General features: G+C 39.7%; 52 protein-coding genes, 1 tRNA gene, 1 other RNA gene and 8 pseudogenes (2 of these 62 only partly in view). 59 read left to right on the plus strand and 3 right to left on the minus strand.

Annotation, left to right across the window (positions count from 1 at the left end):
• Window positions 1-24 precede the first annotated feature (24 nt).
• Window positions 25-98: transfer RNA gene (locus HT725_RS08845), tRNA-Asn, on the plus strand.
• A 69-nt stretch (window positions 99-167) separates the two neighbouring features.
• Here HT725_RS08845 and HT725_RS08850 read toward each other — a convergent pair.
• Window positions 168-1,208 (minus strand): annotated as a pseudogene (locus HT725_RS08850) (ISL3 family transposase); the annotation flags it as partial.
• Window positions 1,209-1,479: 271 nt separating this feature from the next.
• On the opposite strand from HT725_RS08850, the gene comW reads away from it, so the two are divergent.
• The 21 genes and pseudogenes from comW to HT725_RS08955 all read left to right on the plus strand — a co-directional run bounded on the left by comW (window position 1,480) and on the right by HT725_RS08955 (window position 20,370).
• Window positions 1,480-1,716 (plus strand): sigma(X)-activator ComW, encoded by a 237-nt coding sequence (gene comW, locus HT725_RS08855; RefSeq protein WP_173253438.1) that lies wholly within the window; start codon window positions 1,480-1,482, stop codon window positions 1,714-1,716.
• Between the two features lie 230 nt (window positions 1,717-1,946).
• A complete protein-coding gene (locus tag HT725_RS08860; RefSeq protein WP_001832534.1) occupies window positions 1,947-3,233 on the plus strand; it encodes an adenylosuccinate synthase in 1,287 nt (428 codons plus the stop codon).
• A gap of 199 nt (window positions 3,234-3,432) precedes the next feature.
• Complete coding sequence (gene tadA, locus HT725_RS08865) at window positions 3,433-3,900, plus strand: tRNA adenosine(34) deaminase TadA (protein ID WP_173253439.1); 468 nt, start codon at window positions 3,433-3,435, stop codon at window positions 3,898-3,900.
• A 32-nt stretch (window positions 3,901-3,932) separates the two neighbouring features.
• An RNA gene (gene ffs / locus HT725_RS08870) (signal recognition particle sRNA small type) lies at window positions 3,933-4,030 on the plus strand.
• A 56-nt stretch (window positions 4,031-4,086) separates the two neighbouring features.
• Window positions 4,087-4,530 carry a dUTP diphosphatase gene (locus tag HT725_RS08875; protein WP_061864865.1) on the plus strand — a complete coding sequence of 148 codons (444 nt, stop codon included), beginning with the start codon at window positions 4,087-4,089 and terminating at the stop codon, window positions 4,528-4,530.
• Window positions 4,490-5,047 (plus strand): histidine phosphatase family protein, encoded by a 558-nt coding sequence (locus tag HT725_RS08880; RefSeq protein WP_173253440.1) that lies wholly within the window; start codon window positions 4,490-4,492, stop codon window positions 5,045-5,047. Before HT725_RS08875 ends, HT725_RS08880 begins: the two co-directional genes overlap by 41 nt.
• Before the next feature lie 10 nt (window positions 5,048-5,057).
• Window positions 5,058-6,422, plus strand: coding sequence for a DNA repair protein RadA (gene radA, locus HT725_RS08885; RefSeq protein WP_173253480.1), 1,365 nt, complete (start codon window positions 5,058-5,060; stop codon window positions 6,420-6,422).
• Between the two features lie 72 nt (window positions 6,423-6,494).
• Window positions 6,495-6,992 (plus strand): carbonic anhydrase, encoded by a 498-nt coding sequence (locus HT725_RS08890; protein ID WP_049511695.1) that lies wholly within the window; start codon window positions 6,495-6,497, stop codon window positions 6,990-6,992.
• Window positions 6,993-7,016: 24 nt separating this feature from the next.
• Window positions 7,017-7,832 carry a PrsW family glutamic-type intramembrane protease gene (locus HT725_RS08895; protein ID WP_049511696.1) on the plus strand — a complete coding sequence of 272 codons (816 nt, stop codon included), beginning with the start codon at window positions 7,017-7,019 and terminating at the stop codon, window positions 7,830-7,832.
• Between the two features lie 145 nt (window positions 7,833-7,977).
• Complete coding sequence (locus HT725_RS08900) at window positions 7,978-8,946, plus strand: ribose-phosphate diphosphokinase (protein WP_000010158.1); 969 nt, start codon at window positions 7,978-7,980, stop codon at window positions 8,944-8,946.
• Window positions 8,947-9,063: 117 nt separating this feature from the next.
• Window positions 9,064-9,975 (plus strand): Rpn family recombination-promoting nuclease/putative transposase, encoded by a 912-nt coding sequence (locus HT725_RS08905; RefSeq protein ID WP_173253441.1) that lies wholly within the window; start codon window positions 9,064-9,066, stop codon window positions 9,973-9,975.
• 13 nt (window positions 9,976-9,988) lie between these two features.
• Window positions 9,989-10,300: pseudogene (locus tag HT725_RS08910) on the plus strand (hypothetical protein); the annotation flags it as partial.
• Window positions 10,301-10,476: 176 nt separating this feature from the next.
• Window positions 10,477-11,475 carry an Abi family protein gene (locus tag HT725_RS08915; RefSeq protein ID WP_173253443.1) on the plus strand — a complete coding sequence of 333 codons (999 nt, stop codon included), beginning with the start codon at window positions 10,477-10,479 and terminating at the stop codon, window positions 11,473-11,475.
• Window positions 11,476-11,496: 21 nt separating this feature from the next.
• Window positions 11,497-11,764, plus strand: a pseudogene (locus HT725_RS08920) (IS110 family transposase); the annotation flags it as partial.
• Window positions 11,765-11,943: 179 nt separating this feature from the next.
• Window positions 11,944-12,906, plus strand: a complete 963-nt coding sequence (locus tag HT725_RS08925) for an Rpn family recombination-promoting nuclease/putative transposase (RefSeq protein ID WP_173253445.1) — start codon at window positions 11,944-11,946, stop codon at window positions 12,904-12,906.
• A 7-nt stretch (window positions 12,907-12,913) separates the two neighbouring features.
• Window positions 12,914-13,261 (plus strand): annotated as a pseudogene (locus HT725_RS08930) (hypothetical protein); the annotation flags it as partial.
• A 7-nt stretch (window positions 13,262-13,268) separates the two neighbouring features.
• Window positions 13,269-13,685, plus strand: a pseudogene (locus HT725_RS08935) (hypothetical protein); the annotation flags it as partial.
• 1,135 nt (window positions 13,686-14,820) lie between these two features.
• A pseudogene (locus HT725_RS10300) lies at window positions 14,821-15,120 on the plus strand (N-acetylmuramoyl-L-alanine amidase family protein); the annotation flags it as partial.
• A gap of 145 nt (window positions 15,121-15,265) precedes the next feature.
• Window positions 15,266-16,591, plus strand: coding sequence for a nucleoside triphosphate hydrolase (locus HT725_RS08945; RefSeq protein WP_173253447.1), 1,326 nt, complete (start codon window positions 15,266-15,268; stop codon window positions 16,589-16,591).
• A 142-nt stretch (window positions 16,592-16,733) separates the two neighbouring features.
• The gene (locus HT725_RS08950) at window positions 16,734-18,356 is read left to right on the plus strand and encodes an N-acetylmuramoyl-L-alanine amidase family protein (protein ID WP_173253448.1); all 1,623 of its coding nucleotides are present in this window, start codon (window positions 16,734-16,736) and stop codon (window positions 18,354-18,356) included.
• A 127-nt stretch (window positions 18,357-18,483) separates the two neighbouring features.
• Window positions 18,484-20,370, plus strand: a complete 1,887-nt coding sequence (locus HT725_RS08955; RefSeq protein ID WP_173253449.1) for a choline-binding protein — start codon at window positions 18,484-18,486, stop codon at window positions 20,368-20,370.
• A gap of 257 nt (window positions 20,371-20,627) precedes the next feature.
• Here the strand turns inward: HT725_RS08955 and HT725_RS10425 are convergent, their stop codons facing one another.
• Entirely contained in the window at window positions 20,628-20,798 is a 171-nt protein-coding gene (locus HT725_RS10425) for a helix-turn-helix domain-containing protein (RefSeq protein WP_173249681.1), read from the minus strand.
• A 420-nt stretch (window positions 20,799-21,218) separates the two neighbouring features.
• On the opposite strand from HT725_RS10425, the pseudogene HT725_RS10310 reads away from it, so the two are divergent.
• The 8 genes and pseudogenes from HT725_RS10310 to HT725_RS08995 all read left to right on the plus strand — a co-directional run bounded on the left by HT725_RS10310 (window position 21,219) and on the right by HT725_RS08995 (window position 29,417).
• Window positions 21,219-21,510, plus strand: a pseudogene (locus tag HT725_RS10310) (helix-turn-helix transcriptional regulator).
• Window positions 21,511-21,514: 4 nt separating this feature from the next.
• Window positions 21,515-22,003: a PIN domain-containing protein gene (locus HT725_RS08965; RefSeq protein WP_173253450.1), complete on the plus strand. Its 489-nt coding sequence runs from the start codon at window positions 21,515-21,517 to the stop codon at window positions 22,001-22,003.
• Window positions 22,004-22,083: 80 nt separating this feature from the next.
• The gene (locus HT725_RS08970; RefSeq protein WP_173253451.1) at window positions 22,084-22,647 is read left to right on the plus strand and encodes a hypothetical protein; all 564 of its coding nucleotides are present in this window, start codon (window positions 22,084-22,086) and stop codon (window positions 22,645-22,647) included.
• 479 nt (window positions 22,648-23,126) lie between these two features.
• Window positions 23,127-23,973 (plus strand): annotated as a pseudogene (locus tag HT725_RS08975) (IS630 family transposase).
• A gap of 25 nt (window positions 23,974-23,998) precedes the next feature.
• Window positions 23,999-24,925, plus strand: a complete 927-nt coding sequence (locus HT725_RS08980) for a hypothetical protein (protein WP_173234146.1) — start codon at window positions 23,999-24,001, stop codon at window positions 24,923-24,925.
• A gap of 397 nt (window positions 24,926-25,322) precedes the next feature.
• Window positions 25,323-25,925 carry a hypothetical protein gene (locus HT725_RS08985; protein ID WP_173234148.1) on the plus strand — a complete coding sequence of 201 codons (603 nt, stop codon included), beginning with the start codon at window positions 25,323-25,325 and terminating at the stop codon, window positions 25,923-25,925.
• A gap of 336 nt (window positions 25,926-26,261) precedes the next feature.
• The gene (gene polA, locus HT725_RS08990; protein WP_173253452.1) at window positions 26,262-28,895 is read left to right on the plus strand and encodes a DNA polymerase I; all 2,634 of its coding nucleotides are present in this window, start codon (window positions 26,262-26,264) and stop codon (window positions 28,893-28,895) included.
• An 84-nt stretch (window positions 28,896-28,979) separates the two neighbouring features.
• Entirely contained in the window at window positions 28,980-29,417 is a 438-nt protein-coding gene (locus HT725_RS08995) for a CoA-binding protein (protein WP_173253453.1), read from the plus strand.
• 182 nt (window positions 29,418-29,599) lie between these two features.
• On the opposite strand, the gene HT725_RS09000 is transcribed toward HT725_RS08995, so the two are convergent.
• A complete protein-coding gene (locus HT725_RS09000) occupies window positions 29,600-30,610 on the minus strand; it encodes a YeiH family protein (protein ID WP_173253454.1) in 1,011 nt (336 codons plus the stop codon).
• Window positions 30,611-31,198: 588 nt separating this feature from the next.
• Here HT725_RS09000 and HT725_RS09005 point away from each other — a divergent pair.
• A complete protein-coding gene (locus HT725_RS09005; protein ID WP_173253455.1) occupies window positions 31,199-32,368 on the plus strand; it encodes a pyridoxal phosphate-dependent aminotransferase in 1,170 nt (389 codons plus the stop codon).
• On the plus strand, window positions 32,365-33,135 hold the full coding sequence (recO, locus tag HT725_RS09010; RefSeq protein ID WP_173253456.1) for a DNA repair protein RecO: 771 nt from the start codon (window positions 32,365-32,367) through the stop codon (window positions 33,133-33,135). The genes HT725_RS09005 and recO overlap by 4 nt, the downstream gene beginning before the upstream one ends.
• Window positions 33,132-34,124 (plus strand): phosphate acyltransferase PlsX, encoded by a 993-nt coding sequence (plsX, locus tag HT725_RS09015; protein ID WP_023932889.1) that lies wholly within the window; start codon window positions 33,132-33,134, stop codon window positions 34,122-34,124. Before recO ends, plsX begins: the two co-directional genes overlap by 4 nt.
• A gap of 5 nt (window positions 34,125-34,129) precedes the next feature.
• A complete protein-coding gene (locus HT725_RS09020; RefSeq protein WP_000136445.1) occupies window positions 34,130-34,363 on the plus strand; it encodes an acyl carrier protein in 234 nt (77 codons plus the stop codon).
• 334 nt (window positions 34,364-34,697) lie between these two features.
• Window positions 34,698-35,891: an N-acetylmuramoyl-L-alanine amidase family protein gene (locus HT725_RS09025; RefSeq protein ID WP_164226453.1), complete on the plus strand. Its 1,194-nt coding sequence runs from the start codon at window positions 34,698-34,700 to the stop codon at window positions 35,889-35,891.
• Between the two features lie 152 nt (window positions 35,892-36,043).
• On the plus strand, window positions 36,044-36,190 hold the full coding sequence (locus HT725_RS09030; RefSeq protein ID WP_000425304.1) for a smi_0057.1 family bacteriocin-like peptide: 147 nt from the start codon (window positions 36,044-36,046) through the stop codon (window positions 36,188-36,190).
• 564 nt (window positions 36,191-36,754) lie between these two features.
• Window positions 36,755-37,570, plus strand: a complete 816-nt coding sequence (locus HT725_RS10315; RefSeq protein WP_240149620.1) for a GHKL domain-containing protein — start codon at window positions 36,755-36,757, stop codon at window positions 37,568-37,570.
• Entirely contained in the window at window positions 37,567-38,298 is a 732-nt protein-coding gene (locus HT725_RS09040) for a response regulator transcription factor (RefSeq protein ID WP_173253458.1), read from the plus strand. Before HT725_RS10315 ends, HT725_RS09040 begins: the two co-directional genes overlap by 4 nt.
• Window positions 38,299-39,296: 998 nt before the next feature.
• Complete coding sequence (locus HT725_RS09045; protein WP_000658219.1) at window positions 39,297-39,425, plus strand: smi_0059.1 family bacteriocin-like peptide; 129 nt, start codon at window positions 39,297-39,299, stop codon at window positions 39,423-39,425.
• Window positions 39,426-39,436: 11 nt separating this feature from the next.
• Window positions 39,437-39,592: a hypothetical protein gene (locus HT725_RS09050; protein ID WP_001004584.1), complete on the plus strand. Its 156-nt coding sequence runs from the start codon at window positions 39,437-39,439 to the stop codon at window positions 39,590-39,592.
• Between the two features lie 33 nt (window positions 39,593-39,625).
• Complete coding sequence (locus HT725_RS09055; RefSeq protein ID WP_112444937.1) at window positions 39,626-39,802, plus strand: class IIb bacteriocin, lactobin A/cerein 7B family; 177 nt, start codon at window positions 39,626-39,628, stop codon at window positions 39,800-39,802.
• Window positions 39,803-39,814: 12 nt separating this feature from the next.
• Window positions 39,815-40,006: a hypothetical protein gene (locus tag HT725_RS09060; RefSeq protein ID WP_004236903.1), complete on the plus strand. Its 192-nt coding sequence runs from the start codon at window positions 39,815-39,817 to the stop codon at window positions 40,004-40,006.
• A 27-nt stretch (window positions 40,007-40,033) separates the two neighbouring features.
• On the plus strand, window positions 40,034-40,204 hold the full coding sequence (locus HT725_RS09065; protein WP_000067699.1) for a H354_08695 family bacteriocin-like peptide: 171 nt from the start codon (window positions 40,034-40,036) through the stop codon (window positions 40,202-40,204).
• A gap of 39 nt (window positions 40,205-40,243) precedes the next feature.
• Window positions 40,244-40,423 carry a hypothetical protein gene (locus HT725_RS09070; protein ID WP_112444935.1) on the plus strand — a complete coding sequence of 60 codons (180 nt, stop codon included), beginning with the start codon at window positions 40,244-40,246 and terminating at the stop codon, window positions 40,421-40,423.
• A gap of 78 nt (window positions 40,424-40,501) precedes the next feature.
• On the plus strand, window positions 40,502-40,708 hold the full coding sequence (locus tag HT725_RS09075; RefSeq protein WP_112444933.1) for a bacteriocin immunity protein: 207 nt from the start codon (window positions 40,502-40,504) through the stop codon (window positions 40,706-40,708).
• A 494-nt stretch (window positions 40,709-41,202) separates the two neighbouring features.
• Complete coding sequence (locus HT725_RS10320) at window positions 41,203-41,391, plus strand: hypothetical protein (RefSeq protein WP_033680983.1); 189 nt, start codon at window positions 41,203-41,205, stop codon at window positions 41,389-41,391.
• 270 nt (window positions 41,392-41,661) lie between these two features.
• Window positions 41,662-43,815, plus strand: a complete 2,154-nt coding sequence (gene comA, locus HT725_RS09080) for a peptide cleavage/export ABC transporter ComA (protein ID WP_112444929.1) — start codon at window positions 41,662-41,664, stop codon at window positions 43,813-43,815.
• A 12-nt stretch (window positions 43,816-43,827) separates the two neighbouring features.
• The gene (gene comB, locus HT725_RS09085) at window positions 43,828-45,177 is read left to right on the plus strand and encodes a competence pheromone export protein ComB (RefSeq protein WP_173253459.1); all 1,350 of its coding nucleotides are present in this window, start codon (window positions 43,828-43,830) and stop codon (window positions 45,175-45,177) included.
• A gap of 169 nt (window positions 45,178-45,346) precedes the next feature.
• Window positions 45,347-46,054, plus strand: a complete 708-nt coding sequence (purC, locus tag HT725_RS09090; protein ID WP_173219019.1) for a phosphoribosylaminoimidazolesuccinocarboxamide synthase — start codon at window positions 45,347-45,349, stop codon at window positions 46,052-46,054.
• A 56-nt stretch (window positions 46,055-46,110) separates the two neighbouring features.
• Window positions 46,111-49,836 (plus strand): phosphoribosylformylglycinamidine synthase, encoded by a 3,726-nt coding sequence (locus HT725_RS09095; RefSeq protein WP_173219016.1) that lies wholly within the window; start codon window positions 46,111-46,113, stop codon window positions 49,834-49,836.
• Between the two features lie 93 nt (window positions 49,837-49,929).
• On the plus strand, window positions 49,930-51,372 hold the full coding sequence (gene purF, locus HT725_RS09100) for an amidophosphoribosyltransferase (RefSeq protein WP_173219013.1): 1,443 nt from the start codon (window positions 49,930-49,932) through the stop codon (window positions 51,370-51,372).
• Between the two features lie 223 nt (window positions 51,373-51,595).
• Window positions 51,596-52,618 carry a phosphoribosylformylglycinamidine cyclo-ligase gene (gene purM, locus HT725_RS09105; RefSeq protein WP_173219009.1) on the plus strand — a complete coding sequence of 341 codons (1,023 nt, stop codon included), beginning with the start codon at window positions 51,596-51,598 and terminating at the stop codon, window positions 52,616-52,618.
• Complete coding sequence (gene purN, locus HT725_RS09110) at window positions 52,615-53,181, plus strand: phosphoribosylglycinamide formyltransferase (RefSeq protein ID WP_173219006.1); 567 nt, start codon at window positions 52,615-52,617, stop codon at window positions 53,179-53,181. The genes purM and purN overlap by 4 nt, the downstream gene beginning before the upstream one ends.
• Entirely contained in the window at window positions 53,178-53,879 is a 702-nt protein-coding gene (locus HT725_RS09115; protein ID WP_001045459.1) for a hypothetical protein, read from the plus strand. The genes purN and HT725_RS09115 overlap by 4 nt, the downstream gene beginning before the upstream one ends.
• A gap of 1 nt (window position 53,880) precedes the next feature.
• A complete protein-coding gene (gene purH / locus HT725_RS09120; RefSeq protein ID WP_173253460.1) occupies window positions 53,881-55,428 on the plus strand; it encodes a bifunctional phosphoribosylaminoimidazolecarboxamide formyltransferase/IMP cyclohydrolase in 1,548 nt (515 codons plus the stop codon).
• A gap of 121 nt (window positions 55,429-55,549) precedes the next feature.
• The gene (gene purD / locus HT725_RS09125) at window positions 55,550-56,815 is read left to right on the plus strand and encodes a phosphoribosylamine--glycine ligase (protein WP_173219000.1); all 1,266 of its coding nucleotides are present in this window, start codon (window positions 55,550-55,552) and stop codon (window positions 56,813-56,815) included.
• Between the two features lie 252 nt (window positions 56,816-57,067).
• Window positions 57,068-57,163, plus strand: a complete 96-nt coding sequence (locus HT725_RS10325; protein WP_345890545.1) for a phosphoribosylaminoimidazole carboxylase — start codon at window positions 57,068-57,070, stop codon at window positions 57,161-57,163.
• 29 nt (window positions 57,164-57,192) lie between these two features.
• Window positions 57,193-57,671, plus strand: the 5' portion of a protein-coding gene (gene purE / locus HT725_RS09130; RefSeq protein ID WP_038806534.1) for a 5-(carboxyamino)imidazole ribonucleotide mutase. Its footprint extends 10 nt past the window's final position; the window shows 479 of its 489 coding nt (coding positions 1-479); it begins with the start codon at window positions 57,193-57,195; its stop codon lies off the right edge, out of view.
• Window positions 57,668-57,671, plus strand: partial view of a 5-(carboxyamino)imidazole ribonucleotide synthase gene (purK, locus tag HT725_RS09135; RefSeq protein ID WP_173253461.1) — the 5' portion only. 1,070 nt of this gene lie beyond the right edge of the window; only the first 4 of its 1,074 coding nucleotides appear in the window; the start codon lies at window positions 57,668-57,670; the stop codon falls past the right edge of the window. The genes purE and purK overlap by 14 nt, the downstream gene beginning before the upstream one ends.

Raw genomic sequence — 57,671 nt, forward strand, 5'->3', positions numbered from 1 at the left:
GATATGGAAGTCGCTTAGCTTTATTCCGCCATAGCTCAGTTGGTAGTAGCGCATGACTGTTAATCATGATGTCGTAGGTTCGAGTCCTACTGGCGGAGTAGATAATTAAAAGAGGTCAAGACCTCTTTTTTTTACCTCTTTGTCAACTGTAGTGAGTTGAAGAAAAGCTAAGCTCGAGAAAGGACAAATTTCGTCCTTTCTTTTTTGATGTTCAGAGCGATAAAAATCCGTTGTTTGAAGTTTTCAAAGTTCCGAAAACCAAAGGCATTTCGTTTGATAAGTTTGATGAGATTATTGGTCGCTTCCAGTTTAGTGTTTGAATAGGGGAATTGAAGGGCATTGACGATTTTCTCTTTGTCCTTGAGAAAGGTTTTAAAGACAGTCTGAAAAAGAGGATGAACCTGCTTTAGATTGTCCTCAATGAGTCCGAAAAATTTGTCAGCATCCTTATTCTGAAAGTGAAAAAGTAAGAGTTGATAGAGATTATAGTGGTGTTTTAAGTCTTCTGAATAGCTCAAAAGCTTGTCAAGAATCTCTTTATTTGTTAAGTGCATACGAAAAGTAGGGCGATAAAAACGTTTCTCACTGAGTTTACGACTATCTTGTTGAATGAGCTTTCAGTAACGCTTGATAGCCTTGTATTCATGAGACTTTCGATCCAATTGATTCATGATTTGGATACGCACACGACTCATAGCACGGCTTAGATGTTGTACAATGTGGAAGCGATCTAGAACGATTTTGGCACACGGAAAAAGCTGTTTAGCCAAGTCATAGTAGGGACTAAACATATCCATAGTAATGATTTTTACCTGACAACGAATAGCTCTATCGTATCGAAGAAAGTGATTTCGAATGATGGCTTGTGTTCTTCCCTCAAGAACAGCGATGATGTTGAGTTTTTTAAAATCTTGCGCAATAAAGCTCATCTTTCCCTTGGTAAAGGAGTACTCGTCCCAGGACATAATCTCAGGGAGGTAAGAAAAATCATGCTTAAACCGGAAGTCATTGAGCTTGCGAATAACAGTTGAAGTTGAAATAGACAGCTGATGAGCAATATCGGTCATAGAAGTTTTTTCAATCAGCTTCTGAGCAATTTTTTGGTTGATAATACGAGAAATTTGGTGATTCTTCTTGACGATAGAAGTCTCAGCCACCATCATTTTCGAGCAATGATAGCACTTAAAACGACGTTTTCTAAGAAGAATTATGGTTTGAATTTTTTTATACTACAAAATCAGATCCATAATACCTATATAAAAACATTATAGTTATAATAGGGTTTACCCAAAAGTTTTAAGGCGGTCTTTTTAGGACTTTAATCTTTTGAAATTCAGGTAGTAAATTTGTTTCTATTCTGTCAACTTTTCCTATTTTTTCTCTTGTTGAGGTTGGTATTTTAACAATTCAGGAATTATTAATAACTTTTTATAATTTTTTGTTAGAATAAGATCATAAAAAGTAAAGGAGTGTATGCTTATGCTACAAAGTATTTATGATCAGATGACTGATTTCTATGACAGTATCGAAGAAGAGTATGCTACTTTCTTTGATAATAGTTGGGAATGGGAACATTTTCATTTTAAATTTTTGGTTTATTATTTAGTTAGATATGGCATTGGGTGTCGTAGGGATTTTATCGTTTACCATTATCGTGTTGCTTATCGTTTGTATCTTGAAAAGATGATAATGAAACAAGGTTTTATTTCTTGTTGAGATAGTCTGAGTTAATTTCCGAACAAATTTAACTTTTTGTGGCAAAATAATGATAAATAGCCGGAATTTTTTATAAATCATTTTTTAATAGTTGGAAATAGCAAATCTTTCTATTGTTTCTTCTTGATAAAAAGGCGATTTTTTCTTATAATAAATTGTAAGATATAATTGCGGGTGAGATTCCTGCCATGTATGTGAGAAAGGAAGAGCCTGAGGGCTCAGACAAGATTATGACTTCAGTTGTTGTTGTAGGTACCCAATGGGGTGATGAAGGTAAAGGGAAGATTACAGACTTCCTTTCAGCGAATGCAGAAGTGATTGCGCGTTACCAAGGTGGTGATAATGCTGGTCACACGATTGTGATTGATGGTAAGAAGTTTAAATTGCACTTGATTCCATCTGGGATTTTCTTCCCTGAAAAAATCTCTGTTATTGGGAATGGTATGGTTGTAAATCCTAAATCTCTTGTGAAAGAGTTGAGCTATCTTCATGAGGAAGGTGTTACAACTGATAACTTACGTATTTCTGATCGCGCGCATGTCATTTTGCCTTATCATATCGAGTTGGATCGTTTGCAAGAAGAAGCTAAGGGCGACAATAAGATTGGTACTACAATCAAGGGAATTGGTCCAGCTTATATGGACAAGGCTGCTCGTGTTGGGATTCGTATCGCAGATCTTTTGGATAAAGACATTTTCCGTGAGCGTTTAGAACGTAACCTTGCTGAAAAGAATCGTCTTTTTGAAAAATTGTATGACAGTAAAGCCATTGCTTTCGATGATATTTTTGAAGAATATTACGAATATGGTCAACAAATCAAGAAGTATGTGACAGACACATCTGTTATCTTGAATGATGCGCTTGATAATGGTAAACGTGTACTTTTTGAAGGTGCACAAGGTGTTATGCTAGATATTGACCAAGGTACGTATCCATTTGTTACGTCATCAAACCCTGTAGCTGGTGGTGTGACAATTGGTTCTGGTGTCGGTCCAAGCAAGATTGACAAGGTTGTTGGTGTATGTAAAGCCTATACGAGTCGTGTAGGAGATGGTCCTTTCCCAACTGAATTATTTGATGAAGTGGGAGAACGTATCCGTGAAGTCGGTCATGAATATGGTACAACAACTGGTCGTCCACGTCGTGTGGGATGGTTTGACTCAGTTGTGATGCGCCATAGTCGTCGTGTTTCTGGTATTACTAATCTTTCATTGAACTCTATCGATGTTTTGAGTGGTTTAGATACAGTGAAAATCTGTGTGGCCTATGATCTTGACGGTCAACGTATTGACTACTATCCAGCTAGTCTTGAGCAATTGAAACGTTGCAAACCTATCTATGAAGAGTTGCCAGGTTGGTCAGAAGATATCACTGGAGTTCGTAATTTGGAAGATCTTCCTGAGAATGCGCGTAACTATGTTCGTCGTGTGAGTGAATTGGTTGGTGTTCGTATTTCTACTTTCTCAGTAGGTCCTGGTCGTGAACAAACAAATATTTTAGAAAGTGTTTGGTCCTAAGAGATTTTTAAGATTTGTTTAAGATAGGTCGGGTATACTATAGACAGTTACAAGAAGACCTCCTAACTTGTTGTAACAAATATCCTAAACTTTTCTTTTTCATAATAATCTCCCTATAAAGTCACCGCATTCGGTGGCTTTTTTTGTCTTGGGAATCATGATATAATAATAAAATCGATAAGTAGGAAAAGAGAAACGGATGAATTATACAGTTGAAGAAAAAGAAGTCTTCATGAGAGAGGCATTGAAAGAGGCTGAGATTGCTCTTGAACACGATGAAATTCCAATTGGTTGTGTGATTGTCAAGGACGGAGAAATCATTGGCCGTGGGCATAATGCGCGTGAGGAACTGCAGCGAGCGGTTATGCATGCGGAAATTATGGCCATAGAGAATGCGAATCTGAGTGAGGAGAGCTGGCGCTTGCTGGATTGCACGCTTTTTGTGACCATTGAGCCTTGTGTCATGTGCAGTGGGGCGATTGGACTTGCCCGTATTCCAAACGTGGTCTATGGGGCTAAAAACCAGAAATTTGGCGCTGCTGGGAGTTTGTACGATATCTTGACAGATGAGCGTCTCAATCATCGTGTGGAGGTTGAAACGGGAATTTTGGAAGATGAATGTGCAGCTATTATGCAGGATTTTTTTAGAAATAGACGGAAAAAATAATTTTTCTTTTAAAATGAATAGGAATGTGATATAATAAATAGTGGAGCAACAGTTCTGCGTGAAGCGGGTCAGGGGAGGAATCCAGCAGCCCTAAGCGATTTGAATTGTGTGCTCTTTTTTTCGTGCTTTTTCCGAATAAATAAGATAGAATAATCTAGAATAAATGATAATAGAAAAGAGAAGATGATGAAAATTCGTGGTTTTGAATTGGTTTCTAGTTTTACAGATGAAAATTTATTGCCCAAGCGTGAGACAGCGCATGCGGCTGGTTACGACTTAAAGGTTGCTGTGCGCACAGTTATCGCTCCAGGAGAGATTGTCTTGGTTCCGACAGGGGTTAAGGCCTATATGCAGCCGACTGAGGTTCTTTACCTTTATGATCGCTCTTCAAATCCTCGTAAGAAGGGCTTGGTCTTGATTAACTCGGTTGGTGTCATTGATGGGGATTATTATGGAAATCCTGGGAATGAAGGGCATATTTTTGCGCAGATGAAGAATATCACAGACCAAGAGGTTGTTCTTGAAGTTGGGGAACGTGTGGTCCAGGCTGTCTTTGCTTCTTTCTTAATTGCAGATGGGGATGCAGCTGATGGCGTGCGAACTGGTGGATTTGGATCGACTGGGCACTAGGATGAAAATTATCTTTGTACGTCATGGGGAGCCAGATTACCGTGAGTTAGAGGAGCGTTCTTATACGGGATTTGGGATAGATTTGGCGCCCTTGTCTGTGAAGGGACGGCAGCAAGCTCAGGAACTGAGGAAAAATCCTTTACTACCTTCAGCTGAAATAATCATATCTTCTGCAGTCACAAGAGCTTTAGAAACGGCTTCTTATGTGGCCTGTGCTATGGGACTTCCTTTAAGAGTAGAGCCTTTATTACATGAATGGCAGGTCTATGAAAGTGGCACAGATAATTTTGAAAAAGCTCGTACTATGTTTCTAGAAAATAAGGGGGAGTTACTTCCTAATAGTCCTATTCGATATGAGACAGCTGCGGAGATGAAGTCTCGTTTTCTAGAATGCATGGATAAGTATCGAGATTACCAGACCGTGATAGTGGTAACTCACAATATGCTCATGCGTCAGTTTGTGCCAAATGAGAAGATTGATTTTTGCCAAGTGATTGAGTGTGAGTTAGAGATATAGAAAGAGGTTTATCATCGCAAAGAAAAAAGCGACATTTGTATGTCAAAATTGTGGGTATAATTCCCCTAAATATCTGGGACGTTGTCCCAACTGTGGGTCTTGGTCTTCTTTTGTAGAAGAGGTTGAGGTTGCCGAGGTCAAGAATGCGCGTGTGTCCTTGACAGGTGAGAAAACCAAGCCCATGAAACTGGCTGAGGTGACTTCTATCAACGTCAATCGAACCAAGACGGACATGGAGGAATTCAACCGTGTACTTGGAGGCGGAGTGGTACCGGGAAGTCTCGTTCTTATCGGTGGGGATCCTGGAATCGGGAAATCAACCCTTCTCCTACAAGTCTCAACCCAGTTGTCCCAAGTGGGAACGGTTCTCTATATCAGTGGGGAGGAGTCTGCCCAGCAAATCAAGTTGCGAGCGGAACGCTTGGGAGATATTGATAGCGAGTTTTATCTCTATGCAGAGACCAATATGCAGAGTGTTCGAGCTGAGGTAGAAAGAATCCAGCCAAACTTCCTCATTATTGACTCCATTCAGACCATTATGTCTCCTGAGATTTCAGGGGTGCAGGGGTCTGTTTCTCAAGTGCGTGAGGTGACAGCTGAACTTATGCAGCTGGCCAAAACCAATAACATTGCCATCTTTATCGTAGGTCATGTGACCAAGGAAGGAACCTTGGCTGGGCCGAGAATGTTGGAGCATATGGTGGATACGGTGCTTTACTTTGAAGGGGAGCGCCACCATACCTTTCGTATCTTGAGGGCAGTCAAAAACCGTTTTGGTTCCACTAATGAGATTGGGATTTTTGAGATGCAGTCGGGCGGTTTGGTTGAGGTCCTCAATCCGAGTCAAGTTTTCTTAGAAGAGCGTTTGGATGGGGCGACTGGTTCCTCTATCGTTGTGACCATGGAAGGGACGCGTCCGATTTTGGCGGAGGTTCAGGCTTTGGTAACACCGACCATGTTTGGAAATGCTAAGCGTACGACGACGGGACTTGATTTTAATCGTGCTAGCTTGATTATGGCTGTTTTAGAAAAACGGGCAGGGCTTCTCTTGCAAAATCAGGATGCCTACCTCAAATCTGCTGGCGGTGTCAAATTGGATGAACCTGCCATTGACTTGGCCGTTGCAGTTGCTATTGCTTCGAGCTACAAAGACAAGCCAACTAATCCTCAGGAATGTTTTGTCGGAGAATTGGGCTTGACAGGAGAAATTCGGCGCGTGAATCGTATCGAGCAACGCATCAACGAAGCTGCTAAACTGGGCTTTACTAAGATTTATGTACCCAAGAATTCCTTGACAGGAATCACTCCACCCAAGGAAATTCAGGTCATTGGGGTGACAACGATTCAGGAAGTTTTGAAAAAGGTATTTGCATAATCCGTGACAAATCCTCTTAAAAATGATAAGATAGGAGAAATATTTGACTATCAAATTTTCAAGGAGGGAATCGTGTCGTATTTTGAACAGTTTATGCAAGCCAATCAGGCTTATGTTGCCCTACATGGGCAGTTAAATCTGCCACTTAAACCCAAAACAAGAGTGGCTATTGTGACCTGTATGGACTCTCGTTTGCACGTTGCGCAAGCTCTGGGCTTGGCACTTGGGGATGCTCATATCTTGCGGAATGCAGGTGGTCGGGTGACCGAGGACATGATTCGTTCGCTAGTTATTTCCCAGCAACAAATGGGGACAAGAGAGATTGTGGTATTGCACCATACCGACTGTGGTGCTCAGACCTTTGAAAATGGACCTTTTCAGGAGTATCTGAAAGAGGAACTAGGTGTCGATGTGTCAGACCAGGACTTCTTGCCTTTCCAAGATATAGAGGAGAGTGTACGTGAGGACATGCAATTGCTTATCGAGTCTCCCCTAATACCAGACGATGTCACTATCTCTGGTGCCATTTACGATGTGGATACAGGAAGTATGACAGTCGTAGAATTGTAAAAAATTCATTTAGAAAGAAAGTGTATGAAGAAAAACAGTATTTTATTTATTTTTATTTTATTGCTATGTATTGGTTTGCAGTATGAAACCATTTACTATACGGACGGTTCGATGTCAGGTGCGGAATATGGACTAATGGGAGTTTCTATCTTTCTAGCTCTCTTTTACATGATTCCGGCTCTTTATTTCCTTTTCCGTATTGGGAAAAAATGGGAATTGCCAAAGAAGGCCTTGATTTTGTCTTTATTGGGTGGAATGTTCCTCTCAGGTTGGTTGTCTAGCTTTGCGAATACCTATATCCATGATTTGCTTGGCGTTCTTTTTCCAGATAGTGCATTTTTAAATGCCTTTGAAAGTGCTATTGTGGCTCCTTTGGTAGAAGAACCCTTGAAATTATTGCCACTTGTCTTTGTTTTAGCTTTGATTCCTGTGCGAAAATTAAAATCTTTGTTTTTACTAGGAATTGCTTCTGGTTTGGGATTCCAAATGATTGAGGATATTGGCTACATTCGTACGGATTTGCCAGAGGGATTTGACTTTACTATTTCGAGGATTTTAGAGCGTATCATCTCAGGAATTGCCTCTCACTGGACTTTTTCAGGCCTGGCTGTAGTAGGTGTTTACTTGCTTTACAGAGCCTATAAAGGACAGAAGGTTGGCAAGAAAGAGGGGCTTATTTTCTTAGCTTTAGCCTTGGGAACTCATTTCTTGTTTAACTCTCCTTTTGTTGAATTGGAGACAGAGTTGCCTTTAGCGATTCCAGTGGTTACGGCTATTACTCTCTATGGTTTTTATCAGGCTTATCGTTTTGTTGAGAAGCACGATGAGTTGATGAACTAGAATATTTTTCAAAAGAATGATGCAAGGGTACAAATATGGTGCCCTTCTTTTATTTTTGATTGAAAAATAGTGTAAAAAGCGCTACAATGGTAGATGGAAAAATCTTGTGAAAAGCACAAGCGATACATATATACCGGAGGAAATCATGTCTTTTTCTGATTTAAAGCTGTTTGCCCTTTCTTCTAATAAAGAATTGGCAGAACGTGTGGCGCAGGAGATTGGGATAGAGTTGGGGAAATCAAGTGTCCGTCAATTTTCAGATGGAGAGATTCAGGTCAACATCGAAGAATCAATCCGTGGGAAACACGTCTTTATCCTACAATCAACTAGTTCGCCTGTAAATGACAATCTGCTTGAAATTTTGATTATGGTGGATGCTTTGAAGCGTGCGAGTGCAGAATCTGTCAATGTTGTCATGCCTTACTATGGGTATGCACGTCAGGATAGAAAGGCGAGAGCGCGTGAGCCAATCACTTCAAAACTTGTCGCAAATATGCTTGAAGTAGCTGGAGTGGATCGTTTATTGACCATCGACTTGCATGCTGCGCAGATTCAAGGATTCTTTGATATTCCTGTGGATCATTTGATGGGAGCTCCTCTGATTGCGGATTATTTTGAGCGTCGTGGCATGGTTGGTTCTGACTATGTGGTTGTCAGCCCAGACCATGGAGGGGTGACTCGTGCTCGTAAGTTAGCAGAATTTTTGAAAACATCTATCGCTATCATAGACAAACGTCGTAGCGTTGATAAGATGAATACCAGTGAAGTCATGAACATCATCGGTAAGGTCGAAGGCAAGACTTGTATCTTGATTGATGATATGATTGATACTGCTGGAACGATTTGTCATGCGGCAGATGCTCTTGCAGAAGCTGGTGCTGTTGAAGTCTATGCAAGCTGTACGCACCCAGTTCTTTCTGGTCCTGCTATGGACAATATCCAAAAATCAGCTATCAAGAAATTGGTTGTTTTGGATACCATCTATCTGCCAGAAGAGCGTTTGATTGATAAGATTGAGCAAATTTCAATCGCTCATCTCCTAGGGGATGCTATTGTACGTATCCATGAAAAACGCCCACTCTCTCCACTTTTCAGTATTGAGAAAAAGATTTAATGACCAAGCCTGAGATAATTCTCAGGTTTTTTCGTCTTTTTTCCGAATAAATAGATAGTAGCAGTGAATCTAGTGAGCTTAGATTTAAAAATGTGCTATAATAGAAGGAGGAAAAGGATGATTCTCAGACATCCGGGCATTAGCCCGACCAACGATTTGGTTGCTAAGAAAATTTTCAGCAATCCAGAAATCACTTGTCAATTTATTCGCGATATGCTGGATTTACCAGCTAAAAATGTGACCATTTTGGAGGGAAGTAACATTCATGTCTTGCCTTCCTTACCGTACTCGGCACAGGATTTCTATACAAGTATAGATGTTTTGGCGGAGTTGGATAATGGTACGCAAGTTATCATCGAAATTCAGGTTCATCATCAGAATTTTTTCATCAATCGTTTATGGGCTTACCTGTGCAGTCAGGTCAATCAAAATCTTGAAAAAATTCGTCAGCGTGAAGGTGATACCCATCAGAGTTACAAACATATCGCACCAGTATACGCAATTGCCATTGTGGATAGCAATTACTTTTCAGATGACTTGGCTTTCCATAGCTTTAGTATGCGCGAGGACACGACAGGTGAGATTTTAACAATTACAAACAATGGACAAGAAAACCATCTGGTCAAGATGGCGTTCTTGGAACTCAAAAAATACAGAGAAACCAGCAAAGACGAGGTTCGCAAGCCGTGGTTGGAGTTTTTTGGTAATAAGCCCTTTACTCAACAACCCGAGCGAGCCATCAGCCAAGCAGACCAACTGCTAGATTACAAGAGCTGGTCCGAGGAGGACAGGAAGATGTTTAGTGAACAACGCAGGCGTGAAGAACAAGCCTTACTCGCTCAGGACTATGCCTTGGAACAAGCTGAGGAAAAGGGCTTAGAACGTGGTCGTGCAGAAGGTATTGAACAAGGTTTAGAGCGTGGGAAAATCTTTACCTTTCTAGATTTAGTACGCCAACATGTTTTAACTTCCGAATTCGCGAGTGAACAATTGGGTATGTCAGTAGCGGAGTTTGAAGCACTTTTGTAATACCATCACAGTAATGGCGTTCTTGGAATTAAGAAAATACAGAGAAACCAGCAAAGATGAGGTTCGCAAGCCATGGTTGGAGTTTTTCGGGAATAAACCCTTTACCCAGCACCCCGAGCGAGCCATCAGCCAAGCAGACCAACTGCTGGACTACAAGAGCTGGTTCGAGGAGGACAGGAGAATGTTTAGTGAACAACGCAGGCGTGAAGAACAAGCCTTGTTAGCACAGGACTATGCCTTGGAAACTGCTAGGGTGGAAGGTATCGAACAAGGACTGGAGCGCGGGAAAGTTGAAGGATAAATCTTTGCCTTTATTGATTTAGTATGACAACATGCTTTGCCTTCCGAATTTACGAGTGAACAATTAGACACAAATTGAAAAAATATCAAGTTGACTTGACTTTTTTTATAGAATAGTATAGTATTTAGATACAAGCACTCCTTTTGCTCCCTGTTTCATAGCAACTGGAGTCATTTTTTTATAAATTTAGAAGGTTAATGATGTACACAACTGATAATAGTATTTCTTTGTTAAGAGATTTAAAGAGAGAAATGAAAGCATTTTTACCTCTTGAAGATTTGGTAAGTTATCTTTCAGATAAGCTAGATATGTCACCTGAAGAGGAACTAGATTCCAAAAATTTTTTACGTTGCCATAATTACTATTCGTTTTCTGCTTTTATTAAACAGGTTCCAGATAATCTTCATAAAGGAAAATTTCAAGCAGCGATTTCATTGTATGAATTTAATGACTGGTTGTCACAGTTTCTGTTTATATTTTCTGGTAGATTAGAGCAGTTTATAAAATCAACTTTTATTGAATCGCTTTGTCAGCAATATAATGGAAAATATCAAAAAGGTGAGTGTTACTTGGATGAAACTATTTATGAAAACTCTGAATTATATAACGAATTTATTTCAATTATAGAAAAACATTTATCAGAGAATCAAAGTCTGTCAATACAGCATCATATCAAAAATAAAGGTTCTAAGTTCCCAATTTGGGTGCTTTTTCAAGAGATGACTTTTGGGGAAACAACTCGTTTTATAAGTGCACTGAAAAAAGAGTACCGGGAGTATTGGATAGATACTACATTTTTATCAACTGGTGTGGTAAATTCTAAAATTCATGGAGAAGAAATCCAGAGTAAATTATTTGGCTGGGTTTCAGCTACATGGCATATGAGAAATAGGACAGCACATCATTTAAGACTATATGGTCAAAATTTTACAATAGCAAGTCCAAGTTTCTTTTCAGCTGATTTGCGTCAAATAAACAAGAATGCAGAGACTAAAAAGAAAAAGACGCATAATAACGATTTATTTGCTTATCTTTTAGCTATGAAAAATCTTATACAACATCATTCACATTCTTTTGTTCAAGATTGGAACGATTTTTTGACGACTTTAGAGGCACAGTTGATGGAAAAGTCAAATATCATATTATCTAGTAAGATTGGTTTGCCAAGCAATTGGAAAGATATATTGTGGATCGGTTGAACTAAGGAATGATTTTTTACTCAAGTTATTATTCAGAGAATCTTTGACAATCCAGATGAGAAACCAAACATTAAGAAGTTGATTACCAAGATGAATGAAGGATAAGATGCGAGATTTTGGAATTACTATAGCGGACGATGTAACACCTGAACAAGGTGAGAAAATCAGAATCATCAAGGAGCACTATGATGTTCTTGCCATCTGCAAAGAAGACTTAGAAACCATGATTCGGAAACTCGAACAAGAATATCAAGAACAAGTTAAGCTGATTCAAACCGTATCTGGATTCAGGGTGTTTTAATTTTAAAAATTAGGTGTCAAACCCTCTTTTAGTACAGATAAAATTAAGGATAAACAATAGTTTTAATAACTTTTATTTTTTTCGTCTCTTTTCCGAATAAATAGATAGAAGCATCAAATCTAGTAAACCTAGATTTAAAAATGTGCTATAATGAAAGGAGAGAAAGTATGACATTACGTCATCCGGGCATCAGCCCAACTAATGACTTGGTTGCTAAAAAAATCTTTAGCAATCCAGAAATCACTTGTCAATTTATCCGCGATATGCTGGACTTGCCAGCAAAAAATGTGACCATTTTGGAGGGAAGCAACATTCACGTCTTGCCTTCCATGCCCTATTCGGCGCAAGATTTCTATACTAGTATAGATGTTTTAGCGGAGTTAGATAATGGAACTCAAGTTATTATCGAAATACAGGTACATCATCAGAATTTTTTCATCAATCGCCTGTGGGCTTATTTATGTAGTCAGGTCAATCAAAATCTCGAAAAAATTCGCCAACGAGAAGGTGATACCCACCAGAGTTACAAACACATCGCACCAGTATATGCTATCGCTATCGTGGATAGTAATTACTTCTCAGATGACTTGGCTTTCCATAGCTTTAGTATGCGCGAGGATATGACAGGTGAGGTATTAACTATCACAAGTAACGGTCAGGAAAACCATCTAGTCAAGATGGCATTCTTGGAATTAAAAAAATACAGGGAAACCAGCAAAGACGAGGTTCGCAAACCGTGGTTGGAGTTTTTCGGGAACAAGCCCTTTACCCAACAACCCGAGCGAGCCATCAGCCAAGCAGATCAACTGCTGGACTACAAGAGCTGGTCCGAGGAGGACAGGAAAATGTTTAGTCAACTACGTATGCGTGAAGAACAAGCCTTGTTGGCACAGGACTATGCCTTGGAACAAGCTGAAGAAAAAGGCTTAGAACGTGGTCTTGAACGTGGTCGTGCAGAAGGGATTGAACAGGGACTGGAGCGTGGGAAAGTTGAAGGAAGGGAAGAAGGGAAACTTTTTGCCTTTCTGGATATGGTCCGCCAAGGTCTTCTGACTTCGGAGGTTGCGAGTGAACAATTGGGCATGACTGTTGCTGAGTTTGAGGAGCTATTGAAAGACCATCATAAATAAGACCTAAAAATACAGAGAAACCAGCAAAGACGAGGTTCGCAAGCCATGGTCGGAGTTTTTCGGGAATAAACCCTTTACCCAGCACCCCGAGCGAGCCATCAGCCAGGCAGACCAACTGCTAGACTACAAGAGCTGGTCCGAGGAGGACAGGAAAATGTTTAGTCAACTACGTATGCGAGAAGAACAGGCCTTGTTAGCACAGGACTATGCCTTGGAAACTGCTAGGGCGGAAGGTGGTTTTGTTATGTTAGCAAATCTTGTTCGCCAGCATCTTTTAACAGCAGAGGTTGCCAGTCAGCAATTGGGCATGACTGTCTCTGAGTTTGAAGAATTATTGAAAGACCATCATAAATAAGACCTAAAAATACAGAGAAACCAGCAAAGACGAGGTTCGCAAGCCGTGGTTGGAGTTTTTCGGGAATAAACCCTTTACCCAAGAACCCGAGCGAGCCATCAGCCAGGCAGACCAACTGCTGGACTACAAGAGCTGGTCCGAGGAGGACAGGAGAATGTTTAGTGAACAACGCAGGCGTGAAGAACAAGCCTTACTCGCTCATGACTATGCCTTGGAAACAGCTAGAGCGGAAGGTCTTGAACAAGGTTTAGAGCGTGGACTTGAACGTGGCCGTGCAGAGGGTATTGAAAAAGGGCGCGAAGAAGGCATTGAAGAGGGATTAAAAGTAGGTTTAGTAAATCTAGTCCGTCAAGGTCTTCTGACTTCCGAGGTTGCTAGCGAGCAATTAGGCATGACTGTCGCTGAGTTTGAGTCCTTGCTATGAGGTCACATTTTAAATAGTAGAAAGTTAATGAAATGGCGAGTTATTTCTAAAATACTTGTCATTTTTGCTTGACATTTGGAAGGGGTTATAGGATAATATCATGGAAGTGAGTTCTATCCAACTATCGATATGGATTAGATATGTGAGGTTTGACTCAGGGTTTAAGAAATTTGTGAGATTTTCACTTGTGAGATACGGTATTTGAAGAGTATTTCATCTCACAAAGACGTTTTTTCCCCTTTTTTGAAAAAAATAGGTAAAAAGTTGATGAAAACCCTTGACAAATCCTGCAAATATTTATATACTGTATGGTAGTAAGATAGTCTTACGAAAAAATATTTTAAAGAAAAATAAAGGAGATAAAACGATGAAAAAAGTTTTATTGACAAGCGCAGTCGCTCTTGCAGCATTTGGTGCTGTACAAGCTGTTTCAGCTGACAGACAATTGACACCTGAAGAAGCAGCATCAGTTAGAAAAGTTGAAAAAACTTACGATCCTTCACAAGTGGAAAAAGCAACTGAAACTAACCGTGCTGAACAAGTTCTAGCAAATGGAGATAAAGTAGTATCTGTTCAATATGCAGATGGTTCTACTTATACTTATTTGGTAATTAATCCTAACAATCAATTCAAGGATAAAGTATCTAATCCATATGATAGCCAATTTAATCTTAAAGATGGTAAAGTTCAAAAGGTTGTACCATTCACAAATGGAACACATGGACGTATCAACGTTAAAGATAAACAAGGTGCACCAGTTGCAGGTGTTGAATTTGAGCTATTAGTTTACAAAACTACTGAAGATTTCTTGAATGCTCAAGGTGGAAAACCTGTTAAAGATGCCCCAGCTCTTGTAAGTGCTAAGACAAATGAAGCAGGTGATGCTGAGTTTGAATTACACGAGGGTGGAGTAGCGGTTTACCGTATTTTGACAGTACCAAAAGGTTACTTTTTACCTGAGCGCCTAACAAAATCTTCACTATTTACAGCAGATGCAGTTGGACGTAACGAAAATAATGATATGTATGTAAATGCATCAGTTGAAATTGAAAAAACTGACAGCTACAATGTTGTTCGTACTGAGTGGGTTCAAGGTGAAAACGGCTGGCACTACTATGACAACAACAAACAAGTTACTGGTTGGAAACAAATCGACGGTAAATGGTACTTCTTTAACGCTGAAGGCGTAATGCAAAAATGGTGGGTTAAAGATGGTAACACTTGGTACTACCTAAATGGTTCAGGTGCTATGGAAACTGGTTGGTTGCAACACGGTGGCAAATGGTACTTCCTTGAAGCATCAGGTGCTATGAAAGCTAGCCAATGGTTTGAAGTTGCTGGTAAATGGTACTACGTTGACGGTTCTGGTGCCCTTGCAGTTAATACTACTGTAGGTGGATACACTGTAAACGGAAACGGTGAATGGGTTAAATAATCTAGTTTAATCAAAAAAGCAGGAGATTTCTTCTGCTTTTTATTTTTTCCATAAAAAGTTCAGTTTTTTTTAGAATTTTTTTAAAAAATAAGATACAATAAAACTAGGTTTATTACCTAAAATTTTAAACATGGAGAATGCTCATATGAAAAATAAAAAAGCTTTAGCCCTAGCAGTAGCTAGCTTGACAATGGCAAGTGCAGCAGTTTTAACCAGTTACTCTGCAATTACAGCTCGTCCAGTAAGTGCGGAAGAAGTTGTTTATAGAACTGAGTGGATCACAGTGATTAATGGTCGTTCACAAGAACGTAAGACAGTATTTTTTGAAGATGGGAATCAGCCGATCTCTAAACATTCGACAATTGAAGGATTTGAATTTCAACGTGCCTATGTTGAAGGGGGAAGAAAATACTACTTATTCGTTGAGAAAGGGACAAAGATTGATGATTATGTAAACGATCCCGATGCGTCTGTCAGTGAGTTAAATACTCAAGGCTATAAAACTTCTGATAAAGATGTAAAATGGCGTGTGTCTGCTGGTAATCGTTATCTTTACTATAAAGGAAATCCTGTAAAAGGTTGGGCTAATGTTGATGGAAAAACTTACTATTTTGATAGTGAAGGTGTTATGGCTCACGGAGTTCTTGAAAACACATCTGAACGTTACTATCTAGACGGACAAGGTGTTAAGAAAACTGGTTTCATTAAAGTAGGAGAAAAAACCTATTATTTTGTGTCAGATGGAGCTCGTAAGACAGAGATTATCTCTGAAAATGGAAAAACTTATTTTGTCAAAGATGGTGTTGTGACAATTGGAGCGCATAAGGTAGGTGATAAATGGTACTTCTTTGCTGAAGACGGTACAACCAAGTCAGGTATTGTAAAAGATAGTGCTGGAAAATGGTATTACATTACTACAGAAGGTGAGCGTAAGACAGGTCTTATCAAGGGTGCTGGCGATAAGTATTACTATGTCACTGAAGAAGGTGAACGTAAGTTTGGGGAAATTACCGTTGATGGTAAAACATATTTCTTAACAGATGAATCTAATACAAAAGCTGGCTGGAATAAAGTTGATAGTAACTGGATTTATGTAAATAAAGAAGGCAAACGTCAAGTTGGCTGGTTACAAGATGGCGGTAAGTGGTATTACTTTAACGCTGAAGGCATCATGCAAAAATGGTGGGTTAAAGATGGTAGCACTTGGTACTATCTAAACGGTTCAGGCGAAATGCAAACAGGTTGGTTGCAAGATGGTGGTACTTGGTACTACCTAAACAACTCAGGTGCTATGCAAACAGGTTGGGCTAAAGTAGGTGATTCATGGTACTACCTTAAAGGTTCAGGTGCTATGGTAACTGGCTGGTTCCAAGTTGGTGGTAAATGGTACTATGCTTATAGTTCAGGTGCCCTTGCAGTAAGCACTACAGTCGATGGTTACTATGTAAATGCCAACGGTGAATGGGTATAAAATAACAAAGAGAGTGGTTCAAACTGCTCTCTTTCTGTTATTGTTAAATATTTCTACACTTTTTATGTTTTTTATTGCATTTATTATAGGAAAGAGATATAATCTATATAAATTTAACCATTTAATAAAGGAGGTTCTTCTCATGAAGAAAACACTAACAGGTATCTTGCTAGCCACTTCAGTGCTAGCTATGGCTACAGTTCAACAAGTAAAAGCTGCCGAAACAGGGGCAACAACGGCTACAACAACTTCTACGGTTAAAGAAGTCCACTATGCAACATTTAAAAATGGTGGACCTGTAGATATTAAAGATGCACTTACAGGTGCTGCTGTGACAGCTGAATCTATTAAAGAACACCCAGAAATTGCAAGTTATGTCTATACTTCTAGTAGAGAAGAGGATGGTATTATGTATCATATGTATGCGCCAACTGCTACGACAGGTACTACGAATTCTGGTACTCAGACCAATCCATACCATAGAGATAACAACCAAAACAATGGTAGCACTAGTAATGCTAATGGGAATAATAACCAAAATGGTACTGGCGCAAACAATAATAATGGCTCAACAACAAATTCTAATTCTCCAGTAAAAAAAGTTCGTTTTGTAGAATATAAACCTGGTAGTGATGTTCCAGTTGATATTAAAGATCCACGTACAGGCTCTGCAGCTTCTGATACCAGTCGTCTGGATATTGCCAACTATACTTATGTTAATGGTGAATTAAAAGGTGATACACTTTACCATATCTATCGCTCAAATTCAACAACTAATACTAACCAAAATAATAATCAAAACCAGTCTAATTCTGCAGGTCAATTCAAAACGGAGAATGGGAAGGTCTACTATATTAAGGACGGTAAAAAAGTTACTGGCTGGCAAAAAATTGATAGTAAGACTTACTACTTTGAAGCTGATGGAGCTATGAAAAAAGGTCTATTGACTGCAGGTGATAAGCAATACTATCTAGATGAAAAAGATGGTGTTAAAAAGCTAGGCTTTGTAAAAGTTGCTGATAAGGTTTACTATTTTGTTGAAAATGGTGATAAGAAAACTGGCTTTATCAAAATTGATGATAAAACTTACTATCTAAAAGAAGGTGTTCGTCTAACAGGGGATATTACAGTAGACGGGAAACATTATTTCTTAGATGAGGAAGGTGTCCTTAAACCAGGTATTGTTTTAATTGATGGTAAAAAATTCTTCATTGATGATGAGGGAAATCGTCATGTTGGATGGAAGAAAATTGGACTGGATTGGTATTATTTCTCTAAAGAAGATGGAATGAAGACTGGTTGGGTCAAAGATGGGTCATGGTATTACTTGGATGAAACTGGTGTGATGAAAACTGGTTGGAAACAAGTTGATGGTAATTGGTACTATCTTAACGGTTCAGGTGCTATGCAGACAGGTTGGAAATTTATAAATGGTAGTTGGTACCATTTTGACAGTTTAGGTAAAATGGGTACTAGATGGATAAAAGACAATGGTACATGGTATTACCTTGACGGTTCAGGTGCTATGCAGACTGGTTGGAAGCTTTTAGATGGTAACTGGTATTACCTCAATGATTCAGGTGCTATGCAAACAGGTTGGCTCAAGCAAGGTGGTACATGGTATTATCTTGCTGGCTCAGGTGCTATGAAGACAGGTTGGTACCAAGTTAGCGGTAAATGGTATTACTCATATTCATCAGGTGCATTGGCTGTGAACACAACTATCGATGGTTACACAGTAAATGCCAATGGTGAGTGGGTGTAATGGATATAATAAAGAAATAAGGGGAAATTCCTCTTATTTTTTTATCATTTTAGAGTGTGATTTCTTGAATTTTTAGGAAAAAAATGGTAAAATAGAACCAAAAAGTACCAAAGGTGGTCGATATTTTATGGATAAGAAAAAATTTCTAACTGCTAGCTTGGCTAGTGTTGCTGTTTTAGGATCAGCATTTGTTGTATCTCAACCGTCGGTTGTAAAAGCGGAAGGTCAACCTGTAGCTAGTAGTCAACCAGCTGAAAATAAAGAATCAGCACAAAAAGAATTTTTAGCTAATTTTGATAAAGCTGTAGAAGCTACAGTTAAAGAATTAAAAGAATATTTAGACAATGCAAAAGAAGATCCAGAATTACAAAAACAAATTCAAGGGTTTATTGATGAATTTGAAAAACGAACTAAAGACCAGAAGGCTGACTATGAAAAACGCTTCAAAGCAGGTTTAACTGTAGAAGAAGCTGAAAAAGAAATAGAGAAAAAAGCTAAAGAAGAGGAAGCTGCAGAGGAAAAAGAAGCTAAGGAAGAAGCAGACGCACAAGCAGCATTTTTAGCTAATTTTGACAAGGCATTAAAGGATACGATTGCAAAATTAGAAGAATCTGCAAAAAATAATCCTGAAATAAAAGAACAAATTCAAGATACGATTGCAAAATTAAAAGCAGAAGCAGAGAAAACAAGAGCTAAAATCGAAGAAGGTTTCAAACAAGGCTTAACTGCAGAAGAAGCTGAAAAAGCAATCGATGATGAAAATAAAAAGTTAGCAGAAGAAGCAAAAGCAAAAGCTGAAGAAAAAGCAGCACAAGATGAATTCTTAGAGAATTATGATAAAGCGTTAGAAAAAGCAGTTGCAGAATTAGAAAAAGCTAAAACTAATAGTCCAGAAGAAGCAAAAGCAAAAGCTGATACAATTACAGCATTAAAAGCAGCATCAGATGAAACAAGAAAACAAATTGTAGAAGGCTTCAAAAAAGGCTTAACTGCAAAACAAGCTGAAAAATTTATCGATGAATTAAATAAGAAAGCAGCAGAAGAAGATAAAGAGGCTGCAGAAAAAGAGAAAGCAGCTCAGGAAGAATTTTTAGCGAACTATGATGCAGCATTGAAAGCAGCAATCGCAGAATTAGAAAAAGCTGAAACTAATAGTCCAGAAGAAGCAAAAGCAAAAGCTGATACAATTACAGCATTAAAAGCAGCATCAGATGAAACAAGAAAACAAATTGTAGAAGGCTTCAAAAAAGGCTTAACTGCAAAACAAGCTGAAAAATTTATCGATGAATTAAATAAGAAAGCAGCAGAAGAAGATAAAGCTAAAGAAAAACCAGCTGAAAAACCGGCGGAAAAACCAGCTGAAACTCCAGCAGAAAAACCAGCTGAAAAACCGGCGGAAAAACCAGCTGAAACTCCAGCACAACCTTCTGTTCCTGCAAGACCATCTAATCCGACATATGTCCCTTCATACTCATCATATGTTCCATCATACAGCTCATATTCTGTAGTAGAACCAGCTAAACCAGCTTCTCCAAAAACAGGCTGGAAACAAGAAAACGGTATGTGGTACTTCTACAATACTGATGGTTCAACGGCGACAGGATGGCTACAAGACAACGGTTCATGGTACTACCTAAACGCTAATGGTGCTATGGTAACAGGTTGGCTACAAAACAATGGCTCATGGTACTACCTCAACAGCAATGGCGCTATGGCGACAGGATGGCTCCAATACAATGGTTCATGGTACTACCTAAACGCTAACGGCGCTATGGCAACAGGTTGGGCTAAAGTCAATGGTTCATGGTACTACCTAAATGCTAACGGTTCAATGGCAACAGGTTGGCTTAAAGATGGAGGTACTTGGTACTATCTTGAAGCATCAGGTGCTATGAAAGCAAGCCAATGGTTCAAAGTATCAGACAAATGGTACTATGTCAATGGCTCAGGTGCCCTTGCAGTAAATACTACTGTAAATGGTTACACTGTAAACGGAAACGGTGAATGGGTTTAATTTTAGATAGTTGAATCATGACAGGAGAGAAATCTCCTGTTTTTTTGTGGTATATAATCGCGTGAGGACTTTGTTGGATAGTATAGTGGATTGAACTTAGAATAGTACGCTACGGATTCTAAAACATTTCTAGAAATTAATTTGACTTTCCTAATCACTTTATTCATATCTTATTTCAATCTACTATAGAAAATAAAAAGTAAATAGGACCATATTTCATTCCCATTTACTTTTACGTTATTAGTGATTGTATAATCTTATAACAGTGCCTCAAACTCAGAGACTGTCATGCCCAACTGCTGGCTGGCAACCTCGGAAGTTAAGACATGTTGGCGAACCATGTCTAAGAAGGCAAGCAGTTTTCCATGCTCTAAACCTAGTTGGATATTATTACGGTCTGAAAGGGTAAGGTGTTTATGTTTTGTCATAGTAGACCTCATTTCTAACTCAAACGTCTCATACTTAATTCCACCATAAAAATCCGTTTTAGACTAATTTCCACTTCGGCAAGTCAAGTGGAAGTTACTTTGAGAAGTTACCGTTACCTATCATATCCCAACTTCAACAATGAACGAACTTGACTTTACCTGTCAAATAGATTACAATAAAGGTACGAAGTTTAGTGTAGTTTGATAGTCAATCCTCTGGTTGTCAGACGCATTTTTTTATTCAATTTTCAATGATCTCAGACAAGGTCTTGAAAAAGGTTATTATTTCCAAAACAATACAACCATTGATTGTGCTTGTCAAGAGATTATTTGAAACAATTTAAATTATTTTTGAGGAAAAAAGGAATGGGATTCTTGGAATGTTTAAAGGAATCACGTAAACAAGCTAGATTAATATAAATTGATGTCGCTGAAAAACTAGGAATTTTGCAACAAGTCTATGATTCTTGGGAATGTAGCATTAAAAAAACCAACTCAGGAAAATCTTGTCAAAATCGCTTAGATTTTAAATGTAACAGTTGATTATTTAGTTGGTAATTCTGATGAAGAAATTCTGAATAATAAGTTAGAGGATATTGAAATTCTTTTCCGTAAAAATTCAGAAGGCTTAACTGATGCAGAAAAGTCTGTTTTTAGACAGGAGTTAATCGCATTTATAGAGGAACGGAAAAAACAGTTTGGGAAGTTGTAGATATATGGATACTAGTACTAATTTTGTAATATGTTTTGATACAAATATATATGATAATACAAAATATAATTTTGATGGTCAGTTTTATAAGACATTTAAGGAGTTAAAAAAGGAAAAATTTCCAAATTTAGAAATTTATATCAACTCAATTATTTACAGAGAGGTTATGGCTCATCTGGAAGAGAAGGGGCAAGAAAATAACGAGGTGATTGAAAGGTTTAAAAAAGATGTTTGGAATTTAGAGATTTTTGATGAATTACAAAGAGTATTAAATGATATAGACTTTTTAAGGGAAGCTAGTATTAAAGAAGCTAAAGATAAATTCAATAATTTTCTTTCTCTCTTTTCTGTGGATATTAATAGTCTGAAAGGTAAACTGATTCATGCTGATAATCAAAATTTTGATTTAGGTGAGGTTCTAGATGATTATTTTAATCATAGACCTCCGTTTGAAAATAAAAATAATAAAAGAACGAATTTCCGGATGCGTTAATTATCCAAAATATCAGTCAACGATTTAAAAATCATGATAATTTTATTGTGGTTAGCTCTGATAACGGATTTCGTAAAGCTGTGGAGCAAAAAATTCCTAAAGCAACTATGTTTGCAAATTATAGTGAGTGTGCTAACTATCTTAACAAGCATCATGAAAACTATGACAAGGTCTGTATGACTATTGAAAAATTGGAATCAGTTATTGAAAAGGAAATTAATCAATTTCTTTCTGATTTAACCTATGATTTCGTCCCAACTTATCATGCTGAGAATTTTGGGATAAAAGTTGATGTTACTAACTATGATCGAAAGGGTCATAGTGAGTTATCCGAATTGGATGAAATGATGATTCAAAAATTCGAACTGAATGATTCTCCTTTAGTTCGTATTTTGAATATAGAGGATAACGGTAATACTACTGCTGAAATAGCTTATGAAGCAATATTTTCAATTTTAGGAAGTGAAGATTCTTCTTATGATTTGATTAATGAGACTCACAAGGTAAAGTATATTGTGGATATTATTGTTAACATTGATACGGATGAGATTTTAGATGTTAGTCCTCAAGAGATCTTTTTAAACAAAGACAGTTTAATAGGTAGAATTATAACAAGGGATTATTTTGAACTTGAGTACGACTAATATAGTCCTATTCTTTATCCCAAGAGTGAAAGTTATGAAGTGATTCATGTTCCTGTGAGAACGTGTTTCCTTTTCCAAAAATGTATGATTTTTCAAGTTGTACCTTGGAAAAAGGTTTAGATGGGATACATATTATGAGCTAGAAAAGTATGAAGTCTGTGATATATGTGTTTGAAATTTCCATATAGATATAAAAATTAACGTACACATGGATTCTACAATTGAGGAGGCAAATATTTATTGTTCTGGAGGTAAAATGGATTTAATATTTGACTTTGTCTGAAAGAATACCATTGCCAAATAAAATTATTGGAAGAGTATCAATATGATGGGAGAAAGATAGGCTGGATAATGTTTGTTTTAAGTATGTTGTGAAAATAGCAGAGATTTCGGTATTAAGATGGAATCTCTAATTAGTGAGAAGTAGGATATATATTAAAATGAACCAAAAATAGTACATAATGTAGTATAGTCTTCTTATGGCATATTCAATAGATTTTCGTAAAAAAGTTCTCTCTTATTGTGAGCGAACAGGTAGTATAACAGAAGCATCACACGTTTTCCAAATCTCACGTAATACCATTTATGGCTGGTTAAAGCTAAAAGAGAAAACAGGAGAGCTAAACCATTAAGTAAAAGGAACAAAACCAAGAAAAGTTGATAGAGATAGACTCAAAAACTATCTTATTGACAATCCAGACGCTTATTTGACTGAAATAGCTTCTGAATTTGGCTGTCATCCAACTACTATCCACTATGCTCTCAAAGCTATGGGCTACACTCGAAAAAAAGAACCAGACCTACTATGAACAAGATCCAGAAAAAGTAACTTTATTTCTTAAGAATTTTAATAGTTTAAAGCACTTAGCACCTGTTTATATTGATGAAACAGGATTTGATACTTATTTTTATCGAGAATATGGTCGCTCATTAAAAGGTTAGTTAATAAGAGGTAAAGTATCTGGAAGAAGATATCAGAGGATTTCTTTGGTTGCGGGGTTAACAAATGGTGAGTTAATCGCTCCAATGACTTACGAAGAGACGATGACGAGCGACTTTTTTGAAGCTTGGTTTCAGAAGTTTCTCTTACCAACATTAAATACACCATCGGTTATTATTATGGATAATGTAAGATTCCATAGAATGGGTAAGCTAGAACTCTTGTGTGAAAAGTTTGGGCATAAACTTTTACCTCTTCCTCCCTACTCACCTGAGTACAATCCTATTGAGAAAACATGGGCTCATATCAAAAAGCACCTCAAAAAGGTATTACCAACTTGCAGTACTTTTTACGAGGTGCTTTTGTCTTGTTTTTACTTCAATTGACTATATAGTAGTAATAGAGGATGTTATGAATAAAGTGAAAAAATTGTTAAAATTTGTTACAAAAGGGCAAAATTTTTCTGGGGCAAGTGTGGCTATTATCTTGTATACATTGATAGTTGCTATGTTTTTTAAGGGAAACATAATACTTATATTATTTGCGTTACTTTTATGGCTGGTTTTGGCTGCTTGGATTATCGTATTTATTATATATAGCATATGCTCATTGTATAAGAAAGAACGATTTGTACTGTATCTTCAAATGTTACTCACATTTTTGATTGTCTCCCCTTTGTTGTTAATCGTTTTTTTAAGGGAGACCCCATCAATAGATTCAGTGAAAACATTTTATGCTATAGGTGTTAGCATTGGAGCTAACTATGTAATTGATAGTGCTTTTAAGCGGGCAGAAATAGGACTTACATCTCTTCAGAAAGACTCACTAACAAAAAAAGCTACTCTTACTAAAATATTGTTTAATACTGTATACATTTCAGAGTATTCATCATTTATTTTAGTAAATTTCTTTGAAGATAAAAAGAACGACATTAAACCAGAATTACTAAATACTATTTTAAAGCCCTTTTCTGAGTGGGATAGTTGGGTGAAGGTACTTATTTTAACAATAATAATATTCATTATACTTATATCAGTAACATTTGACATAGAAAGAGCAGTTAAAGAAGAAGTTTTACAAGAAACTCCTAATGAATTGACTAAAGTCAAACAGAAATTATCAGAGGAAATAGAACAAATAAATCAATTACAAGGTTCACTGAAAAAGGATGGCCTCACAGAAAGAGTAAAGGAAATTCAAGATAGTTTGGAGAATGAAAAAAGGGAAGTAGATAGACTATTTGATCTATTGAATAAGGATAATATTCTAGCAGAGTTGGAAAAAATTAAGTATCAAAAGCAAGATGAACGTAAAAAATTGGACAAAGATGTAGAGTAAGAATAAATTTCCAGTCTTGGTCTGATAAAAATCCTAAAAACCAGTGGAATTCCGTGTCAGGGTAAGTTCCACTGGTTTTACTAATGCTTGATTTCAGCGCTTTTGTAGCCAAAATGAATCGAAAAAAAGAGCGCACAAAATTCCCTCATCTTAATAATTTTATATCACATTTATTTTGACTTAATCATAACACTATGTTACAATTAATTATATAGAGGAAGTTCTTCTATTTAAAAAGTGTTACCTAGAGTATACTTAGGCATTTACGTAAAAAAATACCCGAAAATTTTTTTACTAGTCTTATTATAGGGTTTTTGGTGAAGACCTCGCCGGGGAAAACCATAAATACGTAAGAGGAGAAATTTTCTCCTCTTTTTTGAAAGGATTAAATATATTTATGCCTCAGAAACTATTAGATGCCATAAATGAATATAAAAAATTAAGATTTACAGGTTATTTTTTTGCTTTAATCTACTCCAAAAAAGGAAAAATAATTTATGATACAAATTTTTTAATACGATTTGAAAAGGAAAATTTTCGGCATCTTATTTTAGGGACTAAACATCTTCAAAATGATCACCTTATTGAAGCAAACTCAAAAAAATTATTTGATGATTTTTCTAAATTAACAAAAAGCAATTATACAAAAAATAAAAATTTCAACTTAATAGTCAACGACCCAAATTATAACTCTATTATAGATAGATTAGAAAACATAAAAAATCTTGATTTATTACTCAAAAATAAGGATATACAAGTTTTTCAAAAATCACAAAGTCCTAATGTTTTACCAACAAGTATCACATTTGATTTTCTTTTGAAATTAAATCGATATAATGATACCATAGATACTCCTTTTCTGTTTATAGAAAGAACAAGCGATAACAGTGTTATCTGTAATCCTGTTAGTACCTTTAGATCAGACAAACGATATGAACAAAATCATAAATTGAAACAAGTACTAACTTTAGATACTACAAAACAAATATATAAAAACTAAGTCATCTAGTAAAAATATGACTTAGTTTTTATATGTTTTTTAAAAGCTTCCAGTTAATTGAATTTATGACTATATAGGTCACAAATATAGAATTTCATTAGGCTTCCTGCGAAACAAAACCGGATTGCTAAAGATTTTCTTAGCAACCAAATCATTAGTCGGGCTGATTCCCGGATGACGCACAGTCATATTTCTTCTCCTTTCATTATACCACAGTTTTAAATCTAGGTTTGCTAGATTCACTGCTACTATCTATTTATTCGGAAAAAGTTTGAAAAATACTTGCTCTGGCTCTTTCCAATGGTATTTTTTGGTGCTTTCCTTTATAATGGGTGTATGGATAAGAAAAAATTATTATTGATTGATGGGTCTTCTGTTGCTTTTCGGGCGTTTTTTGCACTCTATCAGCAGTTGGACCGTTTTAAGAATGCGGCTGGTTTGCATACCAATGCCATTTATGGTTTTCAGTTGATGTTGAGTCATTTATTGGAGCGGGTTGAGCCTAGTCATATTTTAGTAGCCTTTGATGCAGGAAAGACGACTTTCCGGACAGAGATGTATGCGGACTATAAGGGTGGTCGGGCCAAGACTCCTGATGAGTTTCGTGAGCAATTTCCCTTCATTCGTGAGTTGCTGGATCATATGGGGATTTGTCATTATGAGTTGGCTCAGTATGAGGCGGATGACATCATTGGGACACTGGATAAACTAGCAGAGCAGGATGGTTTTGATATTACCATTGTCAGTGGGGACAAGGATTTGATTCAGCTGACGGATGAGCATACGGTGGTTGAGATTTCCAAGAAAGGTGTGGCTGAGTTTGAGGCCTTTACGCCAGAATATCTCATGGAAAAGATGGGCATCACACCGACTCAGTTTATCGATCTCAAGGCGCTTATGGGTGATAAGTCGGATAATATCCCTGGGGTGACCAAAATCGGTGAAAAGACAGGTATCAAGCTTTTGTTGGAGCATGGTTCGCTCGAGGGGATTTATGAGAATATCGATGGGATGAAGGCTTCTAAGATGAAGGAAAATCTCATCAATGATAAGGAACAGGCCTTTTTGTCTAAAACACTGGCGACAATTGATACCAAGGCACCGATTGAGATTGGTTTGAAGGATTTGGTCTATAGTGGTCCAGATGTGGAAAATCTTGGAAAATTCTACGATGAGATGGGCTTCAAACAGCTCAAGCAGGCTTTAAATGTGTCGTCAGCTGATGTGACTGAGAGTTTGGATTTTACTATTGTTGACCAAATCAGTCAAGATATGCTGAGTGAAGAGTCTATCTTCCACTTTGAGCTTTTTGGTGAGAATTACCATACGGATGATTTGGTTGGATTTGTCTGGTCTTGTGGGGAAAAGCTTTATGCTACAGACAAGCTTGAGCTTTTGCAAGACCCGATTTTCAAGGATTTCTTAGAAAAAACATCTCTGAGAGTGTATGACTTTAAGAAGGCTAAAGTTCTTTTGCATCGTTTTGGTGTGAATTTGCAGGCACCTGATTTTGATATCCGTTTGGCTAAATACCTCCTTTCGACTGTGGAGGACAATGAAATTGCGACTATTGCTAGTCTTTATGGTCAGACTTATTTGGTTGATGATGAGACTTTCTACGGTAAAGGTGTTAAAAAGGCCATTCCTGAACGTGAGAAATTCTTGGAACACTTGGCTCGTAAGATTGCCGTTTTGGTCGAAACAGAGCCTATTTTGCTTGAAAAACTCAGCGAAAATGGTCAGTTAGAGCTTCTTTATGATATGGAGCAACCTCTAGCTTTTGTCCTTGCCAAGATGGAAATTGCTGGGATTAAGGTTAAAAAAGAAACCTTGCTTGAAATGCAGGCTGAAAATGAGCTTGTCATTGAAAAACTCACTCGGGAGATTTATGAACTGGCTGGTGAGGAGTTTAATATCAACTCTCCTAAGCAGTTGGGAGTGCTTCTCTTTGAGAAATTGGGGCTTCCTCTCGAGTATACTAAGAAAACTAAGACAGGTTATTCGACTGCCGTGGATGTCTTGGAGCGTCTAGCTCCGATTGCACCGATTGTTAAGAAAATCCTGGATTATCGTCAGATTGCCAAGATTCAATCCACTTATGTGATTGGCTTGCAGGATTGGATTTTGTCTGATGGCAAGATTCATACGCGCTATGTGCAGGATTTGACCCAGACCGGGCGTTTGTCTAGTGTGGATCCAAACTTGCAAAACATTCCTGTGCGTTTGGAACAAGGTCGTCTCATTCGTAAGGCTTTTGTGCCAGAGTGGGAGGATAGTGTGTTGCTCAGTTCGGACTATTCGCAGATTGAATTGCGTGTTTTGGCGCATATTTCTAAGGATGAGCACTTGATTAAGGCCTTCCAAGAGGGAGCGGACATCCATACTTCGACAGCCATGCGGGTTTTTGGCATTGAGCGTCCTGAGGATGTGACTGCAAACGACCGTCGCAATGCAAAGGCTGTCAACTTTGGAGTGGTTTACGGGATTTCAGACTTTGGTTTGTCTAATAATCTGGGCATTAGCCGTAAGGAGGCCAAAGCCTACATTGATACCTACTTTGAACGCTTCTCAGGTATTAAAAACTACATGGATGAAGTGGTGCGTGAGGCGCGTGATAAGGGCTATGTGGAGACCCTCTTCAAGCGTCGTCGTGAGTTGCCAGATATCAATTCGCGCAACTTTAACATTCGTGGTTTTGCGGAGCGAACGGCCATCAACTCTCCTATCCAGGGTTCGGCAGCAGATATTCTCAAGATTGCCATGATTCAGCTAGATAAAGCCTTGGTTGCAGGTGGTTATCAGACTAAGATGCTTCTGCAAGTGCATGATGAAATCGTCCTTGAAGTTCCTAAATCGGAACTAGCAGAGATGAAAAAATTAGTAAAACAAACTATGGAAGAAGCTATTCAACTCAGTGTTCCCCTCATCGCAGATGAGAATGAAGGGGCAACCTGGTACGAGGCTAAATAAAAAGGGGGCTAGTCCTCCTTTTTTGTAGTAGAATGATGCAAGCCTTTTCAAATTGTGCTATACTGAAGAAAAAGGAGGATTTCTATGAGTCAAGAATTTATCAATCCAAGTGATGGCATGATTCGTCAGTATCTAGCAACGAGCAAAACCCTTGCTGTGGTGGGCTTGTCAGACCGTGAGGAAACAACTAGCAATCGAGTGACCAAGGAAATGCAGGCTCGGGGTTATAAAATTATCCCAGTCAATCCCAAGGCGGCAGGTGGTGAAATCTTGGGTGAAAAGGCTTATGCTAGTCTAGCAGAGATTCCTTTTCCTGTAGATATTGTCAATGTTTACCGTCGCAGTGAGTTTTTGCCAGATGTGGCGCGTGATTTTCTCAAGGCTGATGCTAAAATTTTTTGGGCACAGCTAGGACTTGAAAGTCTAGAAGCGGAAGAAATCTTGCGTGCTGGTGGATGCGATGATATCGTGATGAATCGTTGCATCAAGAGAGAACATACACGCTTGATTAAGGAAGCATAAGAAAAAGGTAGCTGGTGGGCTACCTTTTTGTGTTATACTCAATGAAAATCAAAGAGCAAAGAGGAAACTAGCCGCAGATTGCTCAAAACACTGTTTTGAGGTTGTAGATAGAACTGACGAAGTCAGTCACATATATACGGCAAGGCGACGTTGACGTGGTTTGAAGAGATTTTCGAAGAGTATTAGAAAATGCCGATAAGGGTCTGCATACCAAGACTAGTGAGGATGATGGCAATCCAGCAGATGGCTCCGAGAACAATGGATTTTCCACTGGATTTGACCATAGCTACCAGATTGGTTTTGAGCCCGATAGCACTCATGGCCATGACAATAAGGAATTTAGAGAGTTCTTTGAGAGGGGTAAAGAAACTACTGGATACACCTAGAGAGGTGAGTAGTGTAGTGAGGAGAGAGGCAAGGATAAAGTAAAGGATAAAAAGTGGGAAGACTTTTTTCAGTTGTAGGCTTTGCTTGTTTTCTTGTTGGCGACTTTGCCAGTAGGATAGAAAGAGCGTGATAGGGATAATGGCCAAAGTACGTGTGAGTTTAACAATGGTTGCAGACTCGAGGGTATTGCTTTGGTAAAGACTGTCCCAAGCGCTGGCGGCAGCCGTTACAGAGGAAGTGTCGTTGACCGCAGTCCCTGCAAAGAGGGCGAAGCCTTCATTGGATAGATGAAGCCAGGTGCCGAGGGTTGGAAAGATGAGCGCAGCCAAGACATTGAAGAAAAAGATAACGGAAATGGATTGGGCTACTTCCTTTTCCTTAGCATCAATAACGGGCGCTGTCGCAGCAATGGCAGAACCACCACAGATTGAAGAACCTACTCCAACCAAGGTAGCCAGTTTTGTATCCAGGGCAAAGAAGCGCTGGAAGAAGTAGGCAATAATCAGAGCTATTGAAATGGTGGATAGGATGACAGGGAGCGAAGATTGCCCAACTGCAAAGACTTGCGAGATATTGAGACCAAAACCAAGCAAGACAACGGCATACTGGAGCAATTTTTTAGAACTAAAGGTCAATCCCGCATCCAGTTGTTTATAAGACGAGAGAAAGGGATGTAGGAGCATTCCCATGAAAATGGCAAAAACGGGCGCGCCAATGACAGGGAAGAATCCTCCTAAGTACCAAGATACGATAGAAATGAGAAGGCAGGCCAAGATACCTGCTCCATTTTTTGATAGAAATGACATAAAAACCTCCAAATAAAATCTTTTACCATTATAGACATAAAAACAGGAAAAGTAAAGTAGAAAGTGGAGCCAACAATTATTTGACAAGTAGTGCTAATTATGTAACAATAATCTTACAAGAACTGTAACGAAGTCTTGGCAAAAACAAAAATACCAGAGCTCCACCTCTGGTATTTCTTTTTGTCCAGTTACATTAAAACTAAACTCAGGTTATATTTTTTTGTCGCGCTTATCTAACCACTTTCTGACTATCCACTCAGAAATGACATTACCGGTAATAGTAATCAGTAATGGTGCTAGAATAGTTGTAACGAAGATTATCAAAACCTCAATACTCTTCGAAAATCTCTTCAAACCACGCCAACGTCGCCTTGCCGTATANNTGATTTTCATTGAGTATTAGTTATGCTTTCACCTCGATTCCTAGTCTCATGAGATTTTCATTGAGTATTCTCAAAACATAGTGTTGTAATCAATTTAAATTAACCTACTTCAATTTGTCATGCTAGCGTTATTCTATCATGTATTTTTGCGGTCGGGGGGCTTTTGTAGTATAATAGAGATACGTTTTGAAAGTAGGAGGTATCTATGGACTTAACTAAGCGCTTTAATAAACAGTTAGATAAGATTCAAGTTTCGTTGATTCGTCAGTTTGACCAGGCTATTTCGGAGATTCCTGGGGTCTTGCGTTTGACTTTGGGGGAACCTGATTTTACAACGCCAGATCATGTCAAGGAGGCGGCCAAGCGAGCGATTGACCAGAACCAATCCTACTATACAGGGATGAGTGGCCTGCTGACTCTACGTCAGGCGGCCAGTGACTTTGTTAAGGAAAAGTACCAACTGGACTATGCTCCTGAAAATGAAATCTTGGTTACAATTGGGGCGACAGAGGCTTTATCTGCTACTTTGACAGCTATTTTGGAAGAGGGAGACAAGGTACTTTTGCCAGCTCCTGCCTATCCAGGTTATGAACCGATTGTCAATCTAGTTGGGGCAGAGATTGTCGAGATTGACACAACTGAAAATGGTTTTGTCTTGACTCCTGAGATGTTGGAGAAGGCCATTTTGGAGCAAGGTGACAAGCTCAAGGCGGTTATTCTCAACTATCCAGCTAATCCGACAGGAATTACTTATAGTCGGGAGCAGTTGGAGGCTTTGGCAACTGTTTTGCGTAAGTACGAAATTTTCGTTGTCTGTGATGAGGTTTACTCAGAATTGACCTATACGGGCGAAGCTCATGTGTCTCTAGGGACTATGTTGAGAGACCAGGCTATCATTATCAATGGTTTGTCTAAATCACATGCCATGACAGGTTGGCGTTTGGGTCTGATTTTCGCTCCTGCGGCCTTCACAGCCCAATTAATCAAGAGTCACCAGTACTTGGTCACTGCCGCAAATACCATGGCTCAACATGCTGCGGTGGAAGCCTTGACAGCTGGTAAAAACGATGCGGAGCCTATGAAGAAGGAATACATCCAGCGTCGGGATTATATTATCGAGAAAATGACTGCTCTTGGTTTTGAGATTATCAAACCAGACGGTGCCTTCTATATCTTTGCTAAGATTCCAGCGGGCTACAATCAAGATTCCTTTGCTTTTCTGAAGGATTTTGCTCAGAAGAAGGCCGTTGCTTTTATCCCTGGAGCTGCCTTTGGGCGTTACGGAGAAGGCTATGTGCGTCTGTCTTATGCAGCCAGCATGGAGACTATCAAAGAAGCTATGAAACGACTTGAGGAGTACATGAGAGAAGCATGATTCAGTCTATCACGAGTCAAGGCTTGGTGCTCTACAATCGCAATTTTCGGGAGGATGATAAGCTCGTCAAGATTTTTACTGAGCAGGCTGGCAAGCGCATGTTTTTTGTCAAACACGCTGGTCAGTCTAAGCTGGCTCCAGTTATTCAGCCCTTGGTGCTGGCTCGATTTCTCTTGCGAATCAATGATGATGGGCTCAGTTACATTGAGGACTATCATGAGGTGATGACTTTTCCCAAGATTAATAGCGACCTCTTTGTCATGGCTTATGCGACCTATGTGGCGGCTCTTGCAGATGCTAGTTTGCAGGACAATCAGCAGGATGCTCCCTTGTTTGCTTTTTTACAAAAGACTTTGGAGTTGATGGAAGCAGGTTTGGATTATCAGGTTTTGACCAATATTTTTGAAATCCAAATCTTGACTCGATTTGGGATCAGCCTCAATTTTAATGAGTGTGTCTTTTGCCATCGGGTCGGTCAGGCTTTTGACTTTTCTTTCAAATATGGAGCCTGCCTCTGTTCAGAGCATTATCATGAGGATGAGAGACGTTGCCATCTCAATCCCAATATCCCTTATCTGCTCAATCAATTTCAAGCCATTGATTTTGAAACCTTGGAGACCATTTCGCTCAAGCCTGAAATCAAGCAAGAGCTACGCCAATTTATGGATCAACTCTACGAAGAGTACGTTGGGATTCACCTAAAATCAAAGAAATTTATTGATTCCCTAGCAGACTGGGGACAATTACTAAAAGAGGAAAAGAAATGAAAAAAATCGCAGTAGATGCCATGGGGGGAGATTACGCACCTCAGGCCATCGTTGAGGGTGTCAATCAAGCCCTAGCTGACTTTTCAGATATCGAGGTTCAACTCTACGGAGATGAAGCTAAAATCAAGCAATATCTGACAGCGACAGAGCGCGTCAGCATTATCCATACGGATGAAAAGATTGATTCAGACGATGAACCTACGAGAGCTATTCGGAAGAAGAAAAATGCCAGTATGGTATTGGCAGCCAAGGCTGTCAAAGAGGGTGAAGCAGATGCTGTCCTATCGGCTGGGAATACAGGTGCTTTACTAGCAGCAGGATTCTTCATCGTGGGTCGTATCAAGAACATTGATCGCCCTGGTCTTATGTCGACCTTGCCGACTGTAGATGGGAAGGGATTTGACATGCTTGACCTTGGTGCTAATGCGGAAAATACAGCCCAGCACCTCCATCAATATGCGGTTCTAGGTTCCTTCTATGCTAAAAATGTCCGTGGCATTGCGCAACCACGCGTTGGCTTGCTCAACAACGGAACAGAGAGTAGTAAGGGAGACCCGCTTCGTAAGGAAACTTATGAATTACTGGCGGCTGATGAAAGTTTGAACTTTATCGGAAACGTGGAAGCGCGTGATTTGATGAATGGCGTTGCAGATGTTGTCGTGGCAGATGGTTTCACGGGAAACGCTGTGCTCAAGTCTATTGAAGGGACAGCCATGGGAATCATGGGCTTGCTCAAGACCGCTATTACAGGTGGTGGTCTCCGAGCGAAACTAGGCGCCCTCCTTCTCAAGGACAGCCTCAGAGGTTTAAAAAAACAGCTCAACTACTCAGATGTTGGTGGAGCAGTCTTGTTTGGTGTCAAGGCACCTGTTGTCAAGACTCATGGCTCAAGCGATGCCAAGGCTGTTTATAGTACAATCCGCCAGATTCGTACCATGCTAGAAACAGACGTAGTTGCCCAGACTGCGCGTGAATTTTCAGGAGAATAAAAGAGATGACAGAAAAAGAAATTTTTGACCGCATTGTGACTATTATCCAAGAGCGACAGGGAGAGGACTTTGTTGTGACAGAATCCTTGAGTCTGAAAGACGATTTGGATGCTGACTCCGTTGACTTGATGGAGTTTATCTTGACACTGGAAGATGAATTTAATATCGAAATCAGTGACGAGGAAATTGACCAACTCCAAAGTGTAGGAGATGTGGTTAAGATTATTCAAGCAAAATAGCAATAGGAGTTCCAAGGCATTTGCTTTGGAATTTTTTATTTGCTTTAAATGACCGTTTAGGAACAGATTTAGTCTTTCTAGGGACAGGAGAAATCTGAGGACAAATAGGGGATATAATGGAGTTAGAAAAAATTAATCTCCAAAAAGGAGAAAAAAGAAAGGATTTTTATAGAGTTATAGCAATATGGTATAGCTCAAAATACAATTCGTAGATATTGGTAATATTGTCTAATTTTTCACAATATTATTGACTTTGACTATGAAAAGTATTAGAATATAGCTAAATAAAGAGGGGAAGCCCTCTTATAGCTATTCAATAAAGGAGGAAATGGCTATGAAAAAATCTAAATTACTTACTCTTGGTTTGCTTGTAGGTGCTGGTCTACTTTTGTCTATCAACCAAGCACAGGCTGCAGATACTTGGGTTAAAAATGGTGCTGACTGGAATCTTTCACAAGATGGCAGTCTAGCTAAGGATAAATGGGTACAAAATGCTGGCTCATGGTATCACTTCGACAGCACTGGTAAAATGCAGACAGGCTGGCTCAAAGACGGCAATACTTGGTATTCTCTAGCAGATAGTGGTGCTATGCGTACTGGCTGGTACAAGGAAGGCAATACCTGGTATTCACTAGCAGATAGTGGCGCCATGCGTACAGGTTGGTACAAAGAAGGGTCTACATGGTATTACCTCAAAGATAGTGGCGCTATGGCAACAGGATGGGCAACTGCAAATGGTCAATGGTCTTACTTTGAAAAATCAGGTGCTATGGTCGCAGATAGAGCTGTCCCAGCCAGTGATGGGGAAAGTTATGTTATTGGTAAGGATGGTTATATGTTGACCAAACTCCCTAGTCAGGTTGAACAATCTCAAGCGGATGATACAATTATCACAAATATTGTTACTTTGTCTGATGGGTATGATTATCATCTTATTTATAGAAAAAATGGGGTCGTTGTTGAAAAGAATGCCTGGTATATAAAACCTGAGTTTAAGAAGTTTTCTAATAAATATGGGGATGTGGTTTCAAATACAACCTTAGCTCTAGTGGATAATAAAGAAGAAGGACAAGAAATTGATCCTAAAGCTGTTATTCATAATTTCCAAAATCTACCAGGTCGATATTACTTTGGAGCAGATGGTCGTAGAGTATTACCACTTCCAGAGATGACAACTAGATCAGAAATCAAAAAAGTTGGTAATGATCTTTATCTAGAAGACCCAGGTGCACGACTTCGTCTTGGGGCTACCCACTTTACAATCAATAACAATAAACTATACTATTTAGAAAATGAGCAAGGTAAGCTCAAAACAGGTTACTTTGTATTGATTGATGATGGAGCAACCACTACTCACCATCACATTCTAGCCTATGCGGATCAATCTGGTGAAATTCTTAAGATGAAACGCTTGCCATCAGGAGTTTCAGATTATCTGGATAAAGAAATCGATGGTTTATACGGTGAAAAAATTAAGATTGAATCTCCACACTCAAACGAATATTATAAAGTGGTTGTGGTTAAATAAAAATAATATCTTCACAACTAATTGTTAACACTCTAACCAATATACCATTTTCAGGAGGCTTTAGATTTCTTGTATTTTAAAAGGAAACTAAAGCCTTTTGTAGATGGAGCAGGGGATAGAGTTATCTATAAAATAATGAAAAGGAGTCTGTCATGGAAATGAAAAATACATTTGTAGAATTAGAACAATTTGAAGAGTTAACCCCAGAGGTATTGGAGGAAGTGAATGGTGGAGGGATTTTTGAAGATACTGTAAAATGGTGCAATAAATTATTTGGTACGGGTAGACACGTTGCTTAAATTCACAGTATTAGTTAGAGATTAGATTTATTTATGCTTATTTTAGAATTCTTATTTTCTGTGATATATCTACTGTTGGTAGTCGTTTCAACCATAGTTCCTACTATTTATTTGGGCGCTCAAATTTCCCCAGAATTTTATAAAAAACGTTATTGGATACTTATATTTTTAATTAGTTTATCTGCTCGTCAAACATTTGGAGAATTATTTCATATAGGAGTTCTTATCTACTTTTACTGTATTTTTTTATTAGTATTGCATAAGCGAAAAGTAGAAGCACTTTTTCTTTCCTTATATCTTTTTCTTTTCTTTCAAAGCATTCGTTATTTATTTTTGACAATTTGGATTCGTGTATTATCCGGTGAGCATTGTTGTTTCGTAGATTCGTTTTCTACTTTATATATATCTATATTTGATTTATTATCAATCTTTCTATGTTGTAAAATTATGAAGCGTTGGTCTTTGGATTTGGATTTATTCTTTTCAGATACTTTTAAAACCCACTATCGTAAGAGCTTTTTCATTATCCTACCTCTGACTGGATTTAGGATATTCTCTTCGTTCATGACCAATAGAAATAGTTCTTTTTACGTTCGCTTTGACACGACCATTTCTCTCCTGATTTTCATTCTCTTTTTCTCCTGGCTCTTTTATATCAGACACTTAGAGCAGGTTTATCGTGATGAGCAGACCATTCAGAGACAGGAAGAAGAAAATCGTTCCTTGCAAGGGATGGTGGATAAGTTGGGTCATCTCTATGATGAGGTTCGAGGTTTCCGTCATGATTTTGCAGGGATTGTCGCCAGCATGGAGCCTGCCATAGCCAATCAAGACATGGCTGAGGTGTCTACCATTTATCAAGATGTCTTTTTAAAGACAAATGAAAAGCTGAGGAAGGCAGATTACACGGCCTTTAATCTTCATAATATCCATGATATAGCCATTCGTAATACTTTGGCAAAAGCTATGATTGTGGCAGATAATCAGGGAATTCATTTTAGTTTGGAGACGGTGGGGGTTGTCGAAGAGCTGGCATTGCCGATGTTGGAGGCTATCCGTATCCTCTCTATCCTCACGACAAATGCCTTGGAGGCAGCCAGTGAGGCGGAAAATCCGCAGATTTGGGTTGCTTTGTTGGCAGGTGATAGGAGTGTCCGTTTTATCATTGAAAACACTCGTAAGAAAGAAGAACTGAATCCCATCATTCTCAGTCAAAAGGGTTATTCGACCAAGGGAAACCACAGTGGACTGGGCTTAGCAACCTTGGAGGATATGGTTTTTCATTATGATTTAAACTTAGATACCCAGCTAGGAGAGACGACTTTTAGACAAGATTTAGAATTGCCGTTTAAGGATGAGAAACGAGGGGGAGAGGAATGAGAATTTTAGTTTTGGAAGACGATAGAGTCCAGCAAGGACGGATAGAGCAGACTTTACTAGATATTGGTCGCTCTCGCAATTTAAGATTGGAAATTGATATTGCCAAAAACTATGGAGATGTTGAAAAGTATTCTCAGTATTTTGACCATTACCAACTCTATTTATTGGATTTAGAGATTGATGGAGAGCGTGAACGGGGCTTTCAGGTTGCTCAACAGGTTCGGGAGCGGGATCCTTTTACAAGCATTGTCTTTGTGTCCACGCACTCGGAGGCCTTGCCTCTAGCTTTTCGTTACCACTTGTCTGCCTTGGATTTTATTTCCAAGGATCAGCCTGAGGGAAATTACCGTCATCAGCTGGAGCGCTGTCTGGACTATGTACTGGCAGTGGATAAGAGGGAAAATATGCGTCTCTTTACCTATAGTTTTGAGGGGAGACGGGGCTTTACTCTACCCTACCATGAGATTTTAGCCTTTGAAACCTCAGTGGAATCTCATCGTATCAAGGTCTATTATGCCAATCATTCTATCAAGACCATTTATGGCAGTCTCAAGGATATCGCTGCCAAGGCTGAAAAAGATTACTTTGTCTATGCCAATCGCAATACGTTAGTCAGTTTACAGGCCATTGAAGATATGACTGCCACAGAAGTGACCTTGTTAGAAGGCTTGCATTTCCCCGTATCACGAACAGCCAGAAGAACCCTTAAAAAACATCTCAATGTCTAATATCTGTTAGACTTGAATCAATTTATCAATAAGAATATCGGAAAATTTTCTGATATTCTTATTTTTTTGACTTTTTTTCGAATAGATAAGTAAGAGGAAAAGGAAAGGAGTTTGCTTCATGTATCTACCAATTTTCTATTCATGGTATATTAAATTATTTTTTAAATAAAATTTAATTTAGTTGTACATTTTCGACTTCTTTTTCGAATAGATAAGTAAGAGGAAAAAGAAAGGAGTTTGCTTCATGTATCTACCAATTTTCTATTCATGGTTTACTAAATTATTTTTCAAATAAAATTTGATTTAGTTGTACATTTTCGAAATTTTTTTCGAATAGATAAGTAAGAGGGAAAAGAAAGGAGACTACGCGATGTATTTACCAATTTTCTATCCATGGTTTACTAAATTATTTTTCAAATAAAATTTGATTTAGTTATACATTTTCGAATTCTTTTTCGAATAGATAAGTAAGAGGAAAACGAAAGGAGTCTGGTTTATGTATCTACCAATCTTGTATCCGTGGTTCATTAAATTATTTTTCAAATAAAATTTAATTTAGTTGTTCATTTTCGAAATTTTTTTCGAATAGATAAGTAAGAGGGAAAAGAAAGGAGCCTGGTTTATGTATCTACCAATTTTTTATCCGTGGTTTGCTAAATTATTTTTCAAATAAAATTTGATTTAGTTGTTTATTTTCGAATTGTTTTTCGAATAGATAAGTGAGAGAAAAAAGAAAGAAGTCTGGTTTATGTATCTACCGATTTTCTATTCATGGTACATTAAATTATTTTTTAAATAAAATTTAATTTAGTTGTTCATTTTCAGATTGTTTTTCGAATAGATAAGTAAGAGGAAACAGAAAGGAGTCTAATTCATGTATCTACCAATTTTTTATCCGTGGTTTACTAAATTATTTTTCAAATAAATTTAATTTAGTTGTACATTTTCGAAATTTTTTTCGAATAGATAAGTAAGAGGAAAAAGAAAGGAATAAAATAATGAAAGAACATTATTACGGATTTGTTGAGCTAACGTCGGAAGAATTGACCGATATTCAAGGTGGAGAAAATTGGGCGAAGACCCTTGCAGATTGGTACATTGGATTTCGTAGAGGTTTAGGTTTTTAGGAGGATAAGCGATGAATGAAATGAATGATAAGTATACTATTGAAGTATTAAAGGAGAGCGACTTAGCTTTGCTGGTGGGTGGTAGCAAGGAAAGTTATCAACGGGGTTTAATTACAGGTCTATTGTTACGCGGTATATTTATTGGAACCCCATTTTTTAGAAGATAAGATTTAGAAAAAATAGAACAAGAGGAGAAAAAGATGACAAATTTTGACAAAATGGAACAGAACTTTGTAGCTCTTACAGAAGAAGAGTTGATGAATGTAGATGGGGGAATTGCTTGGGAGGTAGTCTCTTTGGGTATTGCGATTGGCTGGGGGATTTACCAAGCTGGTGAAGCTGCTGGTAAAACATTCTACTATATTACTCATCCATAGTATTTGATAAATATGAGCAAGAAAACATTTTGGATTATACTACTCGTTATTACAATTGTGGTGACTGCCGTTGGTTTAGGATTGTCTGCATATAATTATTATGTTTTTGATAGACCTTTTTTCAATAGTACTACTAAAGGACTGTTATCTGCATTTGTTATGAGTGTATTGATGATTATTATTGGTGTATTAAAAGAAAACTAATTTTTATTATTAAAATGGAGGATAAATATGTCAAATTTACAAACTATTGAACAAAATTATACTACGTTAAGTGATATTGAATTGCAAGAAGTTGATGGTGGAGGAGTGTTACTTTTGGTTGGTGGTGGTATTTTGGCTGTCGGACTATTAGCTTGGGGTGCGTATAATGGTTATCAGTCGGCATCACGAGGTGGATAAAAGGATGGTAGATTGTTTTTTAGTAAATAGGAGTCTACCATGAAACAATTCTTATTAGGATTTGCTGAGGGTTATTTTACCGTATCGCTCATAATCTACATCGCAACGTATTTGATTTTGAGAAATCCAATCAATACCCTATTTTATCCAGAAATTTATCCCGTTTTATTTGGGCTCTTTTATCTAGGATATAAGGTCAATAAAAAGCGAGTAGAGTAAACAGTTAAGAATGACTTGTTAGTCTGCGCTGAAAATAGCTAGGCTAGGATCTCAGAATGCATCACATTGGAGTTTAATATGAAATTTGTTAAATCAATACTGAAAGTTTGGCCTGAAATCATGGTATTACTTAGTTCAATGTCTTATATCATCATCAGATTAGTAGCTGACATAAATAAAGTATCTTTACCTACTTGGTTTAATAGTTTCAATATACCAACGATTGCATTATTTATGATGGTCTTCATTCTTTTATACAGAAGTAAAGACAAAAAGAATGGATAGATTTGAAGCTGTAGACGCTCTATAGGGAATAGGCATCTTGTGGTAACGAATCAAAAAAAGGAGTAACTATGAATCGTAATTTAGAACGGTGTTATCTATTCTGACTAGTAATAGATCATACCAGAGGTGGCTTAGAAATAGCAGAGACATTAGAAATTGAAGTAACTTTAAATAGGATGTCGTAAAGGTTACTATCAATGATTTATTTGTTCCAAGCTTGCCTAGGGTGTCCGAAAAAAATCATTTTCCTTTCAATAGCATATTTTTAGTAGGTAGGACATTTGTTCTGCCTATTTTTGCCAAAAAAAGTGTAGTTGAGGTGTTTATTTGGAGTTTTATACTCTTCGAAAATCAAATTCAAACCACGTCAGCGTCGCCTTACCGTACTCAAGTACAGCTTGCGGCTAGCTTCCTAGTTTGCTTTTTGATTTTCCTTGAGTATTACATGTATTTTTGATAAAATAGTTATAGAAATTAGGAGAGTTGAAGAAAAAATGAATAAGATTTTAAAATATTTTTTAGTATTTGTTTTTCTATTTTTGATGAATATTTTCATCTTTAAGATACTAGCAACTCTGGGATTTCAGCTGACAATGAGTGAAAAGAGTTATATTGTTCCACCGCTGTTTTCGATTATCGTTTTATATATGATTGACAAAAGAATTAGGAAGAAAAAGAAATAAATATATATTTTAGGTAGGACGTTTGTTCTGCCTATTTTTTTATCCCAAAAGTGCATTTGGGAGGGAGATAGGCGCATTTGGGAAGGAAGTCCAGTTTTTGTTTGAGGATTGGGGTAAGATAGTTGTTATCAGATGAGTTTATACTCTTCGAAAATCAAATTCAAACCACGTCAACGTCGCCTTGCCGTATATATGTGACTGACTTCGTCAGTCCTATCTACAACCTCAAAACANNTGATTTTCATTGAGTATTAGGAAAAGGAGATGAATATGAAATTTGGGAAACGTCACTATCGTCCGCAGGTGGATCAGATGGACTGCGGTGTAGCTTCATTAGCCATGGTTTTTGGCTACTACGGTAGCTATTATTCTTTGGCTCACTTGCGAGAATTGGCCAAGACGACCATGGATGGGACTACGGCTTTGGGCTTGGTCAAGGTGGCAGAGGAGATTGGTTTTGAGACGCGAGCAATTAAGGCGGATATGACGCTTTTTGACTTGCCAGATTTGACTTTTCCTTTTGTTGCCCATGTGCTTAAGGAAGGAAAATTGCTCCACTACTATGTGGTGACTGGGCAGGATAAGGATAGCATTCATATTGCCGATCCAGATCCTGGGGTGAAATTGGCCAAACTGCCACGTGAGCGTTTTGCGGAAGAATGGACAGGAGTGACTCTTTTTATGGCACCTAGTCCAGACTACAAGCCTCATAAGGATCAAAAGAATGGTCTGCTCTCTTTTATCCCTATATTAGTGAAGCAGCGTGGCTTGATTGCCAATATCGTTTTGGCAACACTCTTGGTAACCTTGATTAACATTGTGGGTTCTTATTATCTGCAGTCTATCATTGATACCTATGTGCCAGATCAGATGCGTTCGACGCTGGGGATTATTTCTATTGGGCTGGTCATCGTCTATATTCTTCAGCAGATTTTGTCTTACGCTCAGGAGTATCTCTTACTTGTTTTGGGGCAACGCTTGTCTATTGATGTGATTTTGTCCTATATTAAGCATGTTTTTCACCTGCCTATGTCCTTTTTTGCAACACGTCGGACAGGGGAAATCGTGTCTCGTTTCACGGATGCTAATAGTATCATCGATGCGCTGGCTTCGACCATTCTTTCGATTTTCCTAGATGTGTCAACGGTTGTCATTATTTCCCTTGTTTTATTTTCACAAAATACCAATCTCTTTTTCATGACCTTATTGGCACTTCCTATCTATACAGTGATTATCTTTGCTTTTATGAAGCCGTTTGAAAAGATGAATCGGGATACCATGGAAGCCAATGCGGTTCTGTCTTCTTCTATCATTGAGGACATCAACGGTATTGAGACTATCAAGTCTTTGACCAGTGAAAGTCAACGCTATCAAAAGATTGACAAGGAATTTGTAGATTATCTGAAAAAATCCTTTACCTATAGTCGGGCAGAGAGTCAGCAAAAGGCTCTGAAAAAAGTTGCCCATCTCTTGCTCAATGTCGGCATTCTCTGGATGGGGGCTGTTCTGGTCATGGATGGTAAGATGAGTTTGGGGCAGTTGATTACCTATAATACCTTGCTGGTTTACTTTACCAATCCTTTGGAAAATATCATCAATCTGCAAACTAAGCTTCAGACAGCGCAGGTTGCCAATAACCGTCTGAATGAGGTTTATCTGGTAGCTTCTGAGTTTGAGGAGAAGAAAACAGTTGAGGATTTGAGCTTGATGAAGGGAGAGATGACTTTCAAGCAGGTTTCCTACAAGTATGGCTATGGTCGAGACGTCTTGTCGGATATCAATTTGGCCATTCCCCAAGGTTCTAAGGTGGCTTTTGTGGGGATTTCAGGGTCAGGTAAGACGACCTTGGCCAAGATGATGGTTAATTTTTACGACCCAAGTCAAGGGGAGATTAGTCTGGGTGGTGTCAATCTCAATCAGATTGATAAAAAGGCTCTGCGTCAGTATATCAATTATCTGCCTCAACAGCCCTATGTCTTTAACGGGACGATTTTGGAGAATCTTCTTTTGGGAGCCAAGGAGGGGACGACTCAAGAGGATATCTTACGGGCGGTCGAATTGGCAGAGATTCGGGAGGACATTGAGCGTATGCCACTGAATTACCAGACAGAATTGACTTCGGATGGGGCAGGGATTTCAGGTGGTCAACGTCAGAGAATAGCTCTGGCGCGTGCTCTCTTGACAGATGCGCCGGTCTTGATTTTGGATGAGGCGACCAGCAGTTTGGATATTCTGACAGAGAAGCGAATTGTCGATAATCTGATGGCTTTAGACAAGACCTTGATTTTCATTGCCCACCGCTTGACCATTGCAGAGCGGACAGAGAAGGTTGTTGTCTTGGATCAGGGCAAGATTGTTGAAGAAGGAAAGCATGCTGATTTGCTTGTACAGGGTGGATTTTACGCCCATTTGGTCAATAGCTAGAAAGAGGAGAGGATGAAACCAGAATTTTTAGAAAGTGCGGAGTTTTATAATCGTCGTTACCATAATTTTTCCAGTCGGGTGATTGTACCCATGTCCCTTCTGCTTGTGTTTTTACTTGGCTTTGCAACTGTTGCAGAGAAGGAGATGAGTTTGTCTACTAGAGCTACTGTCGAGCCTAGTCGTATCCTTGCAAATATCCAGTCAACTAGCAACAATCGTATTCTTGTCAATCATTTGGAAGAAAATAAGCTGGTTAAAAAGGGAGAACTGTTGGTTCAATATCAAGAAGGGGCAGAGGGTGTCCAAGCGGAAGCCTATGCTAGTCAGTTGGACATGCTCAAGGATCAAAAAAAGCAATTGGAGCATTTGCAAAAGAGCCTGCAAGAAGGGGAAAACCACTTTCCAGAGGAGGATAAATTTGGCTACCAAGCCACCTTTCGCGACTACCTCAGCCAAGCAGGTAGTCTTAGGGCTAGTACATCGCAACAAAATGAGACCATCGCGTCCCAGAATGCAGCAGCTAGCCAAACCCAAGCCGAAATCGGCAACCTCATCAGCCAAACAGAGGCTAAAATTCGCGATTACCAGACAGCTAAGTCAGCTATGGAAACAGGTGCTTCCTTGGCCAGTCAGAATCTAGCCTACTCTCTCTACCAGTCTTATAAGTCTCAGGGTGAGGAAAATCCGCAAGCTAAATCCCAGGCAGTTGCGCAGGTTGAAGCACAGCTTTCTCAGTTAGAATCCAGTCTTGCTACTTACCGTGTTCAGTATGCGGGTTCAGGTACCCAGCAAGCCTATGCGTCAGGCTTAAGCAGTCAATTGGAGTCCCTTAAATCCCAACACTTAGCAAAGGTTGGTCAGGAATTGACCCTTCTAGACCAGAAAATCTTGGAGGCAGAGTCAGGTAAGAAAGTTCAGGGAAATCTTTTAGACAAGGGGAAAATTATGGCAAGTGAGGATGGGGTGCTTCATCTTAATCCTGAGACCAGTGATTCTACCATGGTAGCAGAAGGTGCCCTACTAGCCCAACTCTATCCGTCTTTGGAGAAAGAAGGGAAAGCTAAACTCACAGCCTATCTTAGTTCAAAGGATGTAGCAAGGATCAAGGTCGGTGATTCTGTTCGCTATACGACGACTCATGATGCTAAGAATCAACTTTTCCTAGATTCTACTATTACAAGTATTGATGCGACAGCTACTAAGACCGAGAAAGGGAATTTCTTTAAAATCGAGGCGGAGACTAATCTAACTTCGGAGCAGGCTGAAAAACTTCGGTACGGGGTGGAAGGTCGCTTGCAGATGATTACGGGCAAGAAAAGTTACCTACGTTATTATTTGGATCAATTTTTGAACAAAGAGTAATGTTCGTGTTTTTAGAGTTAAATGATTTTAAAACTGTGAGAAAGATTCTTCTTGCAGTTTTTTCTTTATGATTTTTGAGGTTACTACGTTATTTATTCGGTTAAATTCTTGTAATTTTAGGTTTTTTATGGTAGAATGTGCTCAAGTAATACGAAAGGCGAACTTTAAAATGTCAAAACAATTGATCTATTCGGGAAAAGCTAAAGATATCTATACAACTGAGGATGAAAATCTTATTATTTCAACTTACAAGGATCAGGCGACTGCTTTCAATGGTGTTAAGAAGGAGCAGATTGCGGGCAAGGGAGTATTGAATAATCAGATTTCATCTTTTATTTTTGAGAAATTAAATGCGGCTGGTGTGGCAACTCACTTTGTGGAGAAACTTTCAGATACGGAACAACTCAATAAAAAGGTTGAGATTATTCCTTTGGAAGTCGTGCTTCGCAACTATACTGCTGGTTCCTTTTCAAAACGTTTTGGTGTGGATGAGGGAATCGCCTTGGAGACTCCGATTGTCGAGTTTTATTACAAAAATGATGACTTGGATGATCCATTCATCAATGACGAGCATGTGAAATTCCTACAGATTGCGGATGACCAGCAAATCGCTTACTTGAAGGAAGAAACTCGTCGAATCAATGAACTCTTGAAGGTCTGGTTTGCTGAGATTGGGCTTAAGTTGATTGACTTTAAGCTAGAGTTCGGTTTTGACAAGGATGGCAAGATTATCTTAGCAGATGAATTTTCACCAGATAACTGTCGCTTGTGGGATGCGGATGGCAACCACATGGATAAGGATGTTTTCCGTAGAGGATTGGGAGAACTAACAGATGTTTACGAGATTGTCTGGGAAAAGTTGCAGAAATTGAAATAACAACCTCAAGGCTGTTTGGGAACATTGCAAGAGCTGAAATAAAGGAATAAGGATTGATGGATAAACGTATTTTTGTTGAAAAAAAGGCTGATTTTCAGGTTAAGTCAGAGAGTTTGGTGAGAGAACTCCAGCATAACTTGGGACTGTCAACTTTGAAAAGTATTCGCATTGTGCAAGTTTATGATGTATTTGATTTGGCAGAGGACTTGTTTGCACCTGCAGAGAAACACATCTTCTCTGAGCAGGTGACAGACCACGTCTGGGACGAAGTTGCTGTACAGGCGGATCTGGCTAACTATGCTTTCTTTGCTATTGAAAGCCTACCTGGGCAATTTGACCAACGTGCAGCTTCTTCACAGGAAGCCTTGCTTTTGCTGGGAAGTTCGAGTGATGTGACAGTTAATACAGCCCAACTTTATTTGGTCAATAAAGATATTGATGCGACTGAGTTAGAAGCGGTCAAAAACTACTTGCTTAATCCAGTTGATTCTCGTTTCAAGGATATCACGACAGGGATTGCCAAGCAGGAATTTTCTGCGTCAGACAAGACTATTCCCAAATTGACTTTCTTTGAAAGCTATACAGCAGAAGACTTTGCTCGCTACAAGGCTAAACAAGGGATGGCCATGGAAGTGGATGATTTGCTCTTTATTCAAGACTACTTTAAGTCAATCGGGCGCGTGCCGACGGAAACAGAACTCAAGGTTTTGGACACTTACTGGTCTGACCACTGCCGTCATACGACTTTTGAGACAGAGTTGAAACACATCGACTTTTCAGCTTCTAAATTCCAAAAACAATTGCAGTCAACCTATGACAAGTATATTGCCATGCGTGAGGAGTTGGGGCGTTCTGAAAAACCTCAAACCTTGATGGATATGGCGACTATTTTTGGTCGTTATGAGCGTGCTAATGGACGTTTAGACGACATGGAAGTGTCAGACGAAATCAATGCTTGCTCAGTAGAAATCGAAGTGGATGTTGATGGTGTGAAAGAGCCATGGCTCCTAATGTTCAAGAATGAAACTCACAACCACCCAACGGAAATTGAGCCATTTGGTGGGGCTGCTACCTGTATTGGTGGAGCCATTCGTGACCCATTGTCAGGACGTTCATATGTTTACCAAGCCATGCGGATCTCAGGTGCTGGTGATATTACAGCACCGATTTCAGAAACTCGCGCTGGGAAACTGCCACAACAAGTCATTTCTAAAACAGCGGCTCATGGTTATTCTTCATACGGTAACCAGATTGGGCTTGCAACAACCTACGTTCGTGAATATTTCCACCCAGGTTTCGTTGCTAAGCGTATGGAACTTGGTGCCGTTGTTGGTGCGGCTCCCAAGGGCAATGTTGTCCGTGAAAAACCGGAAGCGGGCGATGTCATTATCCTCCTCGGTGGTAAGACTGGGCGTGACGGTGTCGGTGGTGCGACGGGTTCTTCTAAAATTCAAACGGTTGAGTCTGTAGAGACTGCTGGTGCTGAGATTCAAAAAGGGAATGCTATCGAAGAACGCAAGATTCAACGCCTTTTTCGTAATGGCAATGTCACTCGTGTTATCAAGAAATCTAATGACTTTGGTGCTGGTGGTGTCTGTGTGGCTATCGGTGAATTAGCAGACGGTCTTGAAATTGATCTTAACAAGGTGCCTCTTAAATACCAGGGCTTGAATGGTACCGAAATTGCCATCTCTGAATCACAAGAACGGATGGCGGTTGTGGTGCGTCTTGAAGACGTAGATGCCTTTGTTGAAGAATGTAACAAAGAGAATATTGACGCTGTTGTGGTTGCGACAGTCACTGAAAAACCAAATCTGGTTATGCACTGGAATGGTGAGACAATTGTGGACTTGGAGCGTCGTTTCCTTGATACCAATGGTGTACGTGTCGTTGTCGATGCAAAGGTTGTGGACAAGGATGTCAAACTCCCAGAAGAGCGTACAACAAGCGCTGACACACTGGAAGCAGATACCCTTGCGGTTCTATCTGACCTCAACCATGCGAGTCAAAAAGGCTTGCAGACCATCTTTGACTGTTCGGTCGGTCGTTCAACGGTTAATCACCCACTTGGTGGTCGCTACCAACTCACACCAACTGAGGCATCTGTACAGAAATTGCCAGTCCAACACGGTGTGACTCATACTGCGTCTGTCATGGCTCAAGGGTTTAATCCTTATATTGCAGAATGGTCTCCATACCACGGTGCTGCTTATGCGGTTATTGAAGCAACTGCTCGTTTGGTTGCTGCTGGTGCCAACTGGTCTAAGGCTCGCTTCTCTTACCAAGAGTACTTCGAGCGCATGGACAAACAAGCTGAGCGTTTTGGTCAGCCAGTAGCAGCTCTCCTAGGCTCTATCGAGGCACAAATTCAGCTTGGTTTGCCATCTATCGGTGGTAAGGACTCCATGTCTGGTACTTTTGAAGAATTGACAGTACCGCCAACCTTGGTCGCTTTTGGGGTGACGACGGCAGATAGCCGGAAGGTACTTTCTCCTGAGTTCAAGACTGCTGGGGAAAACATCTACTACATCCCAGGTCAAGCTCTTGCTGCAGAGATTGATTTTGACTTGATTAAGTCAAATTTTGCTCAGTTTGAAGCCCTTCAAAAGGCTCATAAAGTGACATCTGCATCAGCTGTCAAATACGGTGGTGTGGTTGAAAGTTTGGCTCTTGCTACTTTTGGAAATCATATTGGTGCAGAGGTAACCTTGCCTGAACTTGAAAGTTCTTTGACAGCACAATTGGGCGGATTTGTCTTTACCTCTCCTGAAGAAATCACTGGAGTAGAGAAAATCGGTCAAACAAGTGCAGACTTTACACTCCTTGTCAACGGTGTGAAGCTAGATGGACACAAGCTTGACAGTGCCTTCCAAGGAAAACTGGAAAAAGTTTACCCAACAGAGTTTGCCCAAGCCAAAGAACTAGCTGAAGTACCAGCTGTGGTATCAGATGTTGTGATTAAAGCAAAAGAAAAGGTTGAAAAACCTGTGGTCTATATCCCAGTCTTCCCAGGAACAAACTCAGAGTATGATTCAGCTAAGGCATTTGAAAAAGAAGGCGCAGAGGTCAACTTGATGCCATTTGTGACCTTGAATGAAGAGGCTATTGTCAAGTCAGTTGAAACTATGGTTGACAACATCGGCAAGGCTAACATTCTCTTCTTTGCCGGTGGATTCTCAGCTGCGGATGAACCAGATGGTTCAGCCAAGTTCATTGTCAATATTCTGCTCAATGAAAAAGTCCGTGTGGCTATTGATAGCTTTATCGCGCGTGGTGGCTTGATTATCGGTATCTGTAATGGATTCCAGGCTTTGGTCAAATCAGGTCTTCTTCCATACGGGAATTTCGAGGATGCTAACAGTACTAGCCCAACCCTCTTCTACAATGATGCCAACCAACACGTGGCCAAGATGGTGGAAACCCGTATTGCCAATACCAACTCACCATGGTTAGCTGGTGTGCAAGTAGGCGATATCCACGCTATTCCTGTTTCACACGGTGAAGGGAAGTTTGTCGTGACGGCTGAAGAATTTGCGGAGCTCCGTGACAATGGTCAAATCTTTAGCCAATACGTTGACTTTGACGGCAAACCAAGTATGGACTCTAAGTACAATCCAAATGGTTCTGTCCATGCTATCGAAGGAATTACCAGCAAGAACGGCCAAATCATCGGTAAGATGGGGCACTCAGAACGTTATGAAGACGGTCTCTTCCAAAACATCCCAGGAAATAAAGACCAGCACCTGTTCGCGTCAGCGGTTAAATACTTTACTGGAAAATAAGACTTACAGATTTTCTAATAGATAGTGGCAGTAATGTAAAAATCATGTAGATTTAGCTCTTGGTGCTACACAAATAAAAATTAGGTATAAAAAATGACATACGAAGTAAAATCTCTTAATGAAGAATGCGGTGTTTTCGGTATCTGGGGACATCCAGATGCTGCTAAATTGACCTATTTTGGTCTCCACAGTCTTCAACACCGTGGTCAGGAGGGGGCAGGAATCCTCTCCAATGATCAAGGGAAACTAAAGCGACATCGCGATATGGGTCTTCTATCAGAAGTCTTCAGAAATCCTGCTAACTTAGATAAATTGACAGGAACTGGTGCGATTGGGCATGTGCGTTATGCGACTGCTGGCGAAGCTTCTGTAGATAACATCCAGCCCTTCCTCTTCCGTTTTCACGATATGCAGTTTGGGTTGGCTCATAATGGAAATCTGACCAATGCGGCCTCTCTCAAGAAAGAATTGGAAGATAGAGGAGCGATTTTCAGCGCGACTTCGGACTCGGAAATCTTGGCTCACCTCATTCGTCGCAGTCATAATCCTAATCTAATGGGCAAAATCAAGGAGGCGCTCAGTCTAGTTAAAGGTGGTTTTGCCTATATCTTGCTGTTTGAAGACAAGTTGATTGCGGCTCTTGATCCCAATGGTTTCCGTCCGCTTTCTATCGGGAAAATGGCCAACGGAGCGGTGGTTGTTTCCTCTGAAACTTGTGCTTTTGAGGTCATTGGTGCTGAATGGATTCGTGATTTGAAGCCAGGTGAGATTGTGATTATTGATGACAAGGGTATCCAGTATGACAACTATACAGATGATACTCAGTTGGCGATTTGTTCTATGGAGTATATCTATTTTGCCCGCCCTGATTCTAACATTCATGGTGTCAATGTCCATACGGCTCGTAAACGTATGGGTGCCCAATTGGCGCGTGAATTCAAGCATGAGGCGGATATCGTGGTCGGTGTGCCCAATTCTTCCCTCAGCGCGGCTATGGGATTTGCGGAAGAGTCCGGGCTACCAAATGAAATGGGGCTCATCAAGAACCAATACACCCAACGTACCTTTATCCAACCGACTCAAGAATTGCGGGAGCAAGGGGTGCGGATGAAACTCTCTGCTGTTTCAGGCGTTGTAAAAGGCAAGCGTGTGGTTATGATTGATGACTCTATTGTACGTGGAACAACCTCTCGTCGGATCGTTCAACTCTTGAAAGAAGCGGGTGCGACTGAGGTTCACGTTGCCATTGGTAGTCCAGCGCTAGCTTATCCATGTTTCTACGGGATTGATATCCAGACACGTCAGGAGCTGATTGCGGCTAATCATACGGTCGAAGAAACTCGCCAAATCATTGGTGCGGACAGTCTGACTTATCTTTCTGTTGAGGGGTTGATTGATTCAATTGGTATTGAAACAGATGCGCCAAATGGTGGTCTCTGTGTCGCTTACTTTGACGGTGACTACCCAACACCTCTCTACGACTATGAGGAAGACTATCGTAGAAGTTTGGAAGAAAAGACCAGTTTTTACAAATAGACAATAGATTCTCCATTAAAGGAAAGGAAGAGGAGATAGAATGACAAATAAGAATGCTTATGCTTCACGTCTCACTACTGACTAAAAGCTAAAGTATTTGTCAGTAGACGCTTTGTCCTATAGGATCAAAGCTAGAGCCCTGACTAGTATTTTTAGATAAAATAATTGTTTATCTAGAAATACGTCGCAATCTTTCCCCCAAAAAAAGAAAAGGAAAAATAAAATGGCAAATAAAAATGCGTACGCTCAATCTGGTGTGGATGTTGAAGCGGGTTATGAAGTTGTTGAACGGATTAAAAAGCACGTGGCTCGTACGGAGCGTGCAGGTGTCATGGGAGCTCTGGGTGGCTTTGGTGGTATGTTTGACCTTTCAAAAACAGGTGTCAAAGAACCCGTCTTGATTTCAGGAACTGATGGTGTCGGAACCAAGCTCATGCTGGCTATCAAGTACGACAAGCACGATACCATCGGTCAGGACTGTGTAGCCATGTGTGTCAATGATATCATCGCTGCGGGTGCGGAGCCCCTCTATTTCCTTGACTACGTAGCGACAGGGAAGAATGAACCAGCTAAGCTAGAACAAGTTGTCGCTGGTGTGGCAGAAGGTTGTGTGCAGGCAGGTGCTGCCCTCATTGGTGGGGAAACGGCTGAAATGCCTGGCATGTACGGCGAAGATGACTATGACTTGGCTGGTTTTGCGGTTGGTGTGGCTGAAAAATCTCAAATCATTGACGGTTCAAAGGTGGCAGAAGGAGATGTTCTTCTCGGACTTGCTTCAAGTGGGATTCATTCCAATGGTTACTCTCTCGTCCGTCGTGTCTTTGCGGATTACACAGGTGAGGAAATCTTGCCAGAATTGGAAGGCAAGCAACTCAAGGAAGTTCTTCTTGAGCCGACTCGTATCTATGTCAAGGCTGTCTTACCACTCATCAAGGAAGGGTTGGTCAACGGCATTGCCCACATCACAGGTGGTGGCTTTATTGAGAATGTCCCTCGTATGTTTGCAGCTGACTTGGCTGCTGAGATTGATGAAAGCAAAGTTCCAGTGCTTCCAATTTTCAAAGCCCTTGAAAAATACGGTCAGATTAAACACGAAGAAATGTTTGAAATCTTCAATATGGGTGTGGGACTTATGCTAGCAGTTAGCCCTGAAAATGTAATTCGTGTCAAGGAGTTGTTGGATGAACCAGTCTATGAAATTGGTCGTATCGTCAAGAAAGAAAACGAAAGTGTCATCATCAAATGAAAAAAATAGCGGTTTTTGCCTCTGGTAATGGCTCAAATTTTCAGGTGATTGCCGAAGAATTTCCAGTAGAGTTTGTCTTTTCAGACCATCGTGACGCCTATGTGCTTGAGCGTGCAGAGCAGCTCGGCGTTCTGTCCTATGCTTTTGAACTCAAGGAGTTTGAAAGCAAGGCAGACTACGAAGCAGCTATTGTCGAACTCTTGGAAGAACACCAGATTGACTTGATTTGCCTAGCAGGCTACATGAAAATCGTTGGGCCAACCTTATTGGCGGCTTATGAAGGTCGGATTATCAACATTCATCCAGCCTACTTGCCAGAATTTCCAGGAGCTCATGGGATTGAGGATGCTTGGAATGCTGACGTTGCTGAGAGCGGCGTGACCATTCACTGGGTGGATTCAGGTGTGGATACAGGCAAGGTTATCAAACAAGTCCGTGTGCCACGGTTAGCTGATGATACCATTGACAGTTTTGAAGAACGGATTCATGAAGCAGAGTATAAGTTGTATCCAGAGGTGCTGGATAGTTTGGGAGTGGAAAGGATAAATAAGAGAATTTTATGAATAAAGTAGTTGATGATTTGTTGAAAAATATAAAAGAATTTGAAGCATCCTTTAATGAATATGAAAAACAATTTTATCCTGAAATACGGAAAGAGAGACAAAGGTTGATGATATACTTTATCTTATGGATACTGTTTATCATAGGAGCTGCAATTGTATTCCAATTTTTCCCTAAATTTGTTTGTTTGAGGAATATTCTTATTTTTCTTACCATAATTTTTACAGTATTAGTTTTATTTTATACTATAAAATTTGATGAAGTTTCAGTTGGGGTGCCTAGTAAATTTACCAAATTATGTGATAAAGTCAAGTATAGATTGAAATATCTTTACGGAGATAATGCTAAAGAAGTCGCTGATATGTTGGTTAATGATTTAAGCGAGAAAAGAAATAGTCAGCTACAAAAATATGAAAATATAGTTAAAGCTATAGGTACTATTGGGAAAGTTTTGGTAACAGCAACTATTACTCTGGCTTTAAATAGATTATTCGTTGAAGATAAAACAAACATTTCTGGCGAAACGTTTGGAAATATAATTATTATTGTAGCTATAATGGTAATTTTAATCAAACTTATAGATAGTGGGATTAAAAAAATTATTAAATATCCTGTATTTGGAAAGGCTTCAAAAGAAGTGTATTTAACAGATATTTTATACGAAGTGAAGTATATGATATTAGAAAAGGAAGATAACTAACATGACTAAACGCGCCTTAATCAGCGTCTCAGATAAAGCGGGCATTGTTGAATTTGCCCAAGAACTCAAAAAACTTGGTTGGGATATTATCTCGACAGGTGGGACAAAGGTTGCCCTTGACAATGCTGGGGTGGAGACTATTGCGATCGATGATGTGACGGGCTTCCCAGAGATGATGGATGGCCGTGTTAAGACCCTTCATCCAAATATCCACGGTGGGCTCCTTGCTCGTCGCGACTTAGATAGCCATTTAGAAGCGGCTAAGGATAATCAGATTGAACTCATCGACCTTGTTGTGGTAAACCTTTACCCATTTAAGGAAACCATCCTCAAACCAGACGTGACTTATGCTGATGCGGTGGAGAAGATCGATATCGGTGGGCCATCTATGCTTCGCTCAGCAGCGAAAAATCATGCCAGCGTAACGGTTGTGGTAGATCCAGCTGACTACGCTGTGGTTCTTGACGAATTGGCAGCAAATGGAGAAACAAGTTACGAAACGCGTCAACGTTTGGCAGCCAAGGTTTTCCGTCATACAGCGGCTTATGACGCCTTGATTGCAGAGTATTTCACAGCTCAAGTGGGGGAAAGCAAACCTGAAAAGCTGACTTTGACCTATGACCTCAAACAAGCTATGCGTTACGGTGAGAATCCTCAACAAGATGCGGATTTCTACCAAAAAGCTTTGCCAACAGACTATTCGATTGCTTCAGCGAAACAGCTCAACGGGAAAGAATTGTCATTTAACAATATCCGCGATGCTGACGCTGCCATTCGTATTATTCGCGATTTCAAAGAACGCCCAACGGTTGTAGCTCTCAAACACATGAACCCATGTGGGATTGGTCAAGCTGATGACATCGAGACTGCTTGGGACTACGCTTATGAGTCTGACCCAGTGTCTATCTTTGGTGGGATTGTCGTTCTCAACCGTGAGGTGGATGCTGCGACAGCTGAGAAGATGCACGGCGTTTTCCTTGAAATCATCATTGCACCAAGCTATACGGATGAAGCGCTAGCCATTTTGACCAACAAAAAGAAAAACTTGCGTATCCTTGCCTTGCCATTTGATGCTCAAGAGGCCAGTGAAGTGGAAGCAGAATACACAGGTGTAGTTGGTGGACTTCTGGTGCAAAACCAAGACGTGGTCAAAGAAAGCCCAGCTGACTGGCAAGTGGTGACCAAACGCCAGCCAACTGAGACAGAAGCGACAGCTCTTGAGTTTGCTTGGAAAGCTATTAAATACGTCAAATCAAACGGAATTATCGTGACCAACGACCACATGACACTTGGTGTTGGTCCAGGTCAAACTAACCGTGTGGCTTCAGTCCGTATTGCCATTGACCAAGCTAAAGACCGTCTTGACGACGCTGTGCTTGCTTCTGATGCCTTCTTCCCATTTGCGGATAATGTGGAAGAAATCGCCAAAGCAGGTATTAAGGCTATCATCCAGCCAGGTGGGTCCGTCCGTGACCAAGAATCGATCGAAGCCGCTGACAAATATGGCTTGACCATGGTCTTCACAGGCGTGAGACATTTTAGACATTAAGAACGTTAAAGGGAAGAAAACAGTTTCTTTCCTTTTTTGCGTAAAAATGCGAAGTGAAACAAGATTAAAACGAACGTTTATGGTATAATGTTATTAAATAATTCGCAAAAGAGGTTGTGAGATGAAGCTGTTAGTTGTAGGTTCAGGTGGTCGTGAACATGCGATTGCTAAGAAGTTACTTGAGTCAAAAGACGTTGAAAAAGTATTTGTAGCTCCTGGGAATGATGGGATGACTCTGGATGGTTTGGAGTTGGTAAATATCTCCATTTCCGAACATTCTAAATTGATTGAGTTTGCAAAAACCAACTATATTGCTTGGACCTTTATCGGGCCAGATGACGCCCTTGCTGCTGGTATCGTGGATGATTTCCATGCAGCGGGTCTCAAAGCCTTTGGTCCGACAAGATTGGCAGCGGAGCTGGAGTGGTCCAAGGATTTTGCCAAGGAAATCATGGTCAAATATGGCGTTCCGACAGCAGCCTATGGCACATTCTCGGATTTTGAGGAAGCCAAGGTCTATATCGAAAAACAGGGTGCGCCTATCGTGGTCAAGGCGGATGGCTTGGCGCTTGGGAAAGGTGTCGTCGTTGCGGAGACAGTCGAGCAAGCGGTCGAAGCAGCTCACGAGATGCTTTTGGACAATAAATTTGGTGACTCAGGTGCGCGTGTAGTTATTGAGGAATTCCTTGAAGGAGAGGAATTTTCACTCTTTGTCTTTGTCAATGGCGACAAGTTCTATATCATGCCGACAGCGCAAGACCACAAACGTGCCTATGATGGTGACAAAGGGCCTAACACGGGTGGTATGGGTGCCTATGCGCCAGTTCCACACTTGCCACAGAGTGTAGTTGACACAGCGGTTGAGACTATTGTCAAGCCAGTTCTTGAAGGGATGATCAAAGAAGGCCGTCCGTATCTTGGCATCCTCTACGCAGGGCTTATCCTGACAGCAGAAGGTCCTAAAGTCATCGAGTTCAATGCTCGCTTTGGAGATCCTGAAACACAGATTATCTTGCCTCGTTTGACATCTGACTTTGCACAAAATATTACAGATATTCTGGATAGCAAGGAGCCAAACATCACCTGGACGGATAAGGGTGTGACTCTGGGTGTGGTTGTCGCATCCAAGGGTTACCCGCTAGAATATGAAAAGGGTGTTGCATTGCCAGCAAAAACCAATGGCGGCATTATCACCTACTATGCAGGTGCTAAGTTTGCGGCAAATAGCAGAGCACTGCTATCAAACGGTGGACGTGTCTATATGCTCGTTAACACAGCAGATACCGTCAAAGAGGCTCAAGATACCATCTACCAAGAACTCACCCAACAAAAAACAGAAGGCCTCTTCTACCGAACAGATATCGGAAGCAAGGCGATAAAAGATTAACAGATACTAACTTTGTTATGGCGAGCGAAAGCGAGCCAAAATAGAATAATCGTCGCAGTAGTGGAACTCCTAGTAGCTTTGCTACTAGGAGCGGAAAACTGGAGACCTAGGCTCCAGTTTTAGTAATGGAACGCCCTAGGCGGTCGCTTACGTCCGCACTACATTAGACGATTATCAAAAAGAAAAATAAAAATTCACAAAATACGTTAATGACCGTATGGTTTGCGAGCGTTAGCGAGCTAATATAGAACAATCGCCGCCGTTCAGGGAAATTGGAAGACCTTGGGCTTCCAATTTAGGCATGAGACACCTTTGATGGCTGCTGCCGTCCCTCACAACCTAAGGTGATTGTTGAAAAACAGGAAAAAGGAGAAGAAATGAAACCCGTAATTTCCATTATCATGGGCTCAAAATCCGATTGGGCAACCATGCAAAAAACAGCAGAAGTCTTAGACCGCTTCGGTGTAGCCTACGAAAAGAAAGTTGTCTCTGCCCACCGTACACCAGACCTCATGTTCCAACATGCCGAAGAAGCTCGTAGTCGTGGCATCAAGGTTATCATCGCAGGTGCTGGAGGTGCAGCCCATTTGCCAGGTATGGTCGCTGCTAAAACAACCCTTCCAGTCATTGGTGTGCCAGTCAAATCTCGTGCTCTTAGTGGAGTGGATTCACTCTATTCTATCGTTCAGATGCCGGGTGGCGTACCTGTTGCGACAATGGCTATCGGTGAAGCTGGTGCGACAAATGCGGCTCTCTTCGCCCTCCGTCTTCTTTCAGTAGAGGATCAAGCTATCGCGACAGCTTTGGCAGATTTTGCAGAAGAACAAGGAAAAATCGCAGAGGAGTCTACCAATGA

The sequence above is a fragment of the Streptococcus sp. 2579 genome (genome assembly GCF_013277195.1).
Taxonomy (GTDB): Bacteria; Bacillota; Bacilli; order Lactobacillales; family Streptococcaceae; genus Streptococcus.

Excerpts from the sequence above, each read along its gene's own strand:
- comW (WP_173253438.1), top strand. The coding sequence starts at position 1,480 with ATGCTACAAAGTATTTATGATCAGATGACTGATTTCTATGACAGTATC.
- HT725_RS08860 (WP_001832534.1), top strand. The coding sequence starts at position 1,947 with ATGACTTCAGTTGTTGTTGTAGGTACCCAATGGGGTGATGAAGGTAAA.
- tadA (WP_173253439.1), top strand. The coding sequence starts at position 3,433 with ATGAATTATACAGTTGAAGAAAAAGAAGTCTTCATGAGAGAGGCATTG.
- HT725_RS08875 (WP_061864865.1), top strand. The coding sequence starts at position 4,087 with ATGAAAATTCGTGGTTTTGAATTGGTTTCTAGTTTTACAGATGAAAAT.
- HT725_RS08880 (WP_173253440.1), top strand. The coding sequence starts at position 4,490 with ATGGCGTGCGAACTGGTGGATTTGGATCGACTGGGCACTAGGATGAAA.
- HT725_RS08895 (WP_049511696.1), top strand. The coding sequence starts at position 7,017 with ATGAAGAAAAACAGTATTTTATTTATTTTTATTTTATTGCTATGTATT.
- HT725_RS08900 (WP_000010158.1), top strand. The coding sequence starts at position 7,978 with ATGTCTTTTTCTGATTTAAAGCTGTTTGCCCTTTCTTCTAATAAAGAA.
- HT725_RS08905 (WP_173253441.1), top strand. The coding sequence starts at position 9,064 with ATGATTCTCAGACATCCGGGCATTAGCCCGACCAACGATTTGGTTGCT.
- HT725_RS08915 (WP_173253443.1), top strand. The coding sequence starts at position 10,477 with ATGTACACAACTGATAATAGTATTTCTTTGTTAAGAGATTTAAAGAGA.
- HT725_RS08925 (WP_173253445.1), top strand. The coding sequence starts at position 11,944 with ATGACATTACGTCATCCGGGCATCAGCCCAACTAATGACTTGGTTGCT.
- HT725_RS08945 (WP_173253447.1), top strand. The coding sequence starts at position 15,266 with ATGAAAAATAAAAAAGCTTTAGCCCTAGCAGTAGCTAGCTTGACAATG.
- HT725_RS08950 (WP_173253448.1), top strand. The coding sequence starts at position 16,734 with ATGAAGAAAACACTAACAGGTATCTTGCTAGCCACTTCAGTGCTAGCT.
- HT725_RS08955 (WP_173253449.1), top strand. The coding sequence starts at position 18,484 with ATGGATAAGAAAAAATTTCTAACTGCTAGCTTGGCTAGTGTTGCTGTT.
- HT725_RS10425 (WP_173249681.1), bottom strand. The coding sequence starts at position 20,798 with ATGACAAAACATAAACACCTTACCCTTTCAGACCGTAATAATATCCAA.
- HT725_RS08965 (WP_173253450.1), top strand. The coding sequence starts at position 21,515 with ATGGATACTAGTACTAATTTTGTAATATGTTTTGATACAAATATATAT.
- HT725_RS08980 (WP_173234146.1), top strand. The coding sequence starts at position 23,999 with ATGAATAAAGTGAAAAAATTGTTAAAATTTGTTACAAAAGGGCAAAAT.
- HT725_RS08985 (WP_173234148.1), top strand. The coding sequence starts at position 25,323 with ATGCCTCAGAAACTATTAGATGCCATAAATGAATATAAAAAATTAAGA.
- polA (WP_173253452.1), top strand. The coding sequence starts at position 26,262 with ATGGATAAGAAAAAATTATTATTGATTGATGGGTCTTCTGTTGCTTTT.
- HT725_RS08995 (WP_173253453.1), top strand. The coding sequence starts at position 28,980 with ATGAGTCAAGAATTTATCAATCCAAGTGATGGCATGATTCGTCAGTAT.
- HT725_RS09000 (WP_173253454.1), bottom strand. The coding sequence starts at position 30,610 with ATGTCATTTCTATCAAAAAATGGAGCAGGTATCTTGGCCTGCCTTCTC.
- HT725_RS09005 (WP_173253455.1), top strand. The coding sequence starts at position 31,199 with ATGGACTTAACTAAGCGCTTTAATAAACAGTTAGATAAGATTCAAGTT.
- recO (WP_173253456.1), top strand. The coding sequence starts at position 32,365 with ATGATTCAGTCTATCACGAGTCAAGGCTTGGTGCTCTACAATCGCAAT.
- plsX (WP_023932889.1), top strand. The coding sequence starts at position 33,132 with ATGAAAAAAATCGCAGTAGATGCCATGGGGGGAGATTACGCACCTCAG.
- HT725_RS09020 (WP_000136445.1), top strand. The coding sequence starts at position 34,130 with ATGACAGAAAAAGAAATTTTTGACCGCATTGTGACTATTATCCAAGAG.
- HT725_RS09025 (WP_164226453.1), top strand. The coding sequence starts at position 34,698 with ATGAAAAAATCTAAATTACTTACTCTTGGTTTGCTTGTAGGTGCTGGT.
- HT725_RS09030 (WP_000425304.1), top strand. The coding sequence starts at position 36,044 with ATGGAAATGAAAAATACATTTGTAGAATTAGAACAATTTGAAGAGTTA.
- HT725_RS10315 (WP_240149620.1), top strand. The coding sequence starts at position 36,755 with ATGACCAATAGAAATAGTTCTTTTTACGTTCGCTTTGACACGACCATT.
- HT725_RS09040 (WP_173253458.1), top strand. The coding sequence starts at position 37,567 with ATGAGAATTTTAGTTTTGGAAGACGATAGAGTCCAGCAAGGACGGATA.
- HT725_RS09045 (WP_000658219.1), top strand. The coding sequence starts at position 39,297 with ATGAAAGAACATTATTACGGATTTGTTGAGCTAACGTCGGAAGAATTG.
- HT725_RS09050 (WP_001004584.1), top strand. The coding sequence starts at position 39,437 with ATGAATGAAATGAATGATAAGTATACTATTGAAGTATTAAAGGAGAGC.
- HT725_RS09055 (WP_112444937.1), top strand. The coding sequence starts at position 39,626 with ATGACAAATTTTGACAAAATGGAACAGAACTTTGTAGCTCTTACAGAA.
- HT725_RS09060 (WP_004236903.1), top strand. The coding sequence starts at position 39,815 with ATGAGCAAGAAAACATTTTGGATTATACTACTCGTTATTACAATTGTG.
- HT725_RS09065 (WP_000067699.1), top strand. The coding sequence starts at position 40,034 with ATGTCAAATTTACAAACTATTGAACAAAATTATACTACGTTAAGTGAT.
- HT725_RS09070 (WP_112444935.1), top strand. The coding sequence starts at position 40,244 with ATGAAACAATTCTTATTAGGATTTGCTGAGGGTTATTTTACCGTATCG.
- HT725_RS09075 (WP_112444933.1), top strand. The coding sequence starts at position 40,502 with ATGAAATTTGTTAAATCAATACTGAAAGTTTGGCCTGAAATCATGGTA.
- HT725_RS10320 (WP_033680983.1), top strand. The coding sequence starts at position 41,203 with ATGAATAAGATTTTAAAATATTTTTTAGTATTTGTTTTTCTATTTTTG.
- comA (WP_112444929.1), top strand. The coding sequence starts at position 41,662 with ATGAAATTTGGGAAACGTCACTATCGTCCGCAGGTGGATCAGATGGAC.
- comB (WP_173253459.1), top strand. The coding sequence starts at position 43,828 with ATGAAACCAGAATTTTTAGAAAGTGCGGAGTTTTATAATCGTCGTTAC.
- purC (WP_173219019.1), top strand. The coding sequence starts at position 45,347 with ATGTCAAAACAATTGATCTATTCGGGAAAAGCTAAAGATATCTATACA.
- HT725_RS09095 (WP_173219016.1), top strand. The coding sequence starts at position 46,111 with ATGGATAAACGTATTTTTGTTGAAAAAAAGGCTGATTTTCAGGTTAAG.
- purF (WP_173219013.1), top strand. The coding sequence starts at position 49,930 with ATGACATACGAAGTAAAATCTCTTAATGAAGAATGCGGTGTTTTCGGT.
- purM (WP_173219009.1), top strand. The coding sequence starts at position 51,596 with ATGGCAAATAAAAATGCGTACGCTCAATCTGGTGTGGATGTTGAAGCG.
- purN (WP_173219006.1), top strand. The coding sequence starts at position 52,615 with ATGAAAAAAATAGCGGTTTTTGCCTCTGGTAATGGCTCAAATTTTCAG.
- HT725_RS09115 (WP_001045459.1), top strand. The coding sequence starts at position 53,178 with ATGAATAAAGTAGTTGATGATTTGTTGAAAAATATAAAAGAATTTGAA.
- purH (WP_173253460.1), top strand. The coding sequence starts at position 53,881 with ATGACTAAACGCGCCTTAATCAGCGTCTCAGATAAAGCGGGCATTGTT.
- purD (WP_173219000.1), top strand. The coding sequence starts at position 55,550 with ATGAAGCTGTTAGTTGTAGGTTCAGGTGGTCGTGAACATGCGATTGCT.